The sequence below is a fragment of the Spirosoma luteum DSM 19990 genome (assembly GCF_000374065.1).
Taxonomy (GTDB): domain Bacteria; phylum Bacteroidota; class Bacteroidia; order Cytophagales; family Spirosomataceae; genus Spirosoma; species Spirosoma luteum.
Genome location: NZ_KB893253.1, coordinates 1 through 56763 on the forward strand (window position 1 = coordinate 1; position 56763 = coordinate 56763).

The 56763-nt window shown below is 48.6% G+C and carries 60 protein-coding genes and 1 pseudogene (1 of these 61 only partly in view); 29 read left to right on the top strand and 32 right to left on the bottom strand.

What is annotated here, in order from left to right; genetic code table 11:
* Both B156_RS0110865 and B156_RS32585 read left to right on the top strand, forming a co-directional pair.
* Positions 1-310, top strand: a 310-nt coding sequence (locus B156_RS0110865) for a transposase (RefSeq protein WP_026260756.1), incomplete at its 5' end; no start/stop codon positions are given.
* A gap of 20 nt (positions 311-330) precedes the next feature.
* Positions 331-561, top strand: coding sequence for an integrase core domain-containing protein (locus B156_RS32585; RefSeq protein WP_425423306.1), 231 nt, complete (start codon positions 331-333; stop codon positions 559-561).
* Between the two features lie 357 nt (positions 562-918).
* On the opposite strand, the gene B156_RS0110870 is transcribed toward B156_RS32585, so the two are convergent.
* Both B156_RS0110870 and B156_RS0110875 read right to left on the bottom strand, forming a co-directional pair.
* Positions 919-3696, bottom strand: coding sequence for a COR domain-containing protein (locus tag B156_RS0110870; RefSeq protein ID WP_018619729.1), 2778 nt, complete (start codon positions 3694-3696; stop codon positions 919-921).
* A gap of 750 nt (positions 3697-4446) precedes the next feature.
* Positions 4447-5124, bottom strand: coding sequence for a recombinase family protein (locus B156_RS0110875; RefSeq protein ID WP_018619730.1), 678 nt, complete (start codon positions 5122-5124; stop codon positions 4447-4449).
* A gap of 102 nt (positions 5125-5226) precedes the next feature.
* Between B156_RS0110875 and B156_RS0110880 the strand changes: the two genes are divergently transcribed.
* The 3 genes from B156_RS0110880 to B156_RS0110890 all read left to right on the top strand — a co-directional run bounded on the left by B156_RS0110880 (position 5227) and on the right by B156_RS0110890 (position 10212).
* On the top strand, positions 5227-5658 hold the full coding sequence (locus tag B156_RS0110880) for a hypothetical protein (protein ID WP_018619731.1): 432 nt from the start codon (positions 5227-5229) through the stop codon (positions 5656-5658).
* A 512-nt stretch (positions 5659-6170) separates the two neighbouring features.
* Positions 6171-7901: an ATP-binding protein gene (locus tag B156_RS29055; RefSeq protein WP_018619732.1), complete on the top strand. Its 1731-nt coding sequence runs from the start codon at positions 6171-6173 to the stop codon at positions 7899-7901.
* Positions 7902-8118: 217 nt separating this feature from the next.
* Positions 8119-10212, top strand: a complete 2094-nt coding sequence (locus tag B156_RS0110890; protein WP_018619733.1) for a PAS domain-containing sensor histidine kinase — start codon at positions 8119-8121, stop codon at positions 10210-10212.
* A gap of 165 nt (positions 10213-10377) precedes the next feature.
* Here the strand turns inward: B156_RS0110890 and B156_RS32590 are convergent, their stop codons facing one another.
* The 4 genes and pseudogenes from B156_RS32590 to B156_RS0110910 all read right to left on the bottom strand — a co-directional run bounded on the left by B156_RS32590 (position 10378) and on the right by B156_RS0110910 (position 12729).
* Complete coding sequence (locus B156_RS32590) at positions 10378-10632, bottom strand: integrase core domain-containing protein (RefSeq protein WP_018619734.1); 255 nt, start codon at positions 10630-10632, stop codon at positions 10378-10380.
* 63 nt (positions 10633-10695) lie between these two features.
* Positions 10696-11289, bottom strand: coding sequence for an IS3 family transposase (locus tag B156_RS31340; RefSeq protein WP_342664419.1), 594 nt, complete (start codon positions 11287-11289; stop codon positions 10696-10698).
* A gap of 127 nt (positions 11290-11416) precedes the next feature.
* A pseudogene (locus tag B156_RS32595) lies at positions 11417-11572 on the bottom strand (transposase); the annotation flags it as partial.
* 161 nt (positions 11573-11733) lie between these two features.
* Positions 11734-12729 (bottom strand): chemotaxis protein CheB, encoded by a 996-nt coding sequence (locus tag B156_RS0110910; RefSeq protein WP_018619737.1) that lies wholly within the window; start codon positions 12727-12729, stop codon positions 11734-11736.
* A 1614-nt stretch (positions 12730-14343) separates the two neighbouring features.
* Here B156_RS0110910 and B156_RS0110915 point away from each other — a divergent pair.
* Complete coding sequence (locus B156_RS0110915; protein ID WP_018619738.1) at positions 14344-16887, top strand: alpha/beta hydrolase family protein; 2544 nt, start codon at positions 14344-14346, stop codon at positions 16885-16887.
* A gap of 19 nt (positions 16888-16906) precedes the next feature.
* Positions 16907-17290: a hypothetical protein gene (locus B156_RS0110920; RefSeq protein WP_018619739.1), complete on the top strand. Its 384-nt coding sequence runs from the start codon at positions 16907-16909 to the stop codon at positions 17288-17290.
* A 690-nt stretch (positions 17291-17980) separates the two neighbouring features.
* Here B156_RS0110920 and B156_RS0110925 read toward each other — a convergent pair.
* The 4 genes from B156_RS0110925 to B156_RS0110940 all read right to left on the bottom strand — a co-directional run bounded on the left by B156_RS0110925 (position 17981) and on the right by B156_RS0110940 (position 20219).
* On the bottom strand, positions 17981-18160 hold the full coding sequence (locus tag B156_RS0110925) for a hypothetical protein (RefSeq protein ID WP_018619740.1): 180 nt from the start codon (positions 18158-18160) through the stop codon (positions 17981-17983).
* An 84-nt stretch (positions 18161-18244) separates the two neighbouring features.
* The gene (locus B156_RS0110930) at positions 18245-18448 is read right to left on the bottom strand and encodes a hypothetical protein (protein ID WP_018619741.1); all 204 of its coding nucleotides are present in this window, start codon (positions 18446-18448) and stop codon (positions 18245-18247) included.
* Positions 18449-18466: 18 nt separating this feature from the next.
* Complete coding sequence (locus tag B156_RS0110935; RefSeq protein WP_018619742.1) at positions 18467-19765, bottom strand: Y-family DNA polymerase; 1299 nt, start codon at positions 19763-19765, stop codon at positions 18467-18469.
* On the bottom strand, positions 19749-20219 hold the full coding sequence (locus B156_RS0110940) for a LexA family protein (RefSeq protein WP_018619743.1): 471 nt from the start codon (positions 20217-20219) through the stop codon (positions 19749-19751). Before B156_RS0110940 ends, B156_RS0110935 begins: the two co-directional genes overlap by 17 nt.
* Before the next feature lie 112 nt (positions 20220-20331).
* Here B156_RS0110940 and B156_RS0110945 point away from each other — a divergent pair, with 112 nt between their 5' ends.
* Complete coding sequence (locus tag B156_RS0110945; RefSeq protein ID WP_026260757.1) at positions 20332-20631, top strand: hypothetical protein; 300 nt, start codon at positions 20332-20334, stop codon at positions 20629-20631.
* A gap of 307 nt (positions 20632-20938) precedes the next feature.
* Here the strand turns inward: B156_RS0110945 and B156_RS0110955 are convergent, their stop codons facing one another.
* Both B156_RS0110955 and B156_RS0110960 read right to left on the bottom strand, forming a co-directional pair.
* Positions 20939-21394 carry a hypothetical protein gene (locus tag B156_RS0110955; RefSeq protein WP_018619746.1) on the bottom strand — a complete coding sequence of 152 codons (456 nt, stop codon included), beginning with the start codon at positions 21392-21394 and terminating at the stop codon, positions 20939-20941.
* A 538-nt stretch (positions 21395-21932) separates the two neighbouring features.
* The gene (locus B156_RS0110960; protein WP_018619747.1) at positions 21933-22661 is read right to left on the bottom strand and encodes a hypothetical protein; all 729 of its coding nucleotides are present in this window, start codon (positions 22659-22661) and stop codon (positions 21933-21935) included.
* 557 nt (positions 22662-23218) lie between these two features.
* Between B156_RS0110960 and B156_RS0110965 the strand changes: the two genes are divergently transcribed.
* Positions 23219-24325, top strand: coding sequence for a replication initiation protein (locus tag B156_RS0110965; protein ID WP_018619748.1), 1107 nt, complete (start codon positions 23219-23221; stop codon positions 24323-24325).
* A gap of 566 nt (positions 24326-24891) precedes the next feature.
* On the opposite strand, the gene B156_RS0110970 is transcribed toward B156_RS0110965, so the two are convergent.
* The 12 genes from B156_RS0110970 to B156_RS0111025 all read right to left on the bottom strand — a co-directional run bounded on the left by B156_RS0110970 (position 24892) and on the right by B156_RS0111025 (position 33003).
* The gene (locus B156_RS0110970) at positions 24892-25344 is read right to left on the bottom strand and encodes a hypothetical protein (protein WP_018619749.1); all 453 of its coding nucleotides are present in this window, start codon (positions 25342-25344) and stop codon (positions 24892-24894) included.
* Positions 25345-25346: 2 nt separating this feature from the next.
* Positions 25347-25727 (bottom strand): hypothetical protein, encoded by a 381-nt coding sequence (locus tag B156_RS0110975; protein WP_018619750.1) that lies wholly within the window; start codon positions 25725-25727, stop codon positions 25347-25349.
* Between the two features lie 80 nt (positions 25728-25807).
* Positions 25808-26149, bottom strand: coding sequence for a hypothetical protein (locus B156_RS0110980; protein WP_018619751.1), 342 nt, complete (start codon positions 26147-26149; stop codon positions 25808-25810).
* Positions 26150-26160: 11 nt separating this feature from the next.
* Positions 26161-26784 (bottom strand): PD-(D/E)XK nuclease-like domain-containing protein, encoded by a 624-nt coding sequence (locus tag B156_RS0110985; RefSeq protein ID WP_018619752.1) that lies wholly within the window; start codon positions 26782-26784, stop codon positions 26161-26163.
* Positions 26785-26805: 21 nt separating this feature from the next.
* Positions 26806-27162 (bottom strand): DUF3846 domain-containing protein, encoded by a 357-nt coding sequence (locus tag B156_RS0110990; protein WP_018619753.1) that lies wholly within the window; start codon positions 27160-27162, stop codon positions 26806-26808.
* Between the two features lie 260 nt (positions 27163-27422).
* Complete coding sequence (locus tag B156_RS0110995) at positions 27423-27980, bottom strand: hypothetical protein (RefSeq protein WP_018619754.1); 558 nt, start codon at positions 27978-27980, stop codon at positions 27423-27425.
* Positions 27981-28040: 60 nt separating this feature from the next.
* On the bottom strand, positions 28041-28673 hold the full coding sequence (locus B156_RS0111000) for a hypothetical protein (protein WP_018619755.1): 633 nt from the start codon (positions 28671-28673) through the stop codon (positions 28041-28043).
* A 160-nt stretch (positions 28674-28833) separates the two neighbouring features.
* The gene (locus B156_RS31345) at positions 28834-29145 is read right to left on the bottom strand and encodes an SH3 beta-barrel fold-containing protein (protein WP_157627003.1); all 312 of its coding nucleotides are present in this window, start codon (positions 29143-29145) and stop codon (positions 28834-28836) included.
* Positions 29146-29212: 67 nt separating this feature from the next.
* Positions 29213-29413: a hypothetical protein gene (locus B156_RS0111010; protein WP_018619757.1), complete on the bottom strand. Its 201-nt coding sequence runs from the start codon at positions 29411-29413 to the stop codon at positions 29213-29215.
* A gap of 262 nt (positions 29414-29675) precedes the next feature.
* On the bottom strand, positions 29676-30278 hold the full coding sequence (locus B156_RS0111015; protein ID WP_018619758.1) for a hypothetical protein: 603 nt from the start codon (positions 30276-30278) through the stop codon (positions 29676-29678).
* A complete protein-coding gene (locus B156_RS0111020; protein WP_018619759.1) occupies positions 30275-32053 on the bottom strand; it encodes a toprim domain-containing protein in 1779 nt (592 codons plus the stop codon). Before B156_RS0111020 ends, B156_RS0111015 begins: the two co-directional genes overlap by 4 nt.
* 20 nt (positions 32054-32073) lie before the next feature.
* Positions 32074-33003, bottom strand: a complete 930-nt coding sequence (locus tag B156_RS0111025; RefSeq protein ID WP_169518254.1) for a DUF3945 domain-containing protein — start codon at positions 33001-33003, stop codon at positions 32074-32076.
* A 108-nt stretch (positions 33004-33111) separates the two neighbouring features.
* Here B156_RS0111025 and B156_RS30795 point away from each other — a divergent pair, with 108 nt between their 5' ends.
* Positions 33112-33882, top strand: coding sequence for a M23 family metallopeptidase (locus B156_RS30795; protein ID WP_157627004.1), 771 nt, complete (start codon positions 33112-33114; stop codon positions 33880-33882).
* On the opposite strand, the gene B156_RS31350 is transcribed toward B156_RS30795, so the two are convergent.
* From B156_RS31350 to B156_RS0111050, 4 genes are read right to left on the bottom strand one after another with little or no spacing between them, the layout of a single operon-like run.
* Positions 33801-34244, bottom strand: coding sequence for a transcriptional regulator (locus B156_RS31350; protein WP_018619762.1), 444 nt, complete (start codon positions 34242-34244; stop codon positions 33801-33803). The genes B156_RS30795 and B156_RS31350 overlap by 82 nt on opposite strands.
* Positions 34244-36232 carry a YWFCY domain-containing protein gene (locus tag B156_RS29060; RefSeq protein WP_018619763.1) on the bottom strand — a complete coding sequence of 663 codons (1989 nt, stop codon included), beginning with the start codon at positions 36230-36232 and terminating at the stop codon, positions 34244-34246. Before B156_RS29060 ends, B156_RS31350 begins: the two co-directional genes overlap by 1 nt.
* Positions 36229-37539 carry a relaxase/mobilization nuclease domain-containing protein gene (locus tag B156_RS0111045; RefSeq protein WP_018619764.1) on the bottom strand — a complete coding sequence of 437 codons (1311 nt, stop codon included), beginning with the start codon at positions 37537-37539 and terminating at the stop codon, positions 36229-36231. Before B156_RS0111045 ends, B156_RS29060 begins: the two co-directional genes overlap by 4 nt.
* Complete coding sequence (locus tag B156_RS0111050; protein ID WP_018619765.1) at positions 37520-37969, bottom strand: plasmid mobilization protein; 450 nt, start codon at positions 37967-37969, stop codon at positions 37520-37522. The genes B156_RS0111045 and B156_RS0111050 overlap by 20 nt, the downstream gene beginning before the upstream one ends.
* A 463-nt stretch (positions 37970-38432) precedes the next feature.
* Here B156_RS0111050 and B156_RS0111055 point away from each other — a divergent pair, with 463 nt between their 5' ends.
* From B156_RS0111055 to B156_RS0111145, 19 genes are all read left to right on the top strand, one after another.
* Positions 38433-39203, top strand: coding sequence for a ParA family protein (locus tag B156_RS0111055; RefSeq protein ID WP_018619766.1), 771 nt, complete (start codon positions 38433-38435; stop codon positions 39201-39203).
* Complete coding sequence (locus tag B156_RS0111060) at positions 39184-39708, top strand: hypothetical protein (protein WP_018619767.1); 525 nt, start codon at positions 39184-39186, stop codon at positions 39706-39708. The genes B156_RS0111055 and B156_RS0111060 overlap by 20 nt, the downstream gene beginning before the upstream one ends.
* Positions 39709-39711: 3 nt before the next feature.
* A complete protein-coding gene (locus tag B156_RS0111065; protein WP_018619768.1) occupies positions 39712-40287 on the top strand; it encodes a hypothetical protein in 576 nt (191 codons plus the stop codon).
* 21 nt (positions 40288-40308) lie between these two features.
* Complete coding sequence (locus B156_RS0111070) at positions 40309-40827, top strand: hypothetical protein (protein ID WP_018619769.1); 519 nt, start codon at positions 40309-40311, stop codon at positions 40825-40827.
* Between the two features lie 409 nt (positions 40828-41236).
* Positions 41237-41560: a DUF4134 domain-containing protein gene (locus tag B156_RS0111075; RefSeq protein ID WP_086012787.1), complete on the top strand. Its 324-nt coding sequence runs from the start codon at positions 41237-41239 to the stop codon at positions 41558-41560.
* Positions 41560-41916, top strand: a complete 357-nt coding sequence (locus B156_RS29065) for a DUF4133 domain-containing protein (protein ID WP_018619771.1) — start codon at positions 41560-41562, stop codon at positions 41914-41916. The genes B156_RS0111075 and B156_RS29065 overlap by 1 nt, the downstream gene beginning before the upstream one ends.
* Positions 41864-44365, top strand: coding sequence for a TraG family conjugative transposon ATPase (locus B156_RS0111085; protein WP_026260760.1), 2502 nt, complete (start codon positions 41864-41866; stop codon positions 44363-44365). Before B156_RS29065 ends, B156_RS0111085 begins: the two co-directional genes overlap by 53 nt.
* Before the next feature lie 50 nt (positions 44366-44415).
* Positions 44416-45585 carry a TraJ family protein gene (locus tag B156_RS0111090; RefSeq protein ID WP_018619773.1) on the top strand — a complete coding sequence of 390 codons (1170 nt, stop codon included), beginning with the start codon at positions 44416-44418 and terminating at the stop codon, positions 45583-45585.
* Between the two features lie 2 nt (positions 45586-45587).
* A complete protein-coding gene (gene traK, locus B156_RS0111095; protein WP_018619774.1) occupies positions 45588-46232 on the top strand; it encodes a conjugative transposon protein TraK in 645 nt (214 codons plus the stop codon).
* On the top strand, positions 46229-46534 hold the full coding sequence (locus B156_RS0111100; RefSeq protein WP_018619775.1) for a hypothetical protein: 306 nt from the start codon (positions 46229-46231) through the stop codon (positions 46532-46534). Before traK ends, B156_RS0111100 begins: the two co-directional genes overlap by 4 nt.
* Complete coding sequence (gene traM, locus B156_RS0111105; protein ID WP_018619776.1) at positions 46531-47793, top strand: conjugative transposon protein TraM; 1263 nt, start codon at positions 46531-46533, stop codon at positions 47791-47793. Before B156_RS0111100 ends, traM begins: the two co-directional genes overlap by 4 nt.
* Positions 47794-47870: 77 nt before the next feature.
* Entirely contained in the window at positions 47871-48737 is an 867-nt protein-coding gene (gene traN / locus B156_RS30280; protein WP_018619777.1) for a conjugative transposon protein TraN, read from the top strand.
* Positions 48734-49330 carry a conjugal transfer protein TraO gene (locus B156_RS0111115; protein ID WP_084757707.1) on the top strand — a complete coding sequence of 199 codons (597 nt, stop codon included), beginning with the start codon at positions 48734-48736 and terminating at the stop codon, positions 49328-49330. Before traN ends, B156_RS0111115 begins: the two co-directional genes overlap by 4 nt.
* Positions 49327-49743, top strand: a complete 417-nt coding sequence (locus B156_RS0111120; protein ID WP_018619779.1) for a hypothetical protein — start codon at positions 49327-49329, stop codon at positions 49741-49743. The genes B156_RS0111115 and B156_RS0111120 overlap by 4 nt, the downstream gene beginning before the upstream one ends.
* 18 nt (positions 49744-49761) lie before the next feature.
* The gene (locus B156_RS0111125) at positions 49762-50775 is read left to right on the top strand and encodes a hypothetical protein (RefSeq protein ID WP_018619780.1); all 1014 of its coding nucleotides are present in this window, start codon (positions 49762-49764) and stop codon (positions 50773-50775) included.
* Positions 50776-50995: 220 nt separating this feature from the next.
* Positions 50996-51472: a hypothetical protein gene (locus B156_RS0111130; protein WP_157627005.1), complete on the top strand. Its 477-nt coding sequence runs from the start codon at positions 50996-50998 to the stop codon at positions 51470-51472.
* A 19-nt stretch (positions 51473-51491) separates the two neighbouring features.
* The gene (locus tag B156_RS0111135; RefSeq protein ID WP_157627006.1) at positions 51492-52124 is read left to right on the top strand and encodes a hypothetical protein; all 633 of its coding nucleotides are present in this window, start codon (positions 51492-51494) and stop codon (positions 52122-52124) included.
* 10 nt (positions 52125-52134) lie between these two features.
* Complete coding sequence (locus B156_RS0111140; protein ID WP_018619783.1) at positions 52135-52356, top strand: hypothetical protein; 222 nt, start codon at positions 52135-52137, stop codon at positions 52354-52356.
* 350 nt (positions 52357-52706) lie between these two features.
* Positions 52707-53927, top strand: coding sequence for a DUF6371 domain-containing protein (locus tag B156_RS0111145; protein WP_018619784.1), 1221 nt, complete (start codon positions 52707-52709; stop codon positions 53925-53927).
* Between the two features lie 206 nt (positions 53928-54133).
* Here B156_RS0111145 and B156_RS0111150 read toward each other — a convergent pair whose 3' ends face one another.
* The 4 genes in view from B156_RS0111150 to B156_RS0111165 are tightly spaced (at most 43 nt apart) and all read right to left on the bottom strand, a layout consistent with a single transcriptional unit that may run on beyond the window.
* Positions 54134-54628 carry a cupin domain-containing protein gene (locus B156_RS0111150; RefSeq protein WP_018619785.1) on the bottom strand — a complete coding sequence of 165 codons (495 nt, stop codon included), beginning with the start codon at positions 54626-54628 and terminating at the stop codon, positions 54134-54136.
* Positions 54629-54671: 43 nt separating this feature from the next.
* Positions 54672-55529: a carboxymuconolactone decarboxylase family protein gene (locus tag B156_RS0111155; RefSeq protein ID WP_018619786.1), complete on the bottom strand. Its 858-nt coding sequence runs from the start codon at positions 55527-55529 to the stop codon at positions 54672-54674.
* Positions 55530-55555: 26 nt separating this feature from the next.
* Positions 55556-56539 (bottom strand): aldo/keto reductase, encoded by a 984-nt coding sequence (locus B156_RS0111160; RefSeq protein WP_018619787.1) that lies wholly within the window; start codon positions 56537-56539, stop codon positions 55556-55558.
* Between the two features lie 10 nt (positions 56540-56549).
* On the bottom strand, positions 56550-56763 hold the end of the coding sequence (locus B156_RS0111165) for a flavodoxin family protein (RefSeq protein WP_026260763.1). The gene runs 437 nt beyond the window's last position; the window shows 214 of its 651 coding nt (coding positions 438-651); its start codon lies off the right edge, out of view; it ends in the stop codon at positions 56550-56552.

A 56763-nucleotide genomic window follows, 5' to 3' on the forward strand; every position in this document is an offset into this window, starting at 1 on the left:
TGACCCTAAGAAGATGGCCTGTCATGCAGGCGTTGCCCCCTTTGAACACCGTTCAGGAACCAGTGTGCGTGGTAAAACCCAGGTGAGCCATCAGGCTCGTAAACGGTTGAAATCCCTGTTTCACTTGGGAGCCATGTCGGTCATCCGCATGAAAGGAGAACTTCAAGACTACTATCAGCGAAAGGTGGGCGAAGGCAAAAATAAAATGCTAGTGCTAAACGCGGTTCGCAATAAACTTATTCACCGCATCTATGCCGTTGTTAAGCGGGGCAAAAAATATGACAAAAAGTATGTCTCATCACTTGCATAAACCATAGAAATCCGTGCGGCATTTTAAAGAATGAGTACCTGGCCCATCGAGCGGTGTACTCATTAGCCCAAGCCGAGTTGGTTTTGGAGCAAGCCGTCTTTGTTTATAATTATAAACGACCCCACCTAAGCTGTGATATGCTTGTTCCGGACCAAGCCCACAAAGGGGAAGTAAAGCTGAAGCGAAGGTGGAAGAATTATCATCCCAAAAGGCAGGTGAGGGATGTGGCAGGTGGCGAAAATAGGGTATAAATTAGTGGTCAACAAAAAGATGGATAACCAATAAACGGTCAACACAAATCAGGACGGGTCAGCCGGAAATCGGTCACGAAAACGCTCCTTTTTCTGGCATAAAATAAGTTGCATTATTCTATGTCAAATGATATAAATGATTATTATGTTAAGGGACAAAACTAAAACCAGACGCCCTATACGAGTCCTGAAAACAAGTCAAATTATAGGTAGGAAAGGGAAAGAAAAAGTAATTAATATGTTAAGGAAGTATCTAAAGGTTAATCCATCAATTTTCTTCTGACCATCTGCATGAAAAATTTGTCCACGACTATAGAGAAACTAGCAATTTTTAAGCAAGGTCACAACTGACATACTTTATTTCATATTCAAGACAAGATGAACGACTTCTACGATCTCTCCATTATTCTCATGTCTGGAGATGCCAACCTTCATATTCGAAAAACTGTTTAGATCTTCTCTAACGCTAAACCCAGAAAGAGGATACTTATCGCCATAAGTATCATTCGAATTTATACCCCTGATGTATTCAGAATAGTTAGTCCATAAATTATCAAACCTTTCTGCTTCCCCAAATACAATGACGAATTTGCGCTTAAGCTCATGAGTATCGTATCTTGTTAGTAGTTTTTTTAAGTGCTCTGCTACTACCAAATTTTTTGCGCCACAACTTTCGAGTCTGAAACATTCTATAATTGTGACTGGGATTCCGTTATTTCTCCTAATCATAATGTCTATTTCGCCAGCACCCATTCCGCTTCCCGAAGCTCCAGATCTCGTTTGATCTGCAATATTATGCCCTTTAGTTCTTAGCAAATCAACGATGTCATCATTAACTAAATCTTCGATTTTCTTTTGAAACTTCCGTTCAAGAACTCTTGAACTTATCTCGATAAGATCTTCCAATATTTTGTCAAGAGAATATATTGGATTATTATCAGGCTCAGAATTTTCTATTCTGTATAATCCAAGAAGTTTATGAACTGTAACTCCCGTAGCACTTACTTCGCAAGGGATAGTTCTGAATGTATTATCTTGACCTACTCTTTTAACAAACAAGTAATTAAATAAGTGTGGATTTCTTGAATCAGCACATTCTGGGCAAATACATGGAATTTTCTCTGGGACATCGGGGTAATTCAAGGACACATGGATTTCATCTAACTCTTTTCTGATAATTTCAAGCAAAAAGGATGAATTAGCCCCATGAATCCATATATGAAGCTTTCTAGAGTACTGATCGGTAGTTACTAATGCTCTGGTGTTTTCCCTCTGGATAATAACTCCATTCTTCCAGAATGTTCTATCATGAACTAAATTCCTTGTTCTCACTATAAAACGAGCCATAATACCTGCTGGCATAAAATCATAGTGGTATTCAAAACGTAAGTTATTAGTATAATTCCAGTCAAATTCAAGCGTTTCGGGGGATAGTAACTCAGGAATAAGATATGTGTCTCTTGATACTTCAAAACACAATTCAAATTTTTTCATCAAGCTAACTATGTAAGGACGTTTATCACGTTCAAATTCGTGGAGAATGATGTCTAGCATATCAGAGTCAAACTCACCTTCTCGAGTAATAACATCCTTCGAATCAAGAATTCTGTAAACAGCATTTGTAGCCCATTCTGGCTTTAAAAACACTAAGTTTCTTAGCAGGATATCGTCTTGAAAATGAAGGAAAACGCCTAAATCATGAAAGTATTGGCTTAGAAAAAGAGCCTTTTTATTGGATAGGCCGTTTTGGTTACAAATGGCCAGGTATTTTTCAGTTGAAATATAATTTGATTCTAGGGATTCTAATTCTGTTCTTATCTCTAGCCATACTTTTGGAAGCTTATCACCAATTAAAGGTAGTACATTGATTTCAGTTGCTATTTTTAATATTAGTTGTGCTATATTTTGACCATTTTTTGCGCTAACTTGGTAAAATCCAACGATATTTTTAAATTTAGATTTTAGCGATTTTTCGTCGATGTTAGCAATTCTCTCATCAATCTTATTTAAAGCAATTATTATAGGTGAATTATTGCTTAAAAGACGAATTACATTTAGCCAATAATCAAAGCTGATGAGATGCTGGTCTGTCCTCGCCTCCCAGACCAATAAGTAAAGAGAGCGTTTAGTGAGAAAAAATTGATGAGTTGAGTGATATATTTCTTGACCACCAAAGTCCCAAATATTGACCCTGAACTCAGGTGATGAATTCGTCTGAATTTTCCATGTCTTTATATCAATTCCTTCAGTTGTTTGGGTCTCTGGTATAGAATCATGTATTAAACGATTCATTAAGAATGTTTTGCCAACATTACCTTGACCAACAATTAAAAGCTTCGCTTCGAACAGCTGAACATTATCACCTAACGACAGATGATAGTTTATAATTCCTGAAACTCCCTGAGCCGAAATTTCCAAAGGTACTCTTTCAAGTGGATTACCATCTAAACCGAGCGATTCAAGTGAAACAAGATTTTCAAGTTCTTTAGGCAATAAACGAATACTATTTCCGCTTAAATTCAACTTTTTAAGTTTAGTTAATTTACCAAGGCTTGATGGTAAGTATGTAAGTTGATTGAAGCTCAAATCAAGCTCTTCTAAATTTTCAAGTCCAACAAATGCATCGTCTTCAATAGAATTAATTTCATTTTCTGATATAATCAGTCTTTCGAGAGTTTTAATTTGACTAATCATATTCGGAAATTTCTCTAATTTATTACCTTGAATAGTTAGAACCTTGCATTTTGGGTAGTCTATCCGTCCAAACGGAATTGATTTTATATCATTATAACCAATATCTACTTTTTCAATATTCATTAGATTAATGAAATTGCTACTATTCATCTCATGAATCTGATTATCCGCCAAATTCAAATACTTAATATTTTCAAGCGTAAATACGATTTTTGGAAATTCTTTGATAGAATTATTTCTCAAGCTCAAGTGCTCTAAGCTTTTGAGGCTGTAAAGCCAATCAGGAATTTTTTGAATTGAGTTTCCGAATAAATCGAGCGTTCGCATTTTTTCACACTTTCTAAGTTCGACAGGGAATTCTTTTAATCTGCCGTTAATTAGCTGTATGTTAGGAGTGTTTGAGCTCAAACTTTGCAACTTTTCTTTGATGTGTGGTTTCATGCGGTTTTGTTAAAAATCTTTTCAAGATACGTTGTATCGTACTTTGTAAATAGGTTATGGCAATATCAACTGTTAATTATTAAATTGTTGATTATTAATTAGTTAAATAGTCTAGTGCAGTGTAGCGCAAAAACTAGTTTTTGCGCTACACTGCACTAGGAGCCTGATTTATCCATCCTTATGTGTCATACATTGCATACAATAGAAGCATATGGGAAATCAGAACGGTATGACAGAAAGTACTTTAAGTACTATACCTACCGAAAAGCCTGTTAAAATAGGCCGACTGGCCCGCCAAAGTGTTGTTCCTATACCTTGGTCGGTTCGAAGCGTTGAATCGGACACCCGGCGCGTAATCGAGAAATCTGCCGAGCGCGCTGTTGCATTCACCTTCTGTTGCCAGAAGCAAAATCCGTAAGTGACAGACTTTTACACCTCTTCCATTTTGTTGTATAATCAAGTGTTATGATAAGCTTTGAGCCGTTTCTAGCGGTCCTTTACTCCTAACCGGCAGGGTCAATCTACGAATATTTCCGTGCTCTAGTACCAACCTTTTCCCTGCCCTCTTTAGATCAAGTAATGACCTGGCTGATTGGCGGTAGAAGGCCACCTTTAGCCGGGGCACCTACCTTGGAAAAATCACAACAAACGTATTCAATTATTCGTGGTGAAAACCCAATAACCTTTCCAACGTATCTTGGTTAAATACAATTATACAAGTTTATAGTTTCGTTCGGTAAGTTTTCTCTATTAGTTGAAAAGTGCCATAATACGCTGTACCTGTACGGCCTGAAATTGTTTCCCTCTACGGGTACGAAAACCATGCTCATTTAACGTAGCCGCGATACCACTCCAGCTCGCTCCCGCCCCGCGCAGCGACCGGGCAAACGCAGCCGCCCGGCGATTGTTTTCATGCTCGCGGGCATTTTGCTGCCGAACGGCCAGTCCCTTCTGCACCGCCTGGACCGTGAGATTTTCTGGTTTACCCAATACGTAACCTGCCCGTTTCTTTTCGGCCAGTGCTTTACGGGTACGATCCCCGATGACTTCCCGTTCGTGCTGGGCCATGGTGGCCATCACCCCGATGGTAAGGGTATTGGCCTCGGGCATATCGGCACAGACAAACTCGGCCCCCGAATCCCGCAAGGTGAAAATAAACGCCACGTTACGTGTCAACCGGTCAAGCTTGGCAATCAGCAGTACGGCTCCTTTGTCTTTGCAAAGCGCAATAGCTTTGAGCAGCTCGGGCCGGTTGTTTTTCTTGCCCGACTCAATGTCAGTGAATTCGGCGACGATTTCTCCCCTATTATAGATATAGGAGTTGACACTGGTGCGTTGCGCGGAGAGCCCGAGGCCACTGGCACCCTGGCGCTGGGTCGACACGCGAAAGTAGGCGACGTACTGTTTGTAACTAAGTTGGTGTTCCACGGCACAAATGCGGGTTAGTCAGCCAAAGATAAGGTTATTTTACATTTTCCGAACGACCGTTTATAAAATGTAAATTACAGAAAATCCAGGTAGATTTGGGCCATGAACACCCCGACCATCCAACCCCACCAGCTCGGTACGGATTATAAAGTACTCTTGGAGCACCTGGCCCTTGGCTGGGTGAGCGCTGAGCTGTCCCCCGAATGGTATTGGGAAGGCGAGCGGTTAGCCGAGCCGATCAGTTACCTGTACCTCGACTACCTGCGCACCCTCGGGGCGCTGCTACTAGCTACTCAGGACCCGGACCGTACAGAACAGATCTTTACGGCCGTGCTGAACCAGGCACAGACGCTGGATAAATCTCCGCTCTGGGTAGAGCAGGAGTTAACCTTCGAGGGCATCATCGACGGAGCTGACCGGTCCAATTACCTGCGGCTCGATCTGGAGCGGGCCACCCGGCACGCCGGTGGGGAGGTAACCGACCAAATCCTGGACCGTTACAGCGAACGACTGAAGCGCTTCACTAATGAGTGACCCGGAACCAACGACCATCCGGTCAAATGTAGCAGGACCATAAGTACCTCCCGTGACAATTGCCAAACGAACAGAATGGAACTGTCTCATACCTACTCATTACTATTGTGCTAAGCAGGTAGGTTCACACCTTGGTAGAGTTGGGTAGTTCTGCGGAAAAGGACCGGGCCGCGCCACGGTGGCAACCGGGCGGAAAATTCACCGTTCGTCTCGGAGTCGCGTTCGACTTGCGCCGGGCTGCCGATGCGGTCGTTTGGGAAAATAGTCTCACAAACTCATACACGTTGTTATAAAAGAGATACCGTCCGCGGCTGCGGTTGATTCTTGACCGGGTCGCCGGTGCGAATGACAATATGAGATTATGCAGAGCTAAGATTGACGTAGCTGGTAGAAGATTGACTAACGTCGCATAAAAACGGGCGTTTTGGAAGCCCCCTTACTTATTAAGTAGACTGTTTTTGAACACCTTCTTTTAATCCGGGTTAACGCCAAAACACCATTGATGCGCTTTGATGACCAGCATACAGGATTCTCTCGACAACCCTGGGCGACCAGATCAGGCGACCAACCAGCTACTCACCCCCGTTTGGGTAGCCTTTCACAAAACGGAACAGCGCCTGGCGTTTCTGCTCCAGCTCAGCGATGCGCTGCGTGCCTTGGCTGATCCCATTGCCATTCAGCAAACGGTTACCCAAACCACCCGAGCCTTTTTCGGGGCCGATCGCTGCTACTACAGTATAGTGCAAGAAGGCAAAGCCATCATCCACCGGGATGCGTCCCGCTCGGATATGCCATCGGTGATCGGGGAATATCCTCTGAGCCAATTTCCCTTCTTCAAAACCCTGGTTGATGTCGGTCATCCCTTCGTGGTGGCCAACGTCCACGACTCAGACCTCATCGATGAGGAATTGATCCGCCAGTGTATTCCTTTACAGGTGATTTCCTTCATCGCTATACCGGTCATCAAAAACCAGCAGGCGGTTGGCATTTTATTTCTGTCCCAAGGCGAGCCTCGTGAGTGGGATGAACTGGAGGTGGAACTGGCTCAGGAAACCGCCGATCGTACCTGGGCGGCTGTCGAACGAGCCCAAGCCCAGCAAGCCCTGCACCAAGCCGACCGTCGCAAGGATGAATTCATGGCTATGCTGGGCCACGAGTTACGCAATCCCTTAGCGGTGCTGACTAACACGCTGATGTATCTGGAGATGACCAAAGGAAAGGATCAGAGCCTGTCCTACCCCATAGGCATCAGCCGCATGACCCGACAAGTTCAGCATTTAGGCCGCATGGTCGATGATTTGCTGGACGTGAGCCGGATTCGGCAAGGCAAAATTAAGCTGCAACGCCAGCGGATCGATCTGGCTCAACTCGTGGCGCAAACCCTCGAAGCGGCCCGGCCCCTGTTTAAGGAGCACAATCGCTCGCTTGAGGAATCACTTCCTTTAGAACCCGTGTTTGTTAGCGGAGACGCCACCCGCCTGGCTCAAGTGGTGATGAATCTGCTGACCAATGGGGTTAAATATACCCATGAAGGCGGCCACGTGTGGGTGAGTCTTAAACCGGCGGGCAACCAGGTGATTCTGCGGGTAGAGGATGATGGGATGGGTATTCCAACGGATGAGTTAAGGGCTATCTTTGAGCCCTTCGTGCAGGGTAATACGTCGCTGGATCGTCCGCAAGGGGGGTTGGGTCTGGGCTTAGCGGTGGTTAAACAGCTTGTCGAGGCACATGAGGGCCGCATTGAGGTGCACAGCGCCGGGCTGGAGCAGGGTAGTCAGTTTGTCGTTGCGCTTCCCTTGCTAACGGAAAAGTCTGTTTTACCCCAGCCGGAGACGAACCAAACCAAGACCGCAAACGAGGCAATGCGGGTGCTGTTAGTGGACGACAACCAAGAACTGGTGGAGCTAACGGCTAAAATCATGCAGATGCTAGGCTACCAGGTGCATAGTTGTTATAGCGGTCAGGAAGGGATTGCGGCGGCTGAGACCTGGCAACCGGATGTGCTGTTGTTGGATATCGGGCTACCATATCTGGATGGGTACGCCGTCTGTCGGCATATTCGCCAGCAATCCTGGGGCCATTCCTTACCCATTATTGCCTTGACCGGCTACGGTCAGGAAGCCGATAAGCAGCGTAGCCGGGCCGCGGGCTTTGATGGACACTTGTTGAAGCCGATTGATTACACGAGCCTTCCGGCGTTTATGGCCCAAATCATAGCGGCCAAAAAAGGAGCAGACAATTGATTCAAGCTTCTCAGTAATCCCTCCCAACTGAGACGATAGAGTGTTTATAATTCGGGCATTAAACGAGATGGACAAGCCACTCGTTTCGTGGTTAGTTGATTGAGTCCATAGTTCGAAATACGCCATACAAATAAGAGGTCTTCAGGGAAATTTGGTAGCTGAAATAAACCAGCTTACAAGTTTTGGTTAACTTGCCTTTCATTCTCTGTGACTACCTATGAGCGGCGATCAACGGCCCTTTGATTCAACAAGTACCCTCAATCAGCGACTGGATATTGACCTGGCACTCCTGGCCGCTGGACTCGGCGTCTGGGAAGTGAATCTGATCACCAACCAGGTACTGTGGGATGATCGATGCCGACAACTCTTTGGCATTGACCAAAACCAGATTTCCTTTTCCGACACCTGGCAATACATCCATTCCGAGGATGTTGAGCGGATCAATCAGGCCGTACAGTGGGCCATGAACCCGCTATCGGATGGCCACTATCAGGCAACCTACCGCAGCATCGGTCAGGATGGGCGCACCCGATGGATTCAGTCAACGGGCCGGAGTTACTTTGACCCGGCTGGTCAGCCAGTTCGGTTTGCGGGCGTCGCCCAGGAAGTAACCCGGCAAATGGAAGCTCAGCACCAGGAAGTCACTCAACAAGTGGCGGCCCGCCGGAAACTGGAGGAAAGTGAGGCCAAGTTCCGGTTGCTGATTGAAGAAGCCCCCTTTGCCACGGCTCTTTACACCGGGCCCGAACTCACCATTGACACCGTTAACATGGCCATGCTTCAGCTATGGGACAAGTCAGCGTCAATCGTGGGTAAAACCTTTGACGAGGCCTTGCCCGAACTGGAAAGCCAGCCCTTTACGGCCTTGTTGAAAAACGTTTACCAATCTGGTGTTGAATACGTTGCCAGAGGTCAGGCGGCCGACATTATGATCGACGGTCGGCTGCAACGGGGCTGGTACAACTTCAACTACAAACCGCTTTGCAACCAGAAAGGTGACGTGTATGGCATCCTGCACATGGCGATCGAGGTAACCCAGCAGGTGATGGCTCGCCAAGAGCTTGAAGAGCTACAGGTCCACTTACAGGAGGCCATGGAACTGGCTCAATTAGGCATTTGGAGCATTGATGTCGCCACCAACAAACTTAACTTTTCGGATCGGCTGATTGAGTGGTTTGGCTATGATCCCGACGAGCAGGACTACCAGCAGGTGATCCCCATGCTGGATGCGGCCGATCAGGTGCGGGTCAACCAGGCGGTGGCCTGGGCCCTGAACCCCCAATCCGATGGCGTTTACAACGAAATCTATACGGTCATTCATCCCGGGACGGCTCAGAAGCGCGTCTTGCATGCACGGGGTAAAACCGTCTTTGATGCCCAAGGTCAGGCGGTTCGGCTCAATGGCACGGCTCAGGATATCACCCTGCATCGCTCGTTGCAGCTAACCTTGGAGCAGCAAGTGCAGCAACGTACCGAGGAACTAGCCGCTACCAATGAAGCGTTAGCCGCTACCATTGACGAGTTGGAGACAAATAACGAGGAGTTTGCGGCTCTCAATGAAGAACTGAAAGAAGCTAACCAGCTCTTGAACCGCTCCAACGAAAATCTTCAACAGTTTGCATACGTGGCCTCTCATGACTTGCAGGAGCCCCTGCGTAAGATTCAATCGTTCAGCGATATACTAAGAAGTCAATATGAATCGCAATTAGGTGATGGGGTCGAGCACCTTCAACGAATGCAGCTAGCTGCCAGCCGCATGTCTACTCTGATTCGTGATCTGCTCGCTTATTCCCGCATATCCACTCACCCCGATTCCACCGTACCGGTATCCCTGACTACGGTAATAAGAACAGCAGTAGACGATCTGGATTTGTTGATTACCGAGACCGGGGCCACCGTATTGATTGATGAGCTACCCATTATCTCTGGCGATCCCGTCCAACTAGGCCAACTGTTTCAAAATTTGCTCAGCAATGCGTTGAAATTTCGGCAAACGAATACGACTCCTCATATCCAGGTTCGATGTCAGCTCATATCGTCTAGTAGCCTACCCGCAACGATTCAACCAACCCGCCAAGCTACAGCGTACTATCTGATTGAGGTGGCGGATAACGGCATTGGTTTCGATGATAAGTACACCAACCGCATTTTTCAGGTCTTTCAGCGGTTGCATAGCAAAACCGCGTACGCGGGCACGGGAATAGGGTTAGCGATTTGCGAAAAAGTGGTTGCTAACCATGGTGGTGCTATCGGGGCCAGTAGTCAACTGGGTCAAGGGGCTACGTTTAGTATCTACTTTCCATATCGGTAAAAACGAGCCTATTCGATCTCTTTGCTGCTCGCACAGGAAAATTAAAAAAACTAGTTCACGTATAGGCTCTAACGTATCAATAAGTTGATTGACTTGCCTTTTGATATGGTTTTGACTAATTTTTGCTCTTATGATCTCTAAATAGTTCAGCTGAGGTGGGTCGGTTTAGCCGGACACTTGTGATTGAGAGTTATGAGTGAAATTAGCTTGGTAATACTGTTTTTCAAAGTTGATCGGTGACAGATACCCCAATGCAGAGTGTAGGCGCCGAATGTTATAATACCCCTCGATGTAGTTAAACAGCTCATCATGAGCGTCTTGTAAGCTTTCAAAGCAGCTGTCTTCTAACAGTTCTGCTTTGAGCCGACTCCATAAAGACTCTGCATGAGCATTTTGGTAGGGATTTTCTTTCTCCGCCATACTCTGTTGACACTGCCATTTATTCAGACGCGCTCGAAACGTTTTGCCAAAATACTGACCGCCCTAGTCTGAGTGGGCAATCAAGCCGGACTGTGGACGACGCAAGCTAGCCGCTTGGTCGAAAGCCCTGATAATCAAGCTTTCTTCCATGGTTACATCGACACACCAGCCGACGACCCGACGCGAGAACAAATCAAGCCAACTGGCTAAGTAGAGCCAGCCTCCTCCTGACAATGGCAGGTAAGTGATGTCGCTTACCCAAGCCTGGTCGGGCCGGACTGGTTGGCCCAGTTCAAGCAATAGGTTAGGACAGGCCTGCAATCCATGCCTTGAATCAGTGGTACGAGGAACAAAACTGCGCGGCTGGATGGCCTGCCAGTTTTGCCGCTTCATTAATCGTCTAATCTGGTGTCGACCTACTTCAATGCCTTGCTCCTGAAGAGCCTTTTGTACACGTCGACTAGCATAACGTCGGCGGTTTCCCCAGAAGACATCCTGAACACTATTGGTCATTTCCTGCTCGGTTATAGATAATTGAAACGTTATTCCTGCTCGATATTCGTAGTAGCTACTTGTGCTGACTTTCAGTGTATTACAAAGTAATCTAACCGCGAAATGGGACTCTTCCTGTTTGATAAACTGGTAAATTAGTCTCAGGTCATGCGGCTGAAAATGGCGACAGCTTTTTTTAAAATATCGCGTTCTAACTCCGTTTGGCGAAGTTGCCGACGGAGCGATTCGACTTCTTCTTCCAAAGTGAATGTTGATTTTTCACCCCCTTCGTCTTTTTTTCAGCAGCCCGCCAGGCATGGATAATGCTAGCACTGATGCCCATTTTTTTAGCTACAGCGAGAATAGACTCCCCGTTGGAAACTAGACGGAGTACGTCAGCTTTGAACTCAGGGGTGTACTTTCGGTTTGAAGTTGCTTTTTTTACCATTTGACACGAAGTTAAAATAAGTTTCGTGTCCGGATTTATAGGACCATCTCACTCTGGCAAATATGGCCATAAGATTTGGTTCGGCTACGTTCGACTGCGCTGGCTGCCTGAGAAAAATCTCTAGTATATTGTTAAGTGTTAGAAGTCCACTTTTGGCACTATCAGCCCATCACTACCGAGCGCAGTAAGGCTAATTGCTCCTGGGCTTGCTTGATCTGGCTTTGATAGGTCGGCGCTAAAGGGCTGGCGGACTCCAGCCCTTTAGCGGCTTGCTGAAGCAACATCACCACTTCTTCCAGGGCACGAATGGCATTCCACACCGAATCTTCGACCGTCTGGGTGACGCCACTCAGTAATGATTTGGCCGTAAACCCATGACCCGTATGACACCGGTAACGGGTCAATGTGCCTTCCTGGATGCTGACCAGCACACCGTGGCATTCCGGACAGGTCAAGGTCGATACCTCGCCCATCGAGAAGACATCGCTTTCTAAGGCCTGGTCTTCCCGGGTTACTTTTACTTCCTTTTCCATACGGGTCTCTTCCTGATTAGAAAGAGAGGGCCTGTCCCGGACTTTCTGCTGAACTAGTTCGCCTAACAAGTCAGCTAATTGGGTAATGGAAACAGTGTAGTCAACCGCTACGTGTTGAGCGACACTTTGGGGCATGCTGGGATAAGGCGCTTCCAGTGGGTCTTGAGTCACACAAATGCCCCCCAATCGTTTGATAGACCACATCCCGGAGGTGCCATCGTCGAGCATACCCGTTAATACCACACCGATGACTCGGGGGCCGAATGTATACGCTGCTGAACGGAATAAGGCATCAATCGAGGGTCTGAATCGGTTTTCTTTTGGCCCTTTCTTAACCAGTATTCGATCCTGTTCGACCAGTAAATGATGATCGGGTGGAGCGATGTAAATATGGCTTTGTTGGATTCGTTCCCCATCAACCGGATGTGAAGCAGGCAACTTACCAGCATGGCTAAGAATGTCGGGCAAATAAGAAGGTTCATTGGCACTAACATGCAAGGCCACAAAGATGGATGCTGGCAGATCAGGGGGTAAGGCAGCAACTAAATTTTTAAGGGCATACACGCCACCGGCTGAGGCACCAATGACGATGATATCACGAGTCGCTGTAGAATCAGTTTGCATTCAAGTTGGGTTGATTAACCAGTCAACCAATTCGGTTGCTATCCTGGAGCACCTTGTCTTGTTTATAGGGCTCTTAGTAAGGGAATGGTCACGACGAAGCGGTAGCTAACCCATTCAGGACGGTCCTCAGCAGCGGTTGACAAGCGCCGGGCTGGCGCACCAGACACAGATCGTCAGGAAGTCACGGGCCGATGCTTCGGCGTCATCAAACGGCAGCCGCAGCCTGTCGCCGTTTCTGAGGAGTAGGCTGGTCGGGTTGAGCCAGGAGTTGATCAGACACGCCTTCTAAGCCAGAGATAATACATTGTAACTAATACAAAAAAGCCCCACGGGTCGTACCAATGGGGCTAAACTAACAGATATAAAACGCCCCTATTAACCCTTTATTGTGTACCTCGAAACAGGAGAGAGCTTATTTAGCACTTTATTTATACATACTCGTCTGTGTAGTGGCTCAGTTTGATCGTTAACTGGCAATTTCAGTACGCTTGACCAGTGGCCCGACGAAGCGGCCGATTTCGTAGCAAATTGACCGCGTCCCGGCCACTAGCCGCCGGTGCGACGCGGGGAACCGCTGTTAAGGACACTGAAATATTCCGGCCCGGCGCGGGCACACCTGGTAAGATTCATAGTTTGTACTTAAGTGGCACTTATTCTCAGAAAAGGCTCCTACTTGAGACGAACTCAACTAATAGGGTAGTGAATTAGTAACCCCTTACAAACGGTCGTTTAGAAAATGTGTAAAGCAGTCTTCAGGATTATGATAAAAATACCTAAATAATTTGTTTTGGTTACCTGTTGGGCAAGTGGCAGGGAAGTAATTTAGGGAACAAATTAGTCTGGCCATTTCTCTAAGCCTGCAGCAATACGTAATGCTCGTTGTACATCTTCCCAATAGTAGCCGCTGTCATAACCGGTTGACAGGCGATCACAGATCGTCAGAAAATCATTAGCGGCATCAAACCGCGCCGCGGACGGTCGCAGCTTTTCAGGAGCTGGTTGGTCTTGTTGATAGGGGAGTTGGTCAGATATGCCTTCCTATTTATGCCCACCCCTCATTTATTAAAGTCAAGAAACAGGATGCTGTGGGCTGGTAATTCAACTTTCCCCTTTTTTACAACGAATAACCGGTAGAGTGTCATTTATTGCCATTTCCAGTTCTGAACCATTGAGATTTACCTCTTTGGTGATCAATTCATCAGTGGTGAGTAAATATGTATTGCTTCATCAGATATGTTTACAGCGGTGGCCGTTTCATTGCCATTCAGGATTAAGGCACTTTTTCCTTCAGGCTGCTTTTTGAACCATGAATAAACAGATCAATACTGGGCTCTAACTGTCCACCTTCCTATACCTGGCTTCGCATGAGCTTATTCCCGGAGACCTCTACCGGCTGTTTTATGCGGTTTCGGACCCTAAACTCCAAAGCTGGCGCCAAGTCTGAATGTAGCTTTTTTTAACGGGTTGTTTCTGATAAATCACGTTCTGACGACTAACAATTAGGTGTTATTATCCGTCGGTAAACTCATTAATCGACATAGCGCATTTATCTGCTTGCCTGAAACACAGGCGCTCAGCAAGCTCATCTCTACCAGAAACTAAACCTATACTGATATGCCTACTAAAGATGAAGTGATTGAACGAAGAGGATTAGAACTAAAAGATGACCCTAAGGTCATTTCTCCTCCTATACTGGGCTTTCCGCTCTATGCTTGCTCAACCGTCGTAAAAGTCCTGTCATTCATACCCCAGGCAGGCATCGACGTTGAGATAAACGGCGCCGTTATCGTCTCGGTGACTGTGGGCTTTCCAGAGCCCGATGGGGCTATTATTCCCATACCTGGTGCTTTGATTGCGGGTCAGGTAGTCCGGGCCCGCCAACGGAGTGCCAGTGCCATCAGCGGCTGGTCAAATTCCGTAACGGTGGGCAGTCATAAGGAAGATTTTCCGGCTGGTTTGCCTCGCCCGGTCATCAACCCGGCCCCGGTTTATAAATGCGGTATTCGTACGGGTGTGAGCAATCTGCTCATCGGAAGCAACGCCTGGATTACTGCCGATGGCTCAACCGTTGGCTCTGCCAATGGCAGTAGGGAACAGCAGGGAATCAATATAGCACCGGCTTACAGTCTTGGTCGCAAAGTTGTGGCACAAGCTGAATTATGCGCTGATAAGTCACCACTCTCTGCCGAGGAAATTACGGTGAATGCCGCCTATCCGTTACCGACACCCACGTTTGATCCGGCCTATCAGGGAGCTACGCAACTCCGCATCAATAACGTTGCGAACGGGGCTCGGGTAAAACTGGAAATTGATGGGCTCAGCCAGGGAACGTCGGGGTGCTGGGGAGGGAGCCTGTACTGGAATTTGGGTACGCCCCTGGGGGCTGGTGCCTCCCTTAAGGCTACGCAGTCGCTATGTGCCGATCAGCCCTCGTCCACGGGTCAAGGCACGGTAAATCCCTGTAGTGCGCTTCCACCACCCGATGTGGCTCCTGCTCAGATTGGGGATACGTTTATCCGATTGACAAACTACGTAGTGGGAGCCCTAGTCAAGGTCTACGTCAATAACGTAAAAGTAGGGGAAAGCAGCGGCTCAATTATTCCACTGACACAGGCCGTTGCCTTTGGCAACACCGTGTTGGTCGAACAGATCGTGGGTACGTGCCGCAGCCAGCTTTTAACAATCGTTCAGGTAAGATGTGTTGCCCCACCGCTGTCTTTCGATCCGTCTTACCTCAATTTATTTCCGGTGGGCTCTAGGACGTATAGCGATGGCCGTCGAAAAGGGATAGTCTTTTATCCGGCCGAAACGGATGGCGACCAGGCCAAATTCAACAAGCGAGTTGCCGCTTTGGGACGCGTGCCCATCATTTTTATAGCGCACGGCAATCATAATCCGGCTGATCCGAGCTATCTGGGCTATGATTATTTTCAAAAAGACTTAGCCCGCATGGGGTTCATTGTCGTTTCGATTGATTGCAATGAGTTTAATGGGTATTCGGGGGGGGTGAGTAATATCGAGGATCGGGCAGACTTGATTATTGACAATATTGCGTATTTTCAATCCTTGGATGCTTCTTCCGGTTCGGTTTTTGAAAATAAAATTGATTTTAAGAAAACAGGCTTAATGGGTCATTCACGCGGAGGAGATGCCGTCGTTATGGTTCCAGAGGTCATTCCGTTGGCCGGTGTCACCTTGAAATCAGTACTGGCCCTGGCCCCAACCGACTTCCGGTGGTGGATCAACGGGACAACAACGGTGCCCAAGAAGTATGAGTTTATGACGGTGCTTCCGGCAGGAGATGGCGACGTAACGGGTAACGAAGGCGCTCGGTTTTATGACCAGGCGCGCCCTTCCGGTTATAAATCGCAGCTCTATGTGCATAACACAAGTCATAATTTATTCAACCGTCAGTGGCTCTCTAATGACGGCCAGCCGATGGGGGTCATCGTGAGTCGCTACCAGCATGAGCGAATTTTGTCAGTTTACGGCTGTGCCCTGTTCCGGAATACGTTAAAAGGTCATGCTACAACGCAGTTTTTAGCCGGGTATGCCTTGCCCAGCGGAGCCCTTACGGACCGGGTGCATTTGTCATTTGAAAAAGCCAAGATGCCACCGATCGACAATTTTGAGGATGGAAATGGCATTGGTACCAACTCGATGGGCGGCCCCAATGCAGCCGTTAGTTTAGGCGCCAATGAATACTCGTTCAGACAGGTAACGTCGGGTGTTTTCAATCCTACCTTTTACGGCAATTCGGAAGGGATGGTGCTGAATGACCAGAATACAAATGGCACATTCACCTTAACTTTTAAGGAAACCCTCAACCTGAAAGGGAAAGAAATCTGGTTGCGCGCTGCTGAAGTGAATACCAACGGCGCTCTGACGGGAGGACCTACGGGATTTCAACTTGGCCTTAAAGATGCGTCGGGTGTTACGGTTTTTATTGACAGCGATGGCGTAGGGGGGCTGCCCCGGCCTTACGACCGCCCCAGCGTCAAAAAAACAATGTTGAAAACGCTGCGATTTCCCGTAAGTTGCTTTAAAGCAGCCAGCCGTCGCTTTAAAGAAACCGACGTAGTGGCCCTGGTCATTAAGTGTAATCGCCCTTCGCGACAACCCGCTCTGGCTTTTGACGATATTCAGCTAGTTAAATGAACGATAAACGAACAAAACCATGCTCGACAGCAATCAGGACAATATCGCCATTCAGGATTCCGTGCCGAATTATCGGCTACCCAATATCCTAAGTGTAAAAGCAAAACGAATCAACTATTCGGCTCCCAAGCTAAAGTACTTTACCTCATCGCTGGCTAACTATGACCAGGCCATCGAAATCATCGTGACCACCGATGCGCCCATTCCGATTCGGGCGGATATGCCGGTCCTGTATATTGGGGAGGCCCGAACGATTGAAGTAGAAGCCATTGATGAAAAGACGTATCGGTTTCTGGTCGTCGATATCACTAAACTCAACGAAAACGATCCGATCGCCTGGCAATGGATGATGCAGCCGGGTGAAAAACCCATTCCAACAAAATTTAGATTTTCCCTGGAATAGGTTATCAAATTACCAGCCGTCGTATTACAGGATGGAGCACTTACCAGCCTACCATCACGGTCAGTACTAAGCAACGCAACGGGTATACCGGAATTCGGGTCATCGACTATGGCTCCGGTATTTAAGCTTCTATTCTGGAGAAAAGCTTCCAGCCCTTTTTCACGACCAAACCCACCGGTGAATGCACCGGCTTGGGTTTGTCATTGAGTTACGACATATTACCAGGGGAGCTCAGGAAGTCTAAGGGTGGAGAGCCAGGAAGGAGAAGGGACTACAATTCAATTCAATCATCGACCGCTAAGAATAGGTAATTGCGCCCATCTGGAATTTCTCTTCTTGATCATGCGATTCAGTTCTCTCCAATCTTTACACCTCAGTTATACAGTAGTGGCTAGGTTATTTGGTGCAAGCTAGAGTCTATATAGGGGGTGGACCATTTCGTACAAATGCGGGCCACCCCCTAGAATACGAAAAGGCCCCACTGGTCGTACCGATGGGGCTGAAATAACGTAACAGATCTACAACGTCCGCTTAATCCTTTTATTGTGTATCCTGAAACAGGATAGGCCTTATTTAGCACTTTATTTCTAAATGCTCGTCTGTTAACCTGATTCATTCCTATAGGGGGCTATCCAGTCGGACGATCGCCGGTGAGGCTGGAATGAAAGGGGCGAATGTGTAACGTTTCACTTAATCAGCTGCCAAAGGTGGATTATAGGTACCGGAAACGAGTTCCGTATTACAGGCATCAATGCCTTCTTTCAATTCCGATATAGGCCGCTTATTTTTCGGTAGGTCGGCTAACGCAGTGAAGGCGGTTTGTAAGGCGACCTTCCGGCCCCAAACTGCCTTCATCTGTTCTTGTGTCATGGTAATCGTTAGGAGTTGTCTGGTTTTCGCATGGATTCCAATTAAGGGTGCTGGCTGTCCTTTCCAACCTTGATTTGTCCGTGACTATGATGCCCTCTTATCAGCCAACTTCTTCACATCGTCGGGGTTGACCAGTTTCGAGCGCTGGTTTTTATTTCCATCGGGCTGAACCTTGAGTTTGCCCGATGACATCCACCCAATTACAGTGGCTTTGTATGCTTTACGGGCTATCCCGTTTTTGATGGGGGTAACCAATACCCGATCGCCCTGACCAATGACTCGATTCATGACTTGATTGACGTAACCCTACTTTGCTTCCAGTATATCTTCCCAGCGCGTTGTATACCGCTTGCTGAGGTACTTCTGCTTCATGGGCCAATCGGGATTGTACTGCTGAGAAGCCAGCCTGAGCTTATCCTGGCCATATCGCCGGTTTACCTTGTCAACGACAGACGATAGTGCCATTAGTTTCTCATTCGGTCCTTCTACGAATACGCCCTTTTGCCGGTAATCCCCGGGCACTAAATCCGATAGCATAATGCCCACCTTGAGGTAGTTATAGCCAAAGCGAAAGATAGCTCGTAGGCCACTTTCTGCGTATGTAAGTAGCTCCGTGGTTGAATTAGTGGGATGAGGTAAGGTAAGCGTGATGCTACCCGCGTACTGCTTAGCTGGTTGCCCCGGTCCGTCGCCACGGTTGCCGGGTGTTTTGCGGAATCGATCGGTGTGTAGAAACACGGTAATCGCTCCGCATAATGAATCTTGTTTACGTAGCTTCTCACAGCAGCGGCATAAATGGGTAGTCAGGGCGTCGGCTAGGGTGGCCAGGTCCGGAATGAGTTTGCCAAAGCCAGGAGCCGTACAGATCGTTTTCCTGGCCGGTGGGTTTATCTCCAGCATGTGGCAGGGAAAGCCCCGCAGTTCATGCACCAGACGCAATCCGTTCACGGTCATCAGGCCATTAATCCAGTCATCGGGCACCTGCCGAAGTTGGGCCGCCGTAGTGATACCGTGTTGTTTGAGCTTGGCCGCGTAGCGACCACCTACACCCCAAAGGTCTTTTACCGGAAACTCAGAAAGTGCCTCCGTAATGGCTTCAGGGGTATCCAGTACGCACACCCCGTTCAGCTCCGGTGTTTTCTTGGCCAGTCGGTTGGCTAACTTGGCCAGGGTCTTGGTTGGTCCAAAACCCACGCAAACGGGAAGCCTGAGCCACTGGTCAACCTTCTCCCTGATAGCGGCCCCTAAGTCCTGATAGGTTGGGTACGTGCCCATATATTCCTCAATCCATAGAAACGCTTCATCAATCGAATACACCTCTACATCAGGCGCAAACTGGGTCAAAACGCTCATGAGTCTTGCCGACGTGTCCCCGTAAAGCTCATAGGCAGAGGAGAACACGACGATATCATGCTGCTCCCGGAGCTCCCTGGTTTCAAAAAAAGGTTGCCCCATTTTTATGTTCAGGGCCTTCGCTTCGTTGGATCTGGCCACGATGTTACCATCCCGGTTAGAGAGTACAACAATGGGTTTTCCCTCTAATGTAGGGTCAAAGCTGCGGTGGGCTGAACAGTAAAAATTATTGCCATCAACGAGGCCGTACATACTTAGGTGGTTTAGAGACAATGTAGCGAACCACGCCCAACGAACGGAATTGATCCTTACCCAAGTGGACGTAGATCGGCGGGTAGTTCTCATTGCTGGATTCGAGCATGATCATGTGCCCTTTGCGAACAAACCGCTTGACGCAACACTCCCCGTTGACCCAGGCCACCACCACGCTGCCTGATAGAACCGGCATGGCTGAATCCACGACCAGAATTGAGCCCGGATAGATGTAGTCGGGGGTCATGCTCTCCCCTACTGCCTTGACAAAGTACGTACAGTCGGGATGGGCCACGCACAACTCATCCAAGCTTAGCTTTTCGCGGATGTAATTCTCGGCGGGAGAGGCAAATCCGGCCGGAACCAACGATTCATAAAACGGTAGCCGCCTGCGCCGGGCGGCGTTAACCAGGTAGATATTTTCGGGTGGGATGCGGTCCGGGGTATCAATCATGGGCGGTTGATGCATACGGCATCAAACCGCTATAATACCTTTTTGTTATATATAATACAAATAACATATAAAAGACATCACATCGATTATGTTCTTTGCGTTACTACATACGATGACAGAGAGAGGAATTGCTTTGCATGCGCTGGCCGTTGGCCGGCTGGTTTTTGTGGATACCGTCACGTTTCCGACCCATGTTTCCTTAGTATTCGTGGAGTTGTCTCCCAGACTGGTTTCCATCCTGCCGGCTGATTACCACACGCTGCAACTACGGCGGGAAAGCTTTAGTGTAGCCAGTGTAATCACCCGCTATGAGCGCTATGTCGTGACGTTAAAGCGGCACGGGTACGAGGAAGCGACAGCTGTAGCCGAGGAAATGCTGCGAACGGCTAAGATCCAGGCTGCTAAGCGTTAAGGCTTACCTACCAGGTAAATGGTTATTCTCATGTAGGGTTAGTCTTCCGAATCGTACACAGTTCGGAAGATCTACCTATTTATTTATAAAGAAAGGGTCAAAGCCCTTTCTTTAATCTATTTGGCTTTATAACCTCTGATTGGGAAATCGCCTTTAACCCATCTCACAAAATTATTCGGGTGCAGAACGTAGGTATCTTGTGCGCTCTGTTTCAATGTAGACTGGCTAATCTCGGTTTTCCACTGCTCTAAAAGGCGCTCCATTTCTCTGATAACATTCGAGTCTGTTTTCATAGTATCGTTCATGATTATTGTGTGTCTACTGGTTTTCTAATCATATCCACCAAAAACTGTTGATGGTTTTGCAAGTGGATTTTATCCTGTTTCAAAGAGCTGATCAGATCGTCTTTTTCGCTTATCTTTTCCTGCAACTCTATCAATTTGCTTTTCAGGTTCTCGACCTGACTTTCAGCGACCTGTGATACGGGAATAGGGGGCTGATTATCCATCTGGAATGCCTTCCCTGTGAATACAAACACCTCGTCAAATTCATCGCCGTAGCCAAGTTTGACTTGACAGACTGTTTCAAGTGATGGGTTGTAACCCGTGACCGCGCTGTTACGCAATGCTTGATAATTGCAACCGGTTTTGTCCGAAACCTCAGATAAACCTTTATGCGTTACAAAACTGACAAAGCGATCCCGGATCTCTCTTGCCATTTGTTTTGCTTCTTCGCTTACCCCTTTTTTACCGTCCGTGCTCATTGGTCATTTACTTTATGTTGTTTCAATCACTCACTATTAATACAAATCTACAATACAAGGTTTTAAAAAAACTCATATCATAAATTTTATTTCTTTTAGGTTTATAAAAAATACTCATAAGATTGATATTTATAAACGTTGTAGTTTTAATCTATCCTGTATCATCAGTATATCTGTACGTAACACATTTGGGGTATATCCGCCATGTAACAGGATTATTTGTCTTTCATTCAGACAGTTACGCAGAAACTTATGCTTTTGTCAGTCGTTTACAGCAGATAACAATTTTACTGTTTAGGTATATGGAAAAGCATACAATTTTGATGCTCTTAAAGCTGTTTTGACCCTTAAGAGTAAAAACACTGCTAAGATCAGCTTTCAACGGCGGTTCTAACCCCTTTTTATAAGTGACTGTCCCAATTACAAATAACGCTTACCCAAAATAGGGGTAACTTTCTGTAATGGTTTTATATTCAGAACTTAACAACATCTTTGTGTTAGATACACCCCCAAATGTGTTAGGTACTCCTGTGTGGTCTCAAATCTCCCGAAGATATAGCGTGGTAATTCCCTGCCGGAGGTGAATAGGAAAAGTTTTTAACTCTCGATCAATCAGTTTGTGATCGTGGGGAACGGATTCATTGATGTACTCGGGATCAATGAAAATGATGTTAAGCCGTTCATGCACCACATGTCCTACCCGCTCGGTATGCTTAAGCAAATGTTCACTAGAGGTGGTAGTTTTCATCGTAGCCAGATCATCAAAATAGCGGTAGGCGCAATACCAGTAGTAATATTTGTGGTGATAATTAGAAAAGCAGGCCTGGTAAGCATCGGGCTGCTCCCGAATGGTACGCAGCAGCTGGTCGGTCTGTTGAAGTTCTTTAAGCTGGCCCACGCTAAGCTGCTCGGTCAGTGACCGGTTTAGCAATTCATCGCGGTAATTCTTGATGTGCAGCACGACGTCGCCGTGGGTGACGGCCCGCTCAATGGAGTACTTATGCTTGAAAAAGAAGGACAGAGAAATGGCGGGCTTGTTATAATTAATGAGTTTAAGGTTTTTCAGGGGCTTACCGGGCTGGTTATAAGCCTGATACTGGTTCATAAACTGCATGGGAATGAAGTAGTACTCCAGATGGGGATCAGCCGGGGGCGTACCGCTAATCTGGTTAATACCCGGCGAAAGCGCAACAGCCTGTGTTTTAAGGACGGTGCGCAGGGTATCCAGCGGGGCTTCGTCGTTTCGTTTGGTGGGTTTTCTGGGCATCAGTATAAGCTGGAAGTATAGGAGACTTATTTACTATAAAAGTAAATAAGTGGTTCTTTGTTTGCAACAGCCTTTTTTCCCCTTTACACCAAATTTTTTCGCTTTGATCTCTTATCCTTTTATCAATAATTTGTTTGATTGATTTACGGGGCTTATAAAACACTAATTGTCAGTTATTTATGACTAGAAAAAGGAGGTTTGGTAGGCAACAAACGGAGGTTTAGTAGGTATTATTATCATAACAAACGGAGGTTTGGTAGGCCACAAAGAGAGGTTTAGTAGGTTTGAAAAAGAGGTTTGGTAGGTACTATCCTTGAAAACGGAGGTTTAGTAGGTCAAGATTTTTACGGGCAAATCCATTCTTTTTTAAGGCAAAAAAATTCGAACAAGAGGTTATTGTGTGATAAAAACACATGTCTACGAAAAACTCAGGGTTAGAAAACGGAGGTTTAGTAGGTGTTTTAAAGGGTGACTTTTCACTAAAAAGGAGGTTTGTGTAAATAAAATCCTTTTTCTAAATTTGAGTGTTCACAAACTTTTACCCAACGCCAATCCACATGAGTAACACACCGGAACCTGTACTTTCTGCCCCTACCCTTTTTAGTAGACATTCGACCAACTATCAGCCCAATTTCTTCACTGAATCACGGCAAGAGTTTACCGAGATGGAAAAGAATATTGTCACCTTAGTAATCAATCAAATTGGTCATATGGCGTTGAAGGGCGAGATTAAACCGGACACTAACCTTCGTTTTCATATACCCTTCGCTGAATTAACCACGAAGCGGTATGATCAGGTAGCCAATGCGGCTGAAACACTTCAGCTAAAACGTATAAGTTATCGAAATGATAAAACTCAAAAGTTTCATTTTATTGTTCCTTTCCCCAGCATCAAATCGGAAATTGTTGACGGAAAAAAAGTGATCGAGCTAACCATGTTTGCTGATGTGGTGCCCCATTTTGCTCAGTTAGGAAAGCGTTATACCAAGTATGAATGCGATATTATGTTATCACTCTCTTCGGTTTACGCCAAGCGTATGTTTGACATTGTCAGTATGTACCAGTGCCGGGGTCAATACAGATTTACTTACCAGGTGGATCTATTGATGGACATTTTGAATTGTCCTGAAGGATACACTTTTAATGATTTCAAAAAAAATGCGCTCTGGGTAGCCCAGCGCCAACTACAGGAGAAAGCAGGCATTAACCTTGATTGGATACCGACTAAGAAAGTAGGCAAGAATATAGTTGAACTTGAATTCAGCGTCAAAACGACCCTTCAGTTGGCCGTTGAAGGCATCAGGCAGGATCAGGAGACTGTTAATAAAATGTCGATCAATGAAGCCGTTATAACTGCCTGGCAGCTAATGAAAAATTACAAGCTTAAGAACTGGCAGAAAGATTTGATTGCTTCAGAGCATAATTTACTGGAAATTTTTTTTCGGGTTAACTCGGAACTAGCGAGTGGTCTGCGCCAGGACATTAAGAATCCTACGGCTTACTTAGTGAAATCGTTAGGCATTGATCAGCTAAAAGCACCGAAGACTAAGACCAAACCAAAAACAGATCTATCAACACCCTCACTTTTTCCATTAGGACCGACTGTCCGTACCGAAACATCTCAATCAATTAATGCCATTTTAGATAGCTTAGGTCTCACATAGGGTAGATCTACCGAATTAGTGCGACTCGTTCATCGGGTGTTTATGCCGAATCGTACATAAAACCTCATGGCGGGGCCTAATACCCGTCCAACGAGTCTGAAAACCCCATAGGGACAATTCAGCGGCTACCAAGTGGCAGGACTGTCTTGAGCACGCGAAGTGCCAATTACTTCGACAATCGGCAGTTTACGAAAACGAACGTTTTCGGGTACAGTACGCCCACGGGCGTTTTTGAGCAAAAGAGCGATTAAACCTGTTTCCAGAACTTGTACCGGCAATCAATGTACCCTTTTGAGGGGACTCTTTCAATACAGGATACAGGGGTCATGAGGATTTATGTACGATTCGGCATAAACACCCGATTTGGTAGACCCGTTCACCCCGCTCTTTATAAAGGCACCGTTCACTGTTCGGATCAAGGCTAAATTTCATATTCAAAAGGATTATGGATGACGGGTAAAATAGGCTACGAAATTGAAATTAATCAGTTTATCGTTCATCAAACAGGAGATCTTACGTCTGAATTCTCCTGCGAATGGCTTCATCGTGAGCGGAAACAGCCAGGTTTAAATCTGCATTCGTTTAAGTACCTCAACGACCTGAATCATTTCATGGGGTTTCCAGAGTTCGGGTTTGGAAAGCCGACGGCGTTGCTTGAGGTACGGTACGCCAGCCTGTTCCATGATGAACTGGATGCCCTTGGTTTTACTGAGCCGTTCGCTGAGAATCTGCTGCGCTTGGCTAAAGCTGATGAGGGCCCGCTTATCGTCATCAGTGCCCAGGGTCTGAATAAGGCGTTCACTGTCTTCGCCCGATAGCGGGCGGTGACCCATCTTTTTGAGGTAGACTGTGCCGGCCGAGCCTGACAAAAGCCGATCCTCCGCAGCGGGTAGCAGCGTCTTCGCTTTTTCCAGTACCGTAATGTACCGTTGGGCGGCTACCAGCAAGTGATCGCGCGTCCATTCCAATGGGAAATCCTGTTCTTCCATTGGGGCCAAAACTACAAAATTTGTATCCATATTTAATGGTGATGGTTAGTATAGTAGTCAGTTATCAGGGCTAGTAACGCCATACCGGATTCTTCGGCCGGGAACAGGCAGCGGTACGTCTGGAGAGGTTCCAGGTCCAGCAGTTGATGAATCTGGAACAGGCTGGCCACCAGTGCCGGCGTATCGAGAGCCACGGCCGGGTAGGCAGCCGTGCGCTCCCAGCGCTGGCGGTTGCACTGCAGCCGGGCGCTGGTGGCTTCATGATAGAGCTGCCACCAGGCCTTGACCGTGATCCGCAGATACAGGGCGGGCCGGTTTGCAAAAACCGGTGGTACGTTGTGAAAAGCCCAGCGCCGGGCCAGTTGCGTTTCCACGGAGTTAAACAGGATCTCGATACGAATGGCTTCTGTCATGACTAGGGGTGAATAATGCAGACTGTGGCATATGCAGTTTATGGTAAAGCCGGTGCCTGATTTGGCACCGGCTTGATTGGTTAATCAGCGAAAAGTGAGGCCTGGACACCCTCTTTTGGAGTAATGGGAACGGGTTCGGGTGGACCGGCAAAAACGCCACGCTGGCTATACAGACTAAATTGAATGAGTTCGCCTACCCCGGCGGTAAAATCACCCTTCGAATAGGCTTCCTGTAAGTAGGATACCAGTGGCCGACAACGGGGAAATTTAAGGTTGGCCCGGTGCACCGTTGTTTCCAGATGCTTTTTAAATACTTCTGGGTCCTCCACAGTCAGGCACTCCAGTGGCTTAAGTTGTTTGCTGACGTACTCCTGTAGCCGGTTTTTGGTGTTACAGTGGTTGGTAATTTTGGCGAAATACATGGCAGTATTAGTTAAACCAGTGAAGGAATAGATGATGCCCAGGAGGTTGGCTGGAAACCGACTTCTTTGATGCTTTTCAGTAATGCTTGGTACTTTTTGCGGCCTCCTTCGATACAGCCCCGGCAGGCGGTTGCCTCAAAGTAGAACACCGAGAACGGAGCCTGTTTCTGAACGCCCAGAATGACGTAGCGCCGGGCCTGGCTCCCATCCACGTAGAAAGCGGCCTGCCGGTCGTAATCGTACTGTTCGCACTGGTTTAAAAAATCGCCGTACGTTCGGCAACTGGTGGTCTTGACATCGACGATTAACGCCTGGTCAGGTTCCCACAAATCCAGCCTTGCCTTACAGAGGAGGCCCGTACGGTCGTCGTCCCAGATTTTCACTACTTCCTTACTGGCCAGTTCCAGCAGCTGGCGACTGGTGAGGTTCTTTAGAACGGCATCGCGCATGGTCTGCGCCTGTTTAAGCCGGGCAGGGGTAAGGGCGGCATCCGGCTTATTCTCCAGCAGCAGGGCATGAAACAGGGTGCCGAAGGTCTGTGCCCCACTTTGAGGTTTGATAGGGTAGCCAAACAGCAGGTTTCTGAATTCACCTAAATCACTGTTGGCGTAACGGGGTAATGTGCGATAGGACATGGTTGGAAAGGGGAAAAAGGGTTAGGAGGGGAAAACCATTACGTGAATACGGGGTAAACTCCGGTAATTACCCTGCCATTCGATATGCCGGATGGCCTCTTCGATGCTGGTTTTTGGCTCCGTCGTTTCGCCTTCTTCATCGCAACCAGTCAGCAGGGCCACACCGTGGATATGGCGAACACCCCGGTAGGAAAAGGCGGCTGGCTGGGGGTGGCGGTACAATCCTTCGTCGTCAATAATAAGCGCGTCGCCGTTGTCCTGCCGGGCGCACGCATCAATTAAACGACAGTCCAGCAACTGGCACAAATCGGCTAGTTTGCCACTGGATTCCACAGCCTCTACGGTGCGGGTGTTGGGGTCAATTTTTAAGAGTTTCATGATTCTTTTATGGTTGATTAACAGGAGTAAATTTACTAGTTTTTACATTAAATACAAATAAAAGTATCATTTAGTGTAAAAATTAACTCAACTCATTTTCCTTCCCCTTTTTACGCTCGTTTTGCAGTAGCTATATTTGACCTGATCGATTAATCTGACCAAGCTACAAACCGCCGTCCGATTGGTGGATCATCTTTGATTCTTTGATTAACATTTAGCAAAAGCCAACCGGTAACCGGTTGGCTTTTCTTAGGCGTGAATTAGTCGGGGTTTTGCAGGAGTGTGGCCCGTGCTGCGGGGGCCCCTTCCCGCAGGTAGGCCGGTAGTCCGTCGATTAGCTGTTGATAGGTACTGGCTCCCATTCGGCTATGGAGATAGGATTCGTGAATAAGCGAGACTGTATTTAGCTGCTGGGTTAGCTGGACGTGCAGGGCTGCGGCTTCGGGTCCGCTCAGGGGGCTGATGCCGGCCAGCCGGTGGGGGCCGTGCTGCATCAGGTGCACTAGTTCATTTAAGGCTTCGTCTACCCCGTACAGGCCCTGCTGCACCCATTTGGTTAGCTGGGTCTCAATACGGGCCGGGTTGGCGATCCGGATGCCATCCACGGCCAGTACGGCCCTGACGGAAAACAGGACGGAAAAATAAGCCTGGGGGTATACCCAACTAAGGGAACCAATCAGGTAATGGCGGTCAGTACTGATGGGTTTGATACGAAGGGCAAACTCGGCACTCCAGGCGTTAAGTAGCAATTTGGCTACGTCAGTAGTGGCGGGGGATACGGAATGGTCCGTGGGGGAAAATGAACGAAATTCAGTCATAAAAAAAAGGTTAGTCCGGTCGCGGCTGGGAGCCAGCGACCGGATGCCGTTAGTGAAAAGTTAAGCCTGCCCGTTGCTTATCTGGTAGACCTCCTCAACCGCCTGCCGAACCTGAGGGTAGTCCACGCCTTCGGGCAGGGCTTCCGGTGTGGAGCTGTGACAGAACGGATTGTAGTAGTTAAAGGACGTTTTCAGATTGGCAATGTCAGTCAGGGTTTCCTGCCGGAAAATTTTTATTTCCTGCGAAAACTGCTTTAACTCGGTTGACCGTTCAGCTGCGGCCATTTTATAACTGAACGTAGCAATATAATACACGCCTTTGGGCTGGCTCTTGGTGTACTCTTTCTTCTCGGCCACTGCTTCAATGACCACGTCGGCCAGCGTCAGATCGTCGTAGTACAGCGGTTCGATGAGCCGGAAAATATTGTCCACCGAATAGCCGTGAAACAGCACCGCCGATACGCAATTCTGCTCATCGATGAAGAAAATTTCAGCCCAGTTTTTAGTACCCATGTTCAGGATATTATCATTGAATATGCGCCATGCAATGGGTTGAAAGGTGAGTGTGCGGCCTAACTTCTCCGAACCATTGATATTGAAAACACCCTCCTTGGCATCAAAGCGATACTGGCGGGGGTGCCCTTCTAAATACTTGTACTTGTTGATTACCTCCCCGGTTGTCTCCCGAATCATCTGGTAAGGTTTTAGCGTTGGTTGGGCTGTATTCGTGGCTTCCTCGGCTGAGGGTTGGGCGGTTGTTAATTGCTTTGCCATGTTGGAAAATGAGAAGTATCTGAAAAGTAAAAAGTGAAGTAAGGGCCGGATTAAAACCGCTCCGGCCTACGGTTATTCTTTAAGCAGTGACCAGCCGATCAATCCGAAACGAACGGATACCCCCCGCTTCAACATCGAAATAGCGAATGACTAAAGGCTTATCAGTGGCCGGGGCTGGCCGCTCCCCGATGGCTACGCGTCGGGTGCGGTCGTCTTTGATGTAGCTAAATTCAGTGGGGCCGGATTGCATTTGGTTCAATAGCTTGACCGTTGCCCACGCTTGGGACTGTGCGACTTTAAAGGGTAGTCGGGCGGCCCGTACTAACTGCCACGCTAAGATGGTCGCTTGCTGGCGAATCGTTAAGGTTACAGGAGAAGAAAGCGCGTTCATGGAATAGAACTGTAAAAGGGAATAAAGAAAACCCAGACTTAGCCCGCTGGGTCGTCGGGCGTTGGGTTTAGTAGTACTCCTCAATGACCTGTTCAATCATTTCCTGCTGCATCTGCTCAGTAATGGCCGAAAGGGGAATTTCAACGCCATTCAGACGAACTTTAACAATCCGTACTTCGGGACTGTCGCCGGGATAGTCACGGGTGGGAGCTTCGCCGGGGGTGTAGGTAAATTCAAAATCGAAGAGTACTTCTTTTTCCAGTGTCATGATTCTTTGATTTTTGATTAACTGATTGATTAACAGTATGAATTTACGTCAATTTTACATGATATGCAAATAAAAGTATCATTTAATGTAAAAAAGAAGCATAAAAATAGGGCTTAGATTTCTCTTGCCCTTACCCGTTTTGAGCCATAATTGCAGCTAGTACAATTGGCGCAACTATGCCGTTTTTTACGCCCAGTTCAGTTTCTTTTCCCTTTCCAACTTTTCAATAAAAAAGCCCCAATAATTATGGAGCTTGATGTTGTTACTCTGTGGACGGTTCACCGGGTGGAGCTTGTAACAGGACTCGTCGGTTATCAAACTCTTTTTTGTCCAGCGCATATATCCGGCACGTGGCTGGATACCTATCCCGGATCTGGTGAATTTTCTTTTCCACCAGTTTGAAGGTTTTAAATTCCTGAGGCTGCTCATCAGCATCTGTCGACAGATTGATCAGGCCACCTCCTACGGTTAGAAAAAACTCCTGTCCCCCTCCATCTTCCAGGTTGATTACATAGATCATGTGCTTGTCCCGCTCTTGCTTATCATCAGCAAAAGTAATCGGGGAAACACCATCTACTTCAACAAAGCCCGTTAATGACAGGGGGTATATCATAAAGTCCGTGTGAAATGTCTCGGTACCGAGATAATTTACTTCCTGAACACAGGTAAGCGTGCCCCCAAAAATAGGGGACATGGTGAGATCGAATGTCGCTGGCAGTAATTCGGTGGGGATCAAATAGGCAGAGCAATACGGCAACTTATCCCGTTCATAAATAATCGCATGAGCTTGCTGACCAAATCCCTGCTCTTCCATAACCGACAGAAAGGCATCGAGATCTGTAAATTTAAGCGCTTCCCTACTCATTCGTGTTGAGGTTTAATTTGGCGTGTTTTGTGGTCCTGCTCAGGTAGTTGGCCAATTTTTGGTTTATTCTCCGGGTTAAGGGCCTGTTTTTCCTGTCGTCCCTCACCAGGTTGATGGCTCTGACTTCGTTGATTCCTTTCCGTTTGAATCCGTTCATCGAACTCGGGTGTTTGCATTGATTTAGTAGTAACACCCTGCTCAATGCGTATTTCTACCTGGGGCTTTAAAAAACCGAAGGGTTGCCGTTCGCTCAGGATGAACGATCTGGTTGCTCCCTCCCCTTCCGTCTGATGCTTCATCTGTTGCATCGAGCGGGCCATCATGATTGGCGAATTGCCGTTCACCAGGACAGATCCGGTGTCGTCCTTGATTATATACCGAAATTTCTGCCTTAAACTGACTTCCCGGCTCAACTCCTGATTGAAGTCTTTAGCACAGGACTTTTCCAGGTTGATACGCTGATCGAGTCCGGTAACCTCCAGGAGTAACTTGCTGACGGCCGATAGCGACGGACATGCTTCCGGAATACTGATCTGAACCTGCTCCCCCGCCCGGCTCACGGTGATCAACTGGCTACTCAGTTCCTTTTGTCCCAACGTATCGCCATCAACGCGCGCAAACTGAGCCTGTACGTCTATGTTGAAATTATCAATCCGGGTCAAAAGCTTTTCACGAATAGGCCGGTAAACCTCCTGCTCGGGCAACAAATATCCTACCCGGCCGGTCGTCGCTATCGTTGGACTCAAGGGGAATTTTACGGCCGTTAGCTGCTGAATGAATTGCAGGTCAAACCGGTGTCCAGATTCGTCATTATCAAACGCCAGGTGAATCCTCCAGTTGTCCGTTTTCTCAAACGAGCCAATGTAGCGGGCCATAGTGTTGACCTGCTGGGGGGTAAGCTGGCCACCGGTCGAGAAGTAAACCGAATCGAATTTGTCATTACCCTCGATACTGCGGAGCTGTCGATGAGAAATCACATCGATGGCACTTTCCATGACGTAAAAATGCTCGGTTTTAGGCGGAGGATTTGATACAAAGACGCTGCTGAGTCGGTCGCTACCGGGTGCGTGCAGTTTCACCTTATCATTACGCAGTTCCATACCCGTTACTTCAGTCGACTGCCCATTGAAATAGGGGAAAGCTACATTGGAGAACGTAAGGTACTTACGTTCTGGGTGCTCTTTCGCCGTCAGGAAGTTGTCTGCGTGGCCACTGGCTGGATCGAAATAGGTGATCTGGGAAACAACCTTTCCGGCAAATTCAGGCCGCTGTAACGTTTGAGCCCCAATGTGTCGCTGATTCAGGTAATTGTCCTTTTCCAGCGGCCGGATATCGAACTGTTCTTTGGTGAACGGCTGCTTGACGCCCTGCTCGGCTAGCTTGGTGGTGACCTTGCGGTTTTGGCTGACGTGCTGCGGGTCGATACGCAGGTAGTCATAAAGCACGTTGGTAATATTCTTAAACTCGTGCTCACCCGGTCGATTAAAGGTTGAAAAGACGGTTGATAGCCGGTTCCGGATAAAATCAATAATGGTACCTGAATCGGTAAAATCGCCAGCCCGTTGGTAGATCTGCTGAGCGGCATCCATCGGGTTTTTTATAATAATCGTGTCCCTGTAGCCCGGATGCTCCAGTACCGGTCGGCTTTTGCCCTTGTGTAGCTGCGGTTCGTATCCCCATTGAACGGCTAATTCAACAATGGAGACATTGGATCGCAATTCCTGAACGGGAATCAGGTTGGGAAAGCGCTCTTTTAACTCATCAAATTTTGTCATAGTGGTGGTGGGTGTCTAGCTTACTGAAGACGCTGCTTGGGTGACCCTATTCTCTGCTCTGGTTTGCCCTCCAGTAACTGCTCCATGGTTTCCCGCTGGTGGTTACTGACCGTCGTTTGGCCGGTGCTCAGCTCCTGATTGCGGGTTACATCCGTTTTGGCTCCTTCATTGTTGAGGGCCAACTGCTGCCGATGATCATTGTCTGGCTTCAGACTGGGAGACAGGCGGCTGATGTCGGAAAACTGGAGTTCTTTTTGGGCGGCTGAAATACTAACCGTGGCGGTAAAGGGTTCGCCCTGTTGATCCAGCAATCCACTCAGCCGAACGGCATGACCATTGGCCAGTTGCAGCTGCTGATCTTTGGTCAGGTCAATGCCCATTAATTTGGTGGGTAGTACTTCGGGCCGGATGCGCCATAGCTCGACCGTGTTGGTCTGCTCATCGATGCGCAAATAGGTTGGGACGTATCCACCTTGATCGGCCATCAGAAAGGGCCGGGGTAAAGCGCCTTCCATCATTAATTGCTGTTTCTCCCCCTTCGACAACCTGACGCCTTCTACTTCATCAGGAATGCTTATTTGCCCCTGGACTGGCGTAATCCAGATATCCGGGCCGTTCTCGGTCATGACTATACGTAACCGCCCTTCCAATTGCAGTTCTGGTGTAACCAGCACTTTTACGTTATCGGTTTTCTGACCACTGAACAGGGCTTCCTCCATCCGGGGATGTTTAGCCAGGTGATCAGCCGGATAACCAAGCTGCGCTAACTTGGATTCGATCTGAGCCCGGTAAGGCTCCAGCTGCTGACGCATAACGGCCGAGGCTTCTTCAGCACTTAAAAAATTGTCAGACTGTGCATACTGCCAGGCCTGTTGACCCTGGAGTGAGGTGGGCGCAATGTTGTCTAAACCATCGGCCTGTGTTTGAGCGTACCCTACTGCTGGATTCATGGGCATAAAGGTTTTGGGTTGATTATCAATAAAGTTTGTGGTAAATGTAGGAAATATAAATATCCTAAAGTTAAAATATGCATTTTTGTTACTCAAAATATGCATATTATGCTTATTACATTTAGGGGGTGTTCGCTTTCTGTCATTGGTTTACTTGCCTGGGTTCAGACCAGTGTAGGCCAAACTGGTCTGAGTAAGTCTGACGGGGCTTTTCCCGCTATTGATTCGCTTGCCCAGGAAACGACAATACCGCTTTCGGACTCACTGATGCGCGTGCGTGATTCGCTGGAGGTTGTTCTTTTGCGGACAACTAAAACCTATCAACAAGTTGAACGCCTGGTGGACAGATTCCCGCCTGAATCGAAATATCTGGATTTGTTGCCCTCGGTCTTGCCGGTTGACGTTCCCTTGCAGGCATTCCGCATCAGCTCTCCTTTCGGACTGCGCCTGCACCCGATCCACCGGCAAAAGAGATTTCACGGCGGTGTCGACGTAAAGGCTCCCCTGGGGATGTCCGTAAAAGCTACTGCTGCCGGCATCGTCAAGCGAGTGGGACATGACCCTGCTTTAGGCGTTTTTGTGCAGCTACAGCACGCGTTTGGCTTCGAGACGACCTATGGACACTTAACCGGCTATTGCGTGAAGCCTGGGCAATCGTTGACGCGAAATCAGGAGTTGGGCCGGGTAGGTCAAACGGGCCTGGCCACTGGGCCCCATCTACATTACGTAATAAAGAAAAACGGGTCTGTTGTGGACCCGTTTGACTTCTGTTTTTTACTCCGCCGTCGGCTCTGGTTCTATGAGGTAAAATCAAAGACCAAAGGCGCTTCGGCGTCCGTGCCTGAAGGGGCAAACTGCTTATTTTCCAAAGAAGAATAGCCAAGACGGGTTAAATGAGTTGTCAGCTCTGAATAATCCTCCTGAAGGCGACTTGTTAACTTCTTGATCATTTCACTAATGACCAGCGCGTCATCGCCTGATGCTACTCTCATCGGTATATTCGCATTGTCCGGAAAAAGTATCCAGTCAAGGTTATAGCCATGGGTTCGGTAAAAGAGTAACAGGATTATCATTGAAACGATTGCCCCATTCCCGTGTTCCAGGCGAATCATTTTATGGAAAGGAATGCCCGTATTGTCGGCTAGGTCCTGGATGGTTAGGTTACCGCCCTGCTGTTCGCCCAGGTGTTTGCGCAAGCTAACCAGTCGCTGCGAAATGACGGCCATGTCTACATCTCCCATTACTTCTTGTATTTATCATTGAGACGACCGAGTTCTGAGGCAACCAGGTTAGCCACTTCCAGCTTGATTTCTTGGTAGTTGACCTCCACCTTGGCCATCATTTTCTCGTCGTCTTTGGCAAAAATAGAAAAGTTGGGCAATTCCTTCGCTTTTTGTTCTTTCTCGAAATCGGCTACATCAATCGCAACTTTGGCGTGAAAGGCCTTTTTATCGCTCTCCTGACCCACGTAATCGGACAATACACCAACCATCCAGCCCTGGCTCAGCTGAGAAATTTTAGCGGCTGGCACCATCCAGTTCAATTCCGTTGAAAAGCCGTGCGTGGTATCCTCCGACTGCACGTTGATACTTTCTTTTCGCTGCACGTTTTTGCCAATCCGGTTCTGCATGGCCTCCGCCGTTTTGTCAAAGACCTGCCCCGAAATGATGTTACCACAGGTATTTTTGATCGCTTCGGCTTCTTTGTTGCCGTAGTCTTTCTCCAGCTGGGAAAAGTCCTGCATACCGATTGTAACGGCTACCTTGTTACTGCGAGCCGTCTGAATCAGCTCACCAATCCCTTTAAAATAAATAGTGGGTAATTCGTCGACGATTAACGATGAGGGGTGTTGACCCGACTTGTTGATCAGGCTCATAATGCGATAATTATAGAGCCCCAGGGCCGCGCCGTACGTCTCCTTCACAGTCTGATTATTTCCCAGACAAAGAATTTTTGGTTCTTTCGGATCATTGATTTCGAGCGAAAATTCATGCGCACTCATGGTCCAGTACAGAGCTGGGCTTGCCAGCCTGGCTAAGGCAATCTGTGCGGTCGATATCTGCCCCTCCAGCTGATCGACGGCCCCTCCCTGAGCTGCTGAAGCAAAGGGAACCGTCAGGGGCGTCAGATCAGGGTGGTCCATCAGGATGGGAATGATTTCCCGGTAGTTGCGCGTGGCCAGCTCGATCAGGTGGGGAAACGTGCAGTACTGTCCTTTATCGTAGGTTCGCAGAAACCAGATCAGGGCCGCTACGTAGTTGATGGGGGATTCTACGAAATATTCACCCTGCTTTTCAATCCACTTGCGGTTGAGGTTCATCAGGGTCATTCGTGAGGTTTCAATCGCGTGCGATATCGTCGGTAAATAGCTGGGATGAATCGGATTGCTTCGATGCGACTTACGGGGATCATCGAAATTGATGCAGTAGAATTTCATCTTTTCGGGTAGCTTCTTCTGATGACGTATTAAGGCGTTATAGGTGACCATGGTAAGTGACGGGTATTTGAAATCATAGACATACATGGCCAGTCCTTTTTCCATGTGTTGCCGAATGACGGAATGAATGATACCGAATGTCTTTCCTGATCCGGGTGACCCCATCAACAGCAGTGCCCGGTCCGTTGCTGTAATATTGAGCCAACCTTTTCGCTTGCCCTCAAATTCGTACTCGGTTGGAATGTTTACCGAGCGGGGGTTAGCCAGCAGCCGCTCCTCCTGGGGGAAGGTTTCATTCCTGGTGTTGAACCGATCCTTGCCGATGGTAGAAAATAATAGTCGTTTGATTCCCTGAGTCCCTTTGATCAGGTAAAGCATGCCGGCAACGGTCATAACCAGGTAAACGATACTCAGGCTATTGACATCCATGTAACGCAGGAGCCAAACGCTATTGCTTCTCAGGATAAGCGTACTGCCAACGTACAATATAACGCCTATGATAACAGCCCTGAAGACGGAACCGGCCTGTAGCGTCATTGACTTTACGCCGTGGCTGGTTGTACCGTAAGCCGTAATGCAGGCTCCCCCCAAAAGTTTTAAGGTCCACGGCGTGGCAAACACTTTTGAATTGGCCGTTGCCTTATTTAGGATACTGTCTGAGTAAGGATTTGCCAGACCAAGGCTTGAAAAGAAGGTGTAGAGTTCTACATACAAATGCAGACCCAGGAAGGCCAGTCCGGCCCATAAAAACATCTCCAGCTGGTTATTATAATTTCTACGTTCGTCTCTCATGATAATCGGGGTTTACGGTTTTTTCGGAGCATTTTCTTTAAATCCTGTTCACTATCCTGCGTCGTGCTGGTATCCCCAAGGGCATACAGCAATTGACGCATGAGGTCAACATGAGTACTGGATGATTCTTCGGACTTGGGTTTCGAGCTTCGTTCCTGAGCGGGAGCCTGATCGGTGGGCTGCTGCGGTTTAGATTGCCTGCCCTCCCCTGCCGCGGTTCGCTCGACGCGTTGTTTCTCGGTCCTGACTTCCCGGACGCTGGGCGGCTGGTAGGTTTCCCCTAAAGCGGCTTTTAACGAGCCTGCGGTCAAGGATTTGCCCAGTTCGCTACCCGTGTAGACAATCCGCTGTTTGGTATCGATGTAGGAGATCCCGAACAAATTGCCATCCTTTCCCAGGTGCGGAATGACCTCCACGCCCATCCGGGATAATCGCTGTTGAAAGTCATCCCAGTTTTTACTCTGACCAAGCTGGCCATCGGCGGCTTTGCGTAAGGGACCGATTCGGTCCCCTTTAATTTTCTTGCCGGCACTGATCCGGCGCTCGATGGTTTCCCGGGTTGGTCGGTAAGCCAGGCTACTGGCCTTGATGGCGGCTCCCAGTTGATTGCCATGGGCATCAATGGCCGAATACTTCAGCCCTGGCTTTTGACCGTCCAGCGGGATTTCAGTTGCCTGTACATGGTAGATTTTCAGCAGCTGGTTAAACTGGGCAAACGTGCTGAACGAGAAGTCTTTTAGAATCCCCTGCACGACGGCCGAGATACCGGCTTTCAAATCACCCTTGCCATACTCGACGGGTTTAAGCTCAGCCCGCTCCGGACGCAAGCCAACCTTTTCCGCCATTTGCAAACCAAACTCCTTCTCGATCTGCTGACGTAGTTTATTACTGCGTTCCCGTTCGTAGCTATCCGGTATCTTTTTACCAATCTCATCCACCCGCACGGAAACGATGTGCACGTGGGGATGCTCGGTATCGTGATGCTGGTAAACCGCATAGGGCTGACGGCCGTAGCCCATCCCCTGCATGTACTGATCAGCGATGGCTAGCAGATCCTGCGCTGGTACGAGTTCACCCTTGGCCAGTGCCAGACTCACGTGAAAAGTCGGCAGTTTGATCCGTTCGTTGAGGGCTGCCCTACCCTCCAGTTTATCGGCTACCATGGTTGGTGTCAGGTTTTGTGGCGCGACCCGAATGCCTTCAAAGTTGCGGATGGCCAGTCGGTCTGCTTCCCCTTTCCCAACCTTCTGCTCGTTGTAAAATACGGCACCGGCGGGTGAGCTTCCGCTACTGATTCGCGTGATCATAGCTCGCCTGATCTGTCAGTTCATTCTGTCCACAAACCCTACCCATCAATGTGCGTAGCTGAGCCTCCAGCTGACTCATGTTTTCGCTCATCTGGTTAACGTCACGCTGCAAATCATGATAATCCGTTGTGCTGTTAATACGCCTGGATGATTGGTTAATGTTGACGCCAATACGCAACAAATCGCTTCGCATTTCGCGCAATAGCGAGAGGGCAATATCCTGGTAAGTCTCCATCTGGGTTTTCATTAACAGGGGTTTTTCCAAACAAACCGAGCGTACAAAACTTGATATGTCAGGAGACATTGTTTTTGATTTACGCATCTCCAGGGCCTTGTATTCATCACTCTTGAAGCGAACCTGAACGAACCGTTCCCGCTTTTCATCTTCTGGCTTTTTGGGTGCCCCACCCTTGTAAAATTGTTTCTCCATGTGATTGATTTGGGTTTAACGGGCCGACTTCGGAGGCCCATTGTATGAATGACCGCCCTGAGGTGGTCAGAAGTTTTTGTCATGACAAAAACACATCTTGCTTTTGCCGCCAGCAAACTTTTTTCTAAGGCTGGCTTTGGGAGTGACTAGGCCTTATTTAGCCTTGTTTTCTTTGTCACTTTGTCAACTAGTCATTTTGTCATTAACGTGATAGGTCAAGACTATCCAGTTAGACCTTGGAGTAAGTAATGGATTAGTCACTTTAACGTTTAGTCATTTTGTTATTTAGGTGACTTGTCAACATAATGACAGATGAGCGTCAATAAGTTGACAAAGATTTTTGTTGTTAAGTTGACTTGTCATTTTGTCAACAAAATGATTGACAAAAAACATTGTCAACAAAAAACATTGTCAATCAATAATTTTGTCATTTCTTTGACCCGATAATCAAAGACAGAACCTTATGACTACCCAATCTTCGCAGCCCAAACCGGTGGCTGTCGCCGGGCAATCCAGCCCGCCCCTGATCCTTGCGTTCGCTACCCAAAAGGGTGGAATGGGAAAAACAACACTGTCCGTTCTGGTGGCCTCATGGCTGCATTACAAGCGCCGAATTAAGGTGGCTTTGCTGGACGTCGACGGCTCCCAATTATCGGTTTACAATCAGCGCCTGCACGAGCATGAACACCTCGACGAGGAAGCGGCTTCGCGTTTCGATGAGCAGGGAGTGGAGCCCTATGCCATTCTCTCCGGAACGCCTGGCGATGTGCCGGCACTACTGGCTGAATTACCCGATGACGTAAGGCTGGTGCTGATCGATATGCCAGGTAGTATCGATGTGGACGGCTACGAGACGGCCATTGGAAAACTGGACTACCTGATCGTTCCCATGGAAACCTCGCGGTATGCAGTAACGACGGGTTTCAGCTACCTAAATGCTATTCGACAGATTGATTTGTTACCGGCTGATCGTTGCCGAATTGTCTGGAATAAATACAAGCCTTCGCGGGATGGTGAGGTAGCCGATCAACTGGAAGAACGATTTGCCGAATATGGATTTACCTGCCTCAAGAGCCGAATTCCGCAGCGAGATTCCTATCAGGATTCCGCTAACCTGTCAACCCTTTTTCCCATGCCTGCCCCTTACCTGCGCAACAGTGGACTAAAGGACCTGTTTATTGAAATCGAAGACCTTTTACCAACCATTGAAGCTCATGGCCAAATCCGAGAATAAACCCAAGTTGTCAGACATCGCCCGGCAGAATAATACGGCTAAAGCCGCCCGGTTCAGCTCAACCATGATTCCGGCTCCACCAAAGCCACAGGCGACTACGGTTGATGAGACGCCCGAGCCACCGGTCGCTGTACCCGCTCTGGAGTCGCTACGGGATACAATCGACCGGGGAGAAGCAGACTTTGCCCAGGGCCGGGGGACTACTTTCACCGAAGATGAGCTAAAAGCCAAGCTGACGACACCTGATGCGGCTCCTGCAGATAAGGCATCGGTAGTTAAAACAACCCGGGCTCGTCGAAGTGGCTCTTTGGCCATTGATGAGGTGATCAACGGTGAACCTCCAAAAGGAGAGTCTTATCCTCGCCAGGTGCGTATTTCGGAACGGCATCATAAGTTGCTTCGCAAACTAGCGTTTACGCATGAGAAGACGCAGAATCATATCTTATACAACCTGCTGGATCTGCTGGAACAGGCCGATCAGCGTGACCAACAAAAAGGAGACTAACTTATGTTCAGCCAATATTCATGGTGGGACTTCGCCAAAATTGTCCTGGTACTGGCCATCCCTTATTACGCCTACGTGCTGATAAGGTATTACCGGGAAGATATCCGGGAATGGATCAGTAACCGGGGGCAAAAAGACCCGGTTACTGAGGCTCAGCAAGCTGATGAGGAAGAGGAGGAACCGTCTTTTTCGCGCTTCAGTGTTAATGATTACTCGGACGAGCCTTACCAGACAACCGATCAGCCTAAGTCCGCCGAATGGTTACCCTCACCTCCAGAGGCTACCCAACCTGAGGCCAGGACCGAGCAACCGGTACCGGTCTATGATCAGGATGAGTATGAATTGCAGGGCCCCGATGTTGATGACCAACCCGAACACCTTGGTGTGCCCGTATTGATTCAAACCGAAAACCTCCAGGAGCAGTCTATTGATGAGATTCGCAGTGCTGCTGAACGACTCACCAAAGATGGAGAGGGTAGGGTAACGCCGGTCAATGCTGAAGATAAACCAGCCGCAAGAATTGCGGATATCATCAATCAGCAACAAGGCCATCTTGATAGTTTTGCTTTTAACCGTTAACGCTTAAACCTAATTCCAGTCATGAACCTGATCGCGCTTGATTTCTGGAGTTTCGTTGTTTACGCCTTTATGGCGGGTGTGCTGTTCATCGGCTACCGGCTGACCTGGCGGTTGGCCTATTTCTCCGAAGGGCTAATTATCAGTTTGGCCCGTGCAGGCCTGCATGGCCTGGCCAGAGGGTTCCTGTTTGCCCTCGTCGGCTACAACAAGCAAACTTACCAGCAATCCCGCTTCATCATCTGGAATCAGGTGCACGTACGCTTTTTTGTTCTTTGGGGGGCTACTTTCCTGCTGACTGGCCTGGTCTTTCTATTCCAGATCCAACCGGTGCTCTGGGTGCCTATAGCACTGGGCTTCATCGTATATCGTCTGGTGACGCTGTGGATGAATCCCCCCCGGCCACCCATACATACGCAGGACCCCGCTTTAAAACAATTGATCCAAGATGTCAATGAACCGTCCCGGTCGACGCGTAAACCTGCTCGACCCATGATCAGACGTTGGGATTATCTTGATGAGTTGTTCGCGGAATCCGTGTAACGTATCCGGCTCCAGGTACCCTAAGGTCAGGCTTTTAGTCTGGCCTTTTTTGGTGCCCTGTCATTATCCCTTCGTTGATCAAAAGCAAAAGTAGCATAATTTACATATTTGTAAATCATTAAAAGCATATAATGCTTTTAATGTATAAACATTGAATGTTTTTACCGATTAATAAACATTATAATAGCTATTGTGTAGATGTAAAGCCTTTTTTGTCTTTACAAGTTAATTTTTTTTAAATAGATAAATGACTAACAATTAGGGATTTATATACAATATGCTAAATTGGTGAACTTATTTTTCAACATCGTTTTGACTGAATTTAAATATTTACTCATACTTTAGAAGCATAATTTGCATAAAACAGGTGTTTATTATTTTTTTCAACTCTATTTTTCACATTTTACCCATGTTCAAACGGACAAAGTATGTAGCAATGCAGGTCGCCCTGATAGTCGATCTGATGTTCATGAACTCACTGGCGCAATCACAGGCGACCGGTAACGGAGCGGGGGCATTGACCCAGACAGCGACTACGATTCGTAGCTATGGTACGGCGGCTCAGACCATTATCCTGGCGCTGGGTGTGATCATTGGTTTGATTGGGGCCGTTCGGGTGTACAGTAAATTTCACAATGGCGATCCTGACACGCAGAAAGCAGTCATGAGCTGGTTTGGTGCGGCCCTCTTCCTGGTCGCTGTCGGAACAATCTTAACGGCGTTCTTCGGCTAATGCTGGAGATCAACAAGGGTATCGGAAGGCCCGTGGAGTTTCGGGGTTTAAAGGGTACTTATCTCTATCTGGCAGCGGGTATTGTTGTCGGTAGCCTGCTACTCGCCCTGGCACTTTACGGGCTTTTCGGTTTAAACACCTACCTGGCCACGCTCATCGTGGTGGGCGCTGGCGGAGGTGGCATCTGGTACTGCATGCGGCTCTCCGCAAAATACGGCGTGTCAGGTCTGCTGAAACTGGAAGCGACCCGCAATCAACCAAAGGCCATTATTATCTCTTCAGCCAAACCATTCCAATTGCTCCGTGAAACTAAACGCTCGAAGTCTAGAAAGCGCCCTGCCGCTGCTGGCCGTTGAAAACAATTGCATGGTCAGCAAAATGGCTGACATTACCGTTGGGTTTCGACTGCATCTACCCGAAATCTTTACTCAGGCCCGGGAGGATTATATAACGCTCCATAGTGCTATCGTGAAGGCCATCAAGCTTTTGCCCGTAGGTACGATCATTCATAAGCAGGACTGGTTTACCGAGGAGAAGTACCAGACTGATCTCGAGCAGGGAGATGACAGCTTTCTGACGCAGGCTTTTCAGCGTCACTTTGTCGAACGGCCGTTCCTGAATCACCATTGCTACCTTTACATTTCCAAGCTGCCTAAGTTTCGTCAGAAGCAAAAGAGTAACCGGCACTCGTTGACTCGACGCCGGCTAGTTCCGCGTGAGCAGATGAGTCAGCGTGAGCTCCAACCTTTTTTTGATACGGTCTCTCAGTTCGAGAGGATCTTACTCGACGGGGGCATTCGGGCCGAACGCCTAACGGATAATGAACTGGTCAGTGAGAAAGGGGATCGGGGTATTATCCCGAACTATTTCCGGCTCCAGCCTGAGGGCAGTAAGAAAGTCATCCTGGAAGATTGGGATATTGACGGCCGCGTCCGGATTGGCTCCAAAGATGTGATGTGCTTCACGATTTCGGATGCCGATACGCTTCCCCAAACGGTGGACGTGATGGCCAGTTACGGTCCTTTGTCTTCGGATAGTACGCAGTTCGCCGTCGGCAATGTATTGCCCGTTGGCCTGATGTTACCCTGCAACCATGTGTACAATCAATACATCTGCATAGATGATGCCCAGGTTGCCCTCAGGGAGTTTGAGCAGACGGCTCGTAACCTGAATTCCCTTTCGCAATTTTCTTCTGAGAACGGCATCAACCGGGACTGGACCATGCGCTACATCCAGGAGGCTATCCAGAGTCAGCGCACGGTTTGCCGGGCTCATTTCAATTTAATGGTCTGGACCGAAAAGCCGGAACAGATGGACTTCCTGCGCGCCCGTACGGCCTCGGCTATTGCTCAGCTGGACTGTTTGCCCAAACAGAATACGATGGATGCGGCCCGTTTGCTGTGGGCGGGGATACCTGGTAATGCCGGTGATCTGCCGGTCGATGAGACGTTCTACACCTTTGCCGAGCAGGCGGTCTGTTTTTTCAACCTGGAGTCAACCTACCAATCGTCACTCTCCCCGTTTGGCATCCGGCTCTGTGATCGGCAGGGTAAACCAGTCTGGGTGGATCTGTCGGATGAGCCAGTGGAGAAAGGATGGGTAACCAACCGGAATAAGTTTGTGATTGGACCATCCGGTTCGGGCAAGTCCTTTTTTATGAATCACCTGGTACGCCAGTATTATGAACAGGGTACGCATATCTTACTCGTCGACGTTGGCCACTCGTACCGCGGTCTATGCGATCTGGTGCAGCGAAAAACGCGCGGGAAGGATGGCGTTTACCTGACCTATGAAGAGGATAAACCCATCACGTTTAATCCGTTCTACGTAGAGGATGGCTTTTACTCGATTGATAAAATTACCTCCATCAACACCCTGCTACTCACGCTCTGGAAAAAGGAAACCGAAAGCTTCTCCAGAACGGAAGAGGTAGCCCTGGGGGATGCCGTGGAGGAGTTCATTAAGTTGGTGAAAAAGGGGAAGGCAACGGAGGTGAGTTTCAACGGCTTCTACGACTACTGCAATGCTGAAGATGGATTCCGGGCTTACCTGAAAGAAAAGAAGTACGAAGCCAAGTATTTCGACATCGAGCAGTTTATCATCACCATGCAGCCTTTTTACAAAGGGGGCAAGTATGATTACCTCTTGAACTCGAACATGAACGTGGACCTGCTGAACAAGCGCTTCGTCGTCTTCGAACTGGACAACATCAAGGATCACCCGATCCTGTTCCCTATTGTGACCCTGATCATTATGGAAACCTTCGTCAGTAAAATGCGCCGGCTGAAGGGGATTCGTAAAATGATGGTCATCGAGGAGGCCTGGAAAGCCATTGCCAAGGAGTCGATGGCTGACTATATCAAATACCTCTTTAAAACGGTTCGGAAACACTTCGGAGAAGCCCTGGTGGTCACCCAGGAGATTGATGATATCATTGGTAATACCATCGTTAAGGATGCCATTATCAACAACTCCGATTGCAAAATCCTGCTCGATCAAAGCAAGTATCAGCACCGGTTTGAGGAGGTACGTCAGCTTTTGGGGCTATCCGAAAAACAGAAGCAGTTGATTCTGTCAGTCAACAAGGATAACGATCCCCGTCGGAAGTACAAAGAGGTGTTCATTGCCCTGGGCGCGCGGGCCAAAGTCTACGCTACTGAGGTGAGTCTGGAGGAATACGCGGCCTACACCACGGAGGAAAAAGAAAAGGTCGAAGTGCAGCGTCGCACGGTCCAGAATGGGGGTGATATCCAGGTAGCCATTGTCGACTTTGCCGACGCCCGGCGAAAGCCTGAATTAGTGTAATCAATCGACACGTCCATTCGTCGTGTTCATTTCAACCCCTTTGTATCGACATGATTTTACTACAACAACCTGGTGCAGGCACCTACGTTGACTACGACTTCTACCGGGCATTTGAGTCGATGGAAGCTGCGGTTAAAACCGCGTTCACGGAAGTGCTCCAGGGCATGGGCAATTTGGGAGCTGTTGCCTCCGCTATTGCGGCCATCGGCGCGGGTCTATTCATCGGCATGCGGGTGTTGGGGCACTTCGCCCGGGCTGAATCCATCGATGTATTTCCCCTTCTGCGGCCCTTCGCTATCGGGTTTCTGGTCCTCAACTTTACCATGGTAACTGACTTTCTGGATGCGCTGATGAAACCGGTTGTGGATGTCACCCAAAACATGGTCGATGTTCAGGTCACCCGGATTCAGCAGCTGGAGCAACTGCGGCAACAGAAGATTCAGGAAAGAATGGCCAAGCTGGATAAGGAAAGTTCGGATGAGCTCAGCAACTGGTCCATCGGGAATTATCTATCACTGCTGGTCGAAAAGCAGCGCCTGTATATGAATGAAGGGTTTCACACCTTTCTGAAGAATCTGTTTTACGCCTTCTTTCTGGCCGCCCGGCTGGTGATCCTGACTACCCGGGCATTCTTCCTGATCGTGCTAACGGTGATTGGTCCACTGGCCTTTGCTATTGCCATCTTCACGGGCTTTCAGGATTCGCATCTGATGTGGATTGCCCGGTACGTGCAGATTTCGCTCTGGTTTCCAATGGCCAACATCCTGGGCACCATTGTCTCCTATCTGCAAGGCAAGGTCATTACGCTCCAGTATCTGGAACTAACCAACAATGTCCCCGACGAGGCCCAGAGTGGGGATCTGATCTACATGGTCTTCATGATCATTGCCACGCTCTGTTACTTCACGATCCCGACTATTTCAGGCTATATCATTTCTTCCTCGGGTGTGGCGGGTGCCCTCCAGCGGATGACTAACCTGTCGACCGCTACGGTGATGGGGGCCATGAGCACCGCTTCGAGTCCAATGGCCAGAGATTCAATGAATGGAATGGGTAGGGCAGGAGGAGCTGTCGCCGGCGTCGTCGGTGGAGCGGCCATGATGGGCGTTGGTGCAGCGGTGGCCGTTGGACAGACGGCCGCTAACTACGGCTCTCATTACGGGCAAGCCGTCAGACAGGAGTATAACAACATGAGAAACATTTCTAAAAATTCTGATTAATCATGGCAGCACAAGATCAAACGTTTTTTAAGTCGCTCCGCAACCTGGAGACCTCTTACCGCAACATCCGGATACTGGCCTTCGTCAGTGTGGGGGTGTTCTGCATCATCACGCTGTCCGCCCTGGGATTTGCCTACAAGGTGAAAACGGATTCGGAAAGTCGCATCTACGTGGTCGAGCAGGGAAAGTCGCTGATTGCCGCCCTGCGCAACGACGTGCGGGAAAATCGTCCGGTAGAGGGTAAGGATCATATTCGCCGGTTTCATGAACTGTTTTTCACCCTTGACCCGGATTCGAAAGCTATTGAAGAGCACATCAAGGAAGCGCTTCCCTATGCCGATGAGAGTGTTTCCCGACTCTATCTGGATACCAAAGAGCAGGGCTATTATAGTCAGTTGATTCAGGCGTCAGCGTCGCAGGAAATCCAAGTAGACAGCATTCAGCTGGATATGAATCAATATCCCTATCACTTCCGCACGTTTGCCCGGCAGCAAATCATCCGCCTGACCAATATCACGGTTCGTAAGCTGGTCACCAGTGGGTACCTGCGGAACGTGAGCCGTTCGGAGATCAACCCGCATGGCTTTCTGATTGAGAAATTTGCTGTCCTGGATAATACCGATATCGAAGAACGCCTGCGCCAATGAGAAAGCTCGTCAGTGTGATTTTCGGTACAGGTGATTGGTTGGTGAGTCTCTCCGATCGCGCCCGAATGCAACTCGTTTTAACCTGTTTACTTCTCCTAATCGGCGGGGGCATCTATAAGCTGATCAACGGTATCGAGCAGCTAAAAGAGCCTCTGTCGGCGGCAACGCCTGACCAGCTCATCAAGCCAATGGAGAAACTCTTTGAGGGAGCCAAAGACGACTTATACCGCTACCATCAGGACAAGAGTCAATTGGATAGTCTGAAAAAAGCGTACTCGACCCAAACCGATTTACCCCAATGAACACAGCCATTTCAGCAACTCATAGCGATGCTGCTTTTTATCGAAATCGAAAAGCCATGCTGATGTATCCCGTTATTATTCTCCCGTTCGTAGCTGCTCTATTTTGGCTGTTCGGAGGTGGAAAAGGGGAGAGATATATTGCGGAGGAAGCCGCTGCCGGTAAGGCAGGTGCCAGCGGTTTCAATGCCCAGGTTCCAAACGCCAAGAATGGAATAATCAATGGACGTGACGTCGACGGACCAGGATACGGCAAAGCACCAATCGGACAAATGCTGTCCAATTTTACCAACACTCGTCAGGACTCTATTTCTCGGGGTTTGAAAGCGATCCCGGTGAATAATCCGGCTGGGGTGGAAACAGCTACCCATGCCTCCAGCCTGGCTAGTGCTACTGTGTCGTCGGGAATCCGGCCCTACAAAGCTTCCAATGCAGCGGCTATTGCGGCCACTCGGCCAGCCCGGACTAAAGGGGGGAATCCCTACTATTACAATGCACCTGGCAGCCGTCCCTACTATACCGCATCGGTCACCGATCAGCAGCTGGACCAACAGCTTCAGCAGTACGAAAGCAGCCGTACCGCGCCGGCATCAGCTCCCCGTTCGGCTCCGCTTACTTCCTACGCGGTGAATGGGTCTGATGGCTCTCTGGCGACCGAGAGACCGGCTTTGGTTCGGGTGAGTGATAACCTAACGGCTAGCCGTTTGTCTGATGTGACGGAAGTAGAAAGCCCCTTCCTGACGGCGCCAACGGGTGGTTCCCGTAAAGAGCCAACCCGCGCGGTCCTGAGTGGGGGCAACTATGGACAGAAGAAAGTCATTGCCTGGATGATCCCCGTTGTGGTACACGAAGATCAGGCTATCAAGGATGGTCAGCAGGTGAAGCTCCGCTTACTGAAGGAGATTACGGCCGATGGGGTTACGATTCCAGCTAACACGATTCTACACGCCATTTGTCAACTATCCGATGATCGTTTACGGTTGACCGTTCGCAGCCTGCAATTGGGTGGCCAGCTCATTCCGCTTGATCTGGATGTCTATGATACGGATGGCTCCATGGGTGTCAACGTACCGGGGCTGAGTAACAGTAGCCAGGTAGGTGGGCAGTTGCGTTCATCGGCTATTCAGGGTATTCAGGTTCCCGGCATCGGTACGCTAGGTAGTACCGTTCTCAACTCGGCTCGTATGAGTGCCTCTTCTTCTGTTCGTCAGACCACGATCCGGCTCCGGGCTGGGTATAACCTGTTTCTTAAAGCGCAATAGGCAACCTGAGTTCTGATAATTAATCAGAAAATTAAAAAACAACCCCTTTCAGTTCATTAAATGATGAAGCTAAAGCTATGAAAAAGCGTTTTATTTTACCCCTCTGCCTAGCACTGGCCACGGAACCAGCTATGGCACAACTGGCCTTCGTGCTGCCGATGACCAATTCTAGCATTCGCCCATCTTACGCTATTCAGGTGAGCACCAATAAGACCACGCACATTATTTTTCCTTATGAGATTCGGTATGCCGATCTGGGTAGTAAAGAGATTGCCGGTGAAGCTGTAGAGAAGGCCGGTAACGTATTTCGTCTGAAGGCGATTAGTCAGAATCCCTTTATGGAAACCAATCTGACGGTAGTGACGGCCGACGGTCGACTGTTCAGCTTTCTGATAAGCTACAAGGACCAACCCGATGCGGTGACCTATGATTTAACCAAAATGTTGCTCGATGGCGACGTGTCCAAGTCGGCCAAGGTAAGCAGTGGTTCGCAGGCCCGGTTAGCAGACAACCTGAACCGGCAGGGCGAACTGGCCATGCACAGTCGTCGGAAGATCCGGCACATCGGCTACAAAGCCCAGGGCATGAATATGTACCTGAAGAATATCCTCTACAAGGATGATGTCATGTACGTGGTACTGGGTATGGAGAATGATTCCAAACTCGACTATGGCATTGACTACCTGCGCACCTACGTCATGCAGATGAAGAAAGCCGGTGAGAGTTCGGCTACGCAGGACGTGCCGGTTGATCCCATCAAAGTGTTTGACGCCAGTGAGATGGTGATCCCCCGTCAGGATGAATTAACCAAAGTCATCGCTATCGAACGGCTGACGCTGGAAAAAGACCGTCGCCTGGTCGTGCAGATCGGCGAAGAGAGTGGCGGTCGTCAGTTGGCGATTTCAATTGGTCCCGATGAATTAGCAACTGCTCGCCCTTTATGAAAAACCGATTCACTACACTTTGGCTCATGAGCCTACTTTGCCTGGCCACGGTAACCAGTGCTCAAATCCACCAGGCTGGCCAAACAACCATAGAGCTGTCCGCAGGCCTGGTCGACGGATTCAGGCTGCCCGGTCAGGACAATTTTGGCGTCTTCAGTAGTCTGTCGTATAGCAAATACAAATCGCTGAATACGTACTGGAAAGGCACGGTGCATTTGAATCAGAAATTCTATGCCTATGATAAGGCGTTGGTGCCGGTTTCCCAGTGGCTGGGTGAGGCAACCTACTTTACCCGGGTAATGGGACTGATCAATCGCTCCTGGGTCATCAATGTCGGTGGAGGTGTTGCCGGGGGCTACGAGTCCATTAATCAGGATAGGGGTGAAGTTCAGGGCGCTAGTTTAATGAATCGCTCTGAATGGGTTGTCGGGCCTACGCTGGCCATCGAAGGGGAGTACATCCTGACCGGCCGCACCATCCTGATCGCCCGCGCGCAGGAGTACTACCTGTTTCGCTCCAACATCACCCCAACCCACTTTAACCTGGGTGTAGGTATCAAATTCATTCTTGACGCAGACTCGGACTACAAATGAAAAATCTCATCTACCTCGCGCTGATTGCGCTGGCCATGGGCTGCCAATCGGAATCTTTAGACATCCGGGCCAACTACCGGATTCGGCTTCAGGCCTCCTCACCAGGTGCTACCCTGAAAGTACACCAACGCTATGCGTTGCCACTGGAGCTACTGACCGATTCGTATTATTCGAAATACGGCTACCAGCTTCAGTTCTATCAACAAGCCGGTTTAGGCAGACTGGACAAGGGTAGTGATGTCGAGACGTTACCCGTCCTGCAGAAAGTCGGCGTCAGTTTGCCACTAGGGATTTCCTCCTGGCAGTATACTCCGGAAGCGGTAGGCACGTCCCAAATTGTTTTAGTAGCTCAGCAGGAGCGGGGCTATACTCAGCCGGATACCGTTCGGTTGACCTTTCAAATTGTACCATAACGCTTAACACGTATACCGATGAAAACTCTTTTTCTCCCCTTTCTCATTTGTCTTTCCCTGATCAGCGCCAGTGTCGATGGGCAGGATATGACTATCTCCCTGACGGGAGATGCCAATACGGAGCAGTCCGCTAAACTGGAACTGATTCGCATTCTTCAGGAGCGGATGAATAAGCTTACAGTTGCTCAGCTTAATTCCCGGGTTATTGTCTCCACTGGAGTAGTCGGCTACTACAAAGTAGATGAGATCCTGACAATGCAAAAGGGGATTTACGCCTATCGGTCCAAATACGTATCTAAAGCGGGTCAAATCGAAGCGGGCAATTCAGGCTTTACGGCCAGCACTGGCAATGGATTTGGATATAGATACATACAGGAACTTAATTCCGCCCTTGGGAAAGCGGGAATTATCAAGGATCAACTGCTGATGGTCATTAAGTCAGGGAAACCCATTGCCTTGCCGCCTATGCCTACTTTCAGTATAACTCCGCCAGCTTCGGCTGACAATATTGCTGGTTCATTTGCCCAAACCATACAAGGGATTATGGGTCAGTTCAATATTAAATCGCAGGCCGATATTGACAATTTGCCGGCCGATCAGAAAGCGGCCTTTCAAAGTGCAGTGGACGCAGCTAAAGCCGAATTTGAAAAAGCCCTGAAGGCTTCGATGGCCGCCACAACGAAATCTTCTTTGACACTACTGGGAAATATCGTGGGTACACTGGTTGGAATTCCGGGTGCTGGAACCATCATTGCCGGGCTGGCCAGTGGTGGCGGAGCCGGAGCCTTAGCCGGGCTCGTGGGTTCAGTTGTTGATAAATTTCAAATTCCAACGGACTACTATGATTCACCCACACTGAAACTGACTGACGCGGAGCGAATCAAAATCATCGATGAACTGCACGTTCGCATGTCAGAGCTGTACCAGCAGGTATCGGCTTTGGGTGCCAGCATGAGTTCCGAAACCAAAACGCGTTACAATGAGCTTAGCCAGCCTCGGAATGATATGATTATGTACGGTCCTAAAAAGTAATGGTACGAAAAGTAATCGTAGAAACGACACGAATTATGAGTTGGTTGAGCTGTTCATGCAGCATTTGCGCTCAATAAGCCCAACCGAATTAACCACATTTTACTGCGAGACCTGTCATGATCGACTTGGCACGGCCGAGCAGTGCCGGCCAGGCGGACCCTTTCAGGAAAGCATTGGTAAGTGCACGAATTGTGAACGGTACGATAATGTGTCAAACCCATTGATTAACCAGTTTCTCAATGAACGGAAACTGTATCTGAAGCCCAACCCATTTGATTTTGCGGTGATGCAGGAATCATTTGATGAAACAATACAACTACTCCGGGCGTGGCTCATCCCTGATGATTATGCTAGGTTTCGGCATGATGATCAGTGGCACAAGGAAGTGGGTTCATTTACCTGGATAAAGTATGGTCGTACTAAAGCAAAACAAACTTATCGGGAGCATTCATTGAGTGAACCCAGTAAGAGTTTATTGCAATCGTTTTATCCCCTTTGCTACTCGGCTGATCAGTTTGAGGCAACCCCCATTGACGAGCCGGTCAAGGAGTCAGCCAATGAGTCGATTAACGAGCTGGGTATTATTGAGTTGGCTACTGAATCCAAAGTAGTGAACAATGAGTCGGATAATATCGAGCCAACTAGGTCTGTTTCAACTTTTGGGCGGGTTGCTGCGTTTCTAGCCAGTATGTTTTAACATTGAAAAGGGAATAGTAATGAGAAAGGCACTTAACCTAATTTGCGTATTGGCCATGACCGCTGGTGTTCTGTCCTGCAAAAAGGACCCCGATCCCCAGGCGCAGTTACCAAGCTACCTACGCGTACCGGCTACGTTAACTGGATATGCCGGTTCTGGGCTCATCACGGTAGCAGGCGGTGGACTTAATCTTCGGGCCGAAGGCCCTGAGCAACTCAATACGACTACGAACACGTATTCGGGTGTATTGGGCCAAATCTCAACCGGGGATATCAATGCTTACTTTACGGTTGGCCAACCCCGGATTTATAAGGAAAGTAGTCAGGTTCCCAACGATTATCAGGCCAATGGGGCACTGGCGATTATCAACACGGTCTCGCCTGGCACCTATCCTATGAATGCCCAGGCCCCGTCTCCGCGTGGTGAATTTGCCGATCTGGTATTGAAGTTGCCTGGCCCTCAGATTTATAACACTCAGGGAGGCAGCCTAATTATTTCCGAGTCCACCTTGATAAAAACCCAGGGTACAGCAAACCTGTACCGCGTTCAGGGCACGTTTCAGGCTACCCTTAATGGAAGTGGCATTGGTACAATACCCGGAAAGCCCATCGACGTGTCCGGCACATTTGACTTATTATTCGTACAGAACTAATCCTATTGATATGGTACCAACTTTTCTCCTGAAGCGCCAGACTTATGGTCACTCGTTGCGCGTTTATATTGCCATGGTTGCCCTTGTCTTTTTGATGATTGGCTACACACTAGCGGTCTCCTGGATCATTGCCGAACGGACCTTGACAAAGGCCAATAAACTAGTCTTGATAGGGGGCGTATTGATTACTGCCCTGCTGACCTCGGGTTTATTTCGACGATTAAGCAGATAAGGAAAATTTACAGTCGACGCGCTGTTCAAAATGTATCAGGCGTGGTGGCTGACAAGCTTTAGTATGGATAGAAGCAAGAAGCCCGGGTTAGAATTTGGTCCGGACTTCTTTGTTAGGAGGATCGTTTGGGCAAACTCATAGGCCGCCCGGCGGGGCTGGATGCCGAGAAGTTAGCGAAAGTCAAGAAAGCGTTGGAGCACGGCGGCCGGTAAGCTTGAGCGGGCCCCTGCCCCGAAACGCCAACCTTGTACGACTGCGGCCCCTACGTTCCGCAAAGAGCGGCTTTTGGTTTAAATTGCAAAAAACGCAACCCGAAAGTTAGTTGGAAACAAATTTGATGTTTTATGTCTATGCTTGCCAACACGTTCCGTTATCAGCTACCCAAAAAGGCCATTAAATCTGATTGTCCGAGTTGCGGTCCCAAACATCGCAAAACGTTGAGTCGCTATATCGATACGCAAACAAGCGAACCCCTGCCCGACATATACGGCCGTTGCGACCGTGAAATCAACTGTGGCTATCACCTTAACCCATACTACAAAGGAGCAACCGGTTTGTCTTATTTTGATCAGCTTAAAGCCAGGGCATCTATCGGTCCAATCCCAAAAGCCTGGTTTACAATGGCGGCCCGAGAGAAGCATGCGGGTATCGGCAAACAGGATATCATTGCTCATCTGATGCAATTGGAAGGAGCCAGACTTGAGCAGGCCGAACGGGTAGTAGATGTGGTGTTTGACCAATCATCAAAATCTTTGCGGCCAAAAGAAACTGAAAATCCCATCCCAGTCCCTCAACATAGCCTCTGCACGATTCCGGAAGCGGTGTTTACCCAGTCGTTGGGCCATTATGAGCGGAATCAGTTTGCGAGGCTGTTAGGCCGTCATTTTGGGGATGTAGTGGCCGACGAGTTGGTAAAACGGTTTAACATTGGCACGTCCGGACGCTGGCCGGGAGCCTGTGTGTTCTGGTATATTGATGAGTGGCAACGAATACGGGGTGGACAGATCAAATTGTTTGACGACACATTTCACACCGTTAAATACGTGATAAAGGCGGGCGAGAAGCGAAGCCGGACCACCTGGATTCATTCCTCGTATGCCAGGCGGTGTGATGAGTTGAACCAGCCCTATCCTGACTGGTTGAGTGCCTATCTGGATGAGCGAAATGAGGTACAAAAATCCCCTTGCCTATTCGGCTTGCCCCAATTGTTGACCGCCGACGTTGATCAGCCGGTTGCTATTGTCGAAGCACCCAAAACGGCGGTCATCAGTACGCCTTATTTTCCCGGCTTTGTCTGGATGGCCGTGGGTGCATTGTCGTATTTGAATGCTGAACGGTTGGCACCCCTGCGTAGCCGACGAATTGAGTTATTTCCTGACCTGTCGAAAGATGGCCGTGCGTTTGAGCGCTGGAATCGGGTGGCGAATGAGCTGTTGGGGCAGGGGTTTCAGATCACTGTATCCAGTTATCTGGAAGATAATGCAACGGATGAGGAACGAGAAGCCGGTGCCGACTTAGCCGATTTCTTACTCGAACAATGGCATTCATTTCCCTCCCAGTGGGAAGAGTAAAACGGACGTTTAACTGAACTATTTTATTGACCCTGTAATTTGGCTTTAACTACTCATTTACAGTAGATTAAAAGTCCAACAAACTCCAATGTGTATTCATTTATTGGACGAAATTTACCATTTGCCGTGTCCAATATCAGAAGGATTTATCTGACAAAGTCACAGGAGTATTCTTCCGTCTATCGCTTGATCAGGTAAGTTTACACTTACTGCTTAACGTTGTTGTACTCCTTATCAGTTACTGGTTGTAACCAGGTCACCCGCCCTGTTGTGGTGTTGGGAGTTATGGCAAGCTGCCTAAATTCATTAGTCGGCGAAGCCCCGTGCCAATGCGGTATATTGGGTGGACATTTCACCGCATCGCCTTTTCTCAGGATTTGAACGGGCTTTCCTTGTTCCTGGTAGTACCCAATGCCGCCTAACGCCAGTAGTACCTGTCCGCCAGGGTGGTGATGCCAGTACGAGCGAGCACCCGGCTCGAAGGTCACGTAGCCCACCGGAATATTGACCGCGCTGTCAGGCTCAATCAACGGCTGCACCCAGACAGTGCCGGTAAAGTTGCTGGTTGGTGCCCGCCGTCCTTTTGGAAAAATAGCGCCCGCTTCCGTCACCGTTTCCGGTTGAGTCTGCGCCCTTACCTCACTACTTATTAGTAGGATCAGTAATGCTACAGCCAGTAGGCCAATTACCTTGTTATTCATTGATTTCCAGAAAAAAGCGTTCCCTACTTAGATCTACATATACTTAGCGCCTTGCGGCTCTAACCTGCGTCAGAACCAGTCGGCCAGCTTCGGCTTCTGATTTGCCGACGTTTGTTGCGATCAGCGCCATTACTTGCTCCAGCTGGTGTCCGGTCAGGCCCAGGTGCAAACAGATGCCCAGGTGACTTTGCAACATGGGCTCAGCGCCCCCGATACTGGTCAGCACTGAAATGGTCGTCAGTTCCCGGTCAGTATAACTGAGCACATCCCGCTCGAATAGATCAGCAAACAGATGCTCTTTCAAAAACACCTCGATCTCCGGACTAAATGCCGAGTATCCGCGCTTCGGCCCGGTTTCCGGCTGGCCGCTTAGTTGTTCCAGGACTTTTTTGCCACGTTCATACTTGGGTTTGCTACTGGTAATCGGTGAGGCTTTCCTGCCCATTTTGTCGGTAATCCCCCGCTTCTTTCGCTCGTCCAGCACCGACATGAACGTTTGTAATCCTCGAATACTTCTGGGAAAGCCACAATAGGCATACAAATGGACCAGCACTTCCTTGATTTCGTTGACAGTCAGCCCCGCATCCAGACCGGTGGTTAAGGCTGTTTGTAGTTTTTGCAGATCGCCCTTCGCGGTGAGGGAAGCAATAGAGACAATGCTTTGCTGCTTCGGCGACAAGGCAGTGGTAGTTGGTTGACTCGGTTGATTTTGTGCGTAGAGCTGGTTAACGGAGGCACTCCAACTGATAAGCATACATAGTAGCGCGATCCGCATATAGGTAGTTGAGAAGATAGAGACAACAAACACGTAGAACTGGTAAAGCGAATCCCTTAGCCGTTTGAACAGGTCGGGGAAAGTGGTTTTAGTGTTCTTACTTGGTTGCACCGGAAAAAATTTCATTGATGCCAGCCTCGTCGGGCAGGCTATTAATTACCCACTCGTTTTTGCAGCTGAGCCGGGTAACGATCCCCCTGAACCGGAATCTGGGAGAAGGCGGTGTCTATTTGACTAATGTCGTCGGTGGAAAGCTCAATGGCCACGGCTCCCGTATTTTCTTCCAGACGGTGCAACTTGGTCGTACCGGGGATTGGAACAATCCAGGGCTTCTGCGCCAGCAACCAGGCCAGGGCAATCTGCGCCGGTGTGGCCGCTTTTTGTTTGGCTATGTCGCCCAGTAAGTCAACCAGCTTTTGGTTGGCTTTCCGGTTCTCTTCCGAGAAGCGAGGTACCACATTGCGGAAATCGGTCTTGTCAAACTGCGTATTTTCGTCAATTTTTCCCGTTAGAAACCCTTTACCCAACGGACTAAACGGAACAAAACCAATGCCCAGTTCAGCTAAGGTTGGCAGAATTTCTTTTTCAGGTTCCCGCCACCATAACGAGTATTCGCTTTGCAAGGCGGCCAGGGGCTGAACGGCATGGGCTTTACGAATCGACTCTACACCCGCTTCGCTCATGCCGAAGTGCTTTACTTTACCTTCCTGGATGAGTTCTTTGACCGTTCCGGCCACATCTTCTATCGGCACAGTAGGGTCAACCCGGTGCTGATAAAACAAATCGATCCGGTCAGTTCGTAATCGCTTCAGCGCTTCTTCGGCCACCTGGCGGATGCGTTCGGGGCGGCTGTCCAGCCCTTTGGTAGAATCTCCCTGCTCAAACCCGAATTTAGTGGCAATCACCACCTGGTCCCGGAAGGGTTGCAGGGCTTCACCGACCAATTCTTCGTTGGCAAATGGACCATAGGCCTCCGCCGTATCGAAAAAGGTAATGCCTCTGTCGAATGCAGCCCGCAATAAGTTAATAGCATTCTGCTTGTCGGTTGCAGGCCCGTAACCATAACTTAAGCCCATGCAGCCCAGGCCTAGGGCGGACACGGTCAGTCCACTAGTCCCTAATGATCTTGTTTCCATTCAAGTTGATTTATTTCAATAGGTTAATTGTACGCAACCAATTCTGTATGGCTCTTTCGGCTTCTTGGGCCCTATCACCCTGGATAACCAGCAGTTGGCCATCGCGTTCTGATCCACCTCGCATGGTAAAGCCTTCCAGTACATGGCTCTTTGGACACAGTTCCTTCACTGTTTGGAACGTACTGCCAATACCATACCCACCATTACTGTTAAACGGAATGACC

Bases quoted from the DNA above. Each gene is read 5' to 3' on its own strand.
- B156_RS0111000 (WP_018619755.1), bottom strand. From the start codon at position 28,673: ATGATTCGGGAGACAACCGGGGAGGTAATCAACAAGTACAAGTATTTA.
- B156_RS0110965 (WP_018619748.1), top strand. From the start codon at position 23,219: ATGAGTAACACACCGGAACCTGTACTTTCTGCCCCTACCCTTTTTAGT.
- B156_RS0110935 (WP_018619742.1), bottom strand. From the start codon at position 19,765: ATGTACGGCCTCGTTGATGGCAATAATTTTTACTGTTCAGCCCACCGC.
- B156_RS0110940 (WP_018619743.1), bottom strand. From the start codon at position 20,219: ATGATTGATACCCCGGACCGCATCCCACCCGAAAATATCTACCTGGTT.
- B156_RS31345 (WP_157627003.1), bottom strand. From the start codon at position 29,145: ATGAACGCGCTTTCTTCTCCTGTAACCTTAACGATTCGCCAGCAAGCG.
- B156_RS0111050 (WP_018619765.1), bottom strand. From the start codon at position 37,969: ATGGAGAAACAATTTTACAAGGGTGGGGCACCCAAAAAGCCAGAAGAT.
- B156_RS29065 (WP_018619771.1), top strand. From the start codon at position 41,560: ATGCTGGAGATCAACAAGGGTATCGGAAGGCCCGTGGAGTTTCGGGGT.
- B156_RS0111135 (WP_157627006.1), top strand. From the start codon at position 51,492: ATGAGAAAGGCACTTAACCTAATTTGCGTATTGGCCATGACCGCTGGT.
- B156_RS0111150 (WP_018619785.1), bottom strand. From the start codon at position 54,628: ATGAATAACAAGGTAATTGGCCTACTGGCTGTAGCATTACTGATCCTA.
- B156_RS0111020 (WP_018619759.1), bottom strand. From the start codon at position 32,053: ATGACAAAATTTGATGAGTTAAAAGAGCGCTTTCCCAACCTGATTCCC.
- B156_RS0111065 (WP_018619768.1), top strand. From the start codon at position 39,712: ATGTTCAGCCAATATTCATGGTGGGACTTCGCCAAAATTGTCCTGGTA.
- B156_RS0111070 (WP_018619769.1), top strand. From the start codon at position 40,309: ATGAACCTGATCGCGCTTGATTTCTGGAGTTTCGTTGTTTACGCCTTT.
- B156_RS0111120 (WP_018619779.1), top strand. From the start codon at position 49,327: ATGAAAAATCTCATCTACCTCGCGCTGATTGCGCTGGCCATGGGCTGC.
- B156_RS0111115 (WP_084757707.1), top strand. From the start codon at position 48,734: ATGAAAAACCGATTCACTACACTTTGGCTCATGAGCCTACTTTGCCTG.
- B156_RS0110955 (WP_018619746.1), bottom strand. From the start codon at position 21,394: ATGAGCACGGACGGTAAAAAAGGGGTAAGCGAAGAAGCAAAACAAATG.
- B156_RS30795 (WP_157627004.1), top strand. From the start codon at position 33,112: ATGCTTATTACATTTAGGGGGTGTTCGCTTTCTGTCATTGGTTTACTT.
- B156_RS0110980 (WP_018619751.1), bottom strand. From the start codon at position 26,149: ATGTATTTCGCCAAAATTACCAACCACTGTAACACCAAAAACCGGCTA.
- B156_RS0110960 (WP_018619747.1), bottom strand. From the start codon at position 22,661: ATGCCCAGAAAACCCACCAAACGAAACGACGAAGCCCCGCTGGATACC.
- B156_RS0110915 (WP_018619738.1), top strand. From the start codon at position 14,344: ATGCCTACTAAAGATGAAGTGATTGAACGAAGAGGATTAGAACTAAAA.
- B156_RS31350 (WP_018619762.1), bottom strand. From the start codon at position 34,244: ATGGGAGATGTAGACATGGCCGTCATTTCGCAGCGACTGGTTAGCTTG.
- B156_RS0111155 (WP_018619786.1), bottom strand. From the start codon at position 55,529: ATGAAATTTTTTCCGGTGCAACCAAGTAAGAACACTAAAACCACTTTC.
- B156_RS0110985 (WP_018619752.1), bottom strand. From the start codon at position 26,784: ATGTCCTATCGCACATTACCCCGTTACGCCAACAGTGATTTAGGTGAA.
- B156_RS0111090 (WP_018619773.1), top strand. From the start codon at position 44,416: ATGATTTTACTACAACAACCTGGTGCAGGCACCTACGTTGACTACGAC.
- B156_RS29055 (WP_018619732.1), top strand. From the start codon at position 6,171: ATGACCAGCATACAGGATTCTCTCGACAACCCTGGGCGACCAGATCAG.
- B156_RS0111075 (WP_086012787.1), top strand. From the start codon at position 41,237: ATGTTCAAACGGACAAAGTATGTAGCAATGCAGGTCGCCCTGATAGTC.
- B156_RS0110890 (WP_018619733.1), top strand. From the start codon at position 8,119: ATGAGCGGCGATCAACGGCCCTTTGATTCAACAAGTACCCTCAATCAG.
- B156_RS0111055 (WP_018619766.1), top strand. From the start codon at position 38,433: ATGACTACCCAATCTTCGCAGCCCAAACCGGTGGCTGTCGCCGGGCAA.
- B156_RS0110910 (WP_018619737.1), bottom strand. From the start codon at position 12,729: ATGCAAACTGATTCTACAGCGACTCGTGATATCATCGTCATTGGTGCC.
- B156_RS0110990 (WP_018619753.1), bottom strand. From the start codon at position 27,162: ATGAAACTCTTAAAAATTGACCCCAACACCCGCACCGTAGAGGCTGTG.
- B156_RS0110925 (WP_018619740.1), bottom strand. From the start codon at position 18,160: ATGACACAAGAACAGATGAAGGCAGTTTGGGGCCGGAAGGTCGCCTTA.
- B156_RS0110880 (WP_018619731.1), top strand. From the start codon at position 5,227: ATGAACACCCCGACCATCCAACCCCACCAGCTCGGTACGGATTATAAA.
- B156_RS0111015 (WP_018619758.1), bottom strand. From the start codon at position 30,278: ATGAGTAGGGAAGCGCTTAAATTTACAGATCTCGATGCCTTTCTGTCG.
- B156_RS0110970 (WP_018619749.1), bottom strand. From the start codon at position 25,344: ATGGATACAAATTTTGTAGTTTTGGCCCCAATGGAAGAACAGGATTTC.
- traM (WP_018619776.1), top strand. From the start codon at position 46,531: ATGAACACAGCCATTTCAGCAACTCATAGCGATGCTGCTTTTTATCGA.
- B156_RS0110995 (WP_018619754.1), bottom strand. From the start codon at position 27,980: ATGACTGAATTTCGTTCATTTTCCCCCACGGACCATTCCGTATCCCCC.
- B156_RS32590 (WP_018619734.1), bottom strand. From the start codon at position 10,632: ATGGCGGAGAAAGAAAATCCCTACCAAAATGCTCATGCAGAGTCTTTA.
- B156_RS0111160 (WP_018619787.1), bottom strand. From the start codon at position 56,539: ATGGAAACAAGATCATTAGGGACTAGTGGACTGACCGTGTCCGCCCTA.
- B156_RS0111125 (WP_018619780.1), top strand. From the start codon at position 49,762: ATGAAAACTCTTTTTCTCCCCTTTCTCATTTGTCTTTCCCTGATCAGC.
- B156_RS0111045 (WP_018619764.1), bottom strand. From the start codon at position 37,539: ATGATCACGCGAATCAGTAGCGGAAGCTCACCCGCCGGTGCCGTATTT.
- B156_RS0111140 (WP_018619783.1), top strand. From the start codon at position 52,135: ATGGTACCAACTTTTCTCCTGAAGCGCCAGACTTATGGTCACTCGTTG.
- traK (WP_018619774.1), top strand. From the start codon at position 45,588: ATGGCAGCACAAGATCAAACGTTTTTTAAGTCGCTCCGCAACCTGGAG.
- B156_RS0110870 (WP_018619729.1), bottom strand. From the start codon at position 3,696: ATGAAACCACACATCAAAGAAAAGTTGCAAAGTTTGAGCTCAAACACT.
- traN (WP_018619777.1), top strand. From the start codon at position 47,871: ATGAAAAAGCGTTTTATTTTACCCCTCTGCCTAGCACTGGCCACGGAA.
- B156_RS0110930 (WP_018619741.1), bottom strand. From the start codon at position 18,448: ATGAATCGAGTCATTGGTCAGGGCGATCGGGTATTGGTTACCCCCATC.
- B156_RS0111060 (WP_018619767.1), top strand. From the start codon at position 39,184: ATGGCCAAATCCGAGAATAAACCCAAGTTGTCAGACATCGCCCGGCAG.
- B156_RS0110975 (WP_018619750.1), bottom strand. From the start codon at position 25,727: ATGACAGAAGCCATTCGTATCGAGATCCTGTTTAACTCCGTGGAAACG.
- B156_RS0110920 (WP_018619739.1), top strand. From the start codon at position 16,907: ATGCTCGACAGCAATCAGGACAATATCGCCATTCAGGATTCCGTGCCG.
- B156_RS29060 (WP_018619763.1), bottom strand. From the start codon at position 36,232: ATGAGAGACGAACGTAGAAATTATAATAACCAGCTGGAGATGTTTTTA.
- B156_RS0110945 (WP_026260757.1), top strand. From the start codon at position 20,332: ATGACAGAGAGAGGAATTGCTTTGCATGCGCTGGCCGTTGGCCGGCTG.
- B156_RS0111145 (WP_018619784.1), top strand. From the start codon at position 52,707: ATGCTTGCCAACACGTTCCGTTATCAGCTACCCAAAAAGGCCATTAAA.
- B156_RS0111010 (WP_018619757.1), bottom strand. From the start codon at position 29,413: ATGACACTGGAAAAAGAAGTACTCTTCGATTTTGAATTTACCTACACC.
- B156_RS0111100 (WP_018619775.1), top strand. From the start codon at position 46,229: ATGAGAAAGCTCGTCAGTGTGATTTTCGGTACAGGTGATTGGTTGGTG.
- B156_RS0111025 (WP_169518254.1), bottom strand. From the start codon at position 33,003: ATGAATCCAGCAGTAGGGTACGCTCAAACACAGGCCGATGGTTTAGAC.